Origin of the sequence: Methanosarcina sp. 1.H.A.2.2 (assembly GCF_000979975.1) — an archaeon.
Taxonomy (GTDB): Archaea; Halobacteriota; Methanosarcinia; order Methanosarcinales; family Methanosarcinaceae; genus Methanosarcina.
Genome location: NZ_JJQL01000093.1, coordinates 1 through 44215 on the forward strand (window position 1 = coordinate 1; position 44215 = coordinate 44215).

Sequence of the window (44215 nt, forward strand, 5' to 3'; positions counted from 1 at the left end):
TCATCTTCTTCAAGTTTTATTTTTGCCATGAATGAAGATACAGATGGGATTCAAAGCTTATAAATAGGACTCAAAATTAAGTTGCCACGACACTAGTTCACATACAGTAATTTTAAAAAAGGACAGAAGGCGCTTTTGAATTGTACAACCAATCCGAGTTTGGCAACCTCGAAAATTATCTGTTAGAAAAGAAATACAGTGAAAATACCAGCTGCGAACAAATCCCCGATGTTCATATATTTACTGGCACAGTTGAATATAAGAAACACAGGTTCAAGACTGTTTCTCTTTTTTTACTAAGCATTTTTGATGAAAAATTCCTTGAAATAATGAGCAAAATTTTCGTTCTTCTCTGTATAACCATAGCTCTGGTCACGACAATTAATTTCCTGGATAATGAAACTTTAGACTGGTTTTATATTCTGGGTATAATGGTATCCCTGGTTCCGCTTATTATCTCTTTATGTATACAAAATGTGCTGGAATATCATAAGGACACATTTTGTAGAAAATGTGGGAATAAGCTTGCCTGTGAGGAAATAGGCGAGCCAGTTATGAAGGAAAAAAGCAATTTCGGAGACTATACATTAACAGTTACGAGACACTGGAAGTGCAGATGCTGCGGGAATGTGGATACAAGGGAAGGACCTGAGAATATCTTTGCCGAAAAAGGGGAAATATTGCCCGCAATTTACCTGAAAGGTATTGAATGTAAAAAATGCAGCTTATCAGGCACAGTTGTAGAATTCCAGAAACCTGATATTAAAGAGATCGGGAATAAGAGAATAACCAGAAGATATTATAAATGTACTCTATGTGGCCATGAGAATATATGTGAAAGTGAAGAAACGATTAACCATAGCATTTATGCCCACGGTTCATGAAGAGTAAGTTTAAAAGCAGAAAAAGAACCATTTTTACCAGAGCCTGCCAGCTTATATCTCTGTAAAAGCACCGTAATCAAAAATGTAAATCGGAATTGCTGTTCTGCTGCCGGTTGCCCTTTATTCCTTAAAAAGGATTGACATCAATCCTTTCCAACAATTTTCAGGTTGCAGGAAGGATATCATGCTGTCATGAAAGAGATGCTATAATACTCATTCCCGACTTTTATTTCATAAGCCCCTTTTTCGTCAAGGAAATCAATTGTCCGTCTCCATTCCTCAGGATCCACACTAAAGTACTCTCCGGGGGATTCGACAGCTCTTTTCAATGCAGGATATTCATCCAGTTCCTCTTCTGTCACGATAACAAATTCATCAGGTGCAAACTCCAGTTTTTCGGCTCCCATAAATTTGGAATACTCATGGCTGAGAGCTCCGAGGGCAAAGAAAGCTACGGAGATCAGGAGAAGGGCTATAAAAGAAACGGCAAATGCTTTCAGGATAAAAACCGAAGACCTTTCCCTTGAAACTAACAGCCCTAATGCAAAGAGTACCCCATAAATCACGAACATAAGATAAATTGATGTTGGAGGATGAATTCCTCTCAGGGTATACCCACTCAGGAAAAAAGTAAATATCCCGATGAAAAAGAAAAGCAGATATTTAAAATTCTTATTTTCTGAATTAGTCATAAATATCCCTATAAAGTCATACTGTGTAAAATTATTCAATGCTTCCGATCTCCCAAAAAGCGAGAATACTGAAAAAAAGAATAAAATTGAAAAAATTCAGGGTTTAAAATAATAACTAAATAAATTAAGGCACTTTATTACAAACAAACTTAAGCACATACCTTAAATACAGATATTAAAGCACAGACCTTAAACAAAGACCTAAAGCACAGACCTTAAACAAAAACCTAAAGCACAGACCTTAAACAAAAACCTAAAGCACAGAACCTGAACACAGTTGAACCACAAAAATTAAAGTACATATCTCCAGCCGTCTTTTTTCAGGCTCTTCCTGTGTACTTCATAGCCAGGCATAAGTTCACCTACCAGTTTCCAGAACCGGGATGAGTGATTTTTTTCCTTTACATGGCAGAGTTCATGCACAACCACATACTCAAGCTGTTCGGGCGGAGCCATCATAAGCTGGAAATTAATCCTGAGGACATTGTCTGCAGAGCAGCTTCCCCAGCGCCTCTTCTGGTGTTTCACCTTAAAAGTTGGGGGAGCTATATTCAGTTTTTCCGAATAGGCTTTCAGGAGCCTTTCAACATCAGATTCGGCACAGTCCCGGTAAAAATCCCAGACAACCTTTTTTACAAGTACCGGCCTCAGCTCCTCAGGAACAGTTTCAGGAATAAAGACAGTAAGTTCAGACCCAGTGAAGGAAGCAAGGGATTTTTTGATTCCGTTCACAGACAGGATTTGCAGGGGGTATTCTCTGCCCAAATAGAGATACTTTTCACCGTCAGTATACCGCTTCTCCTGGTTGGGCAGCCTGTTAGCCTCAAACCAGTCAAGCTTTTCCCATACCCAGCCAGCCTTCTTTTGTACCATGTCCCTGATAGCCTCACGGCTAAGTCCATGAGGGGCTCGGAACTCTACCTTTAGGTCCGGGCGGACTACGATCGCTGCTTTCCGTCTCTTTTTGCTATAGACGATTTCGTAGTCTATTGTCCTGCCGCACTCTTTGATGCTATCGTTTTTTCTCATGGCTGGTTCTTCTCCCGAATTGCGCCCCGGGATCTCAGGAAATCGCAGATTTTCTGGGAGTTGCGATGTAATCGCAACAGTACGCGGTCCGTTTCAGCAGAGTTGCGACTCTGCAGTACGCTGCCCTTTTCGCTGCGCTCAAGAGGGCTAATCTATGGGTTTTAGCAGTGAGCTCAGCTCGCTCAAGAGGACTAATTAAAAATACTGGTACAACTTTCCTTTTTTCACTTCTTCAGTGTTTCGTCCTATTGGAAATTAGTGAAGGAATTGTGGAAATTGATTAATTGATTATGATTAATGCATGAAATATACTCTTTTTAAGTCTCTTTTTATCTTTTATTTCTTTCTGTTCTTTCATATGTGTATTGAACTTTCATATGTGTATTGAAAAGCGTTTTCCGGAGTCAAGGAGAGTACTAATCTGGCTGGCAGGTTGGCTACAGCCCTGTATGGCGCAGGGAAAAAGTCCATGAAGGATCATTTAGGGATATTCGGAAGTAATATCAACCAATCAATAAAGGACCACGCATTATTTATATTCGGCAAATTAAATTTCATTAACGATTTCATGAACCCCATTCAAGAACAAAAATCAACGGGAGCTATTCGAATGCAGTACAGCATGGGTATTGACGCAGGCGGGACATACACCGATTCGATCATCATCCGGGATTCCGATGGCAAGGTGATGGACTCGAACAAAGCTCTTACGACCTATCCGGACCTTCTTGCAGGAATTAAAAATTCCATTGATGGGCTGGATGAAAAATACTTAAAAGATGTGAATATGGTATCAGTCTCTACAACTCTTGCTACAAACACAATTCTTGAACAAAATGGCTATCCTGTAGGTTTAATCCTTGTAGGGGATTACGAGATCCCGGAAAATATGAATGCTGAGTTTTATACCGTGGTAAAAGGAGGGCACGACCACCACGGAGCTGAACTGTTTTCTCTTGATATGGAAGCAGTTGAGGCTTTTGTCGGAAAGGTAAAAGACCAGGTCTCGGCTTTTGCAGTTTCTTCATACTTTAGTATCCGGAACCCTGCACATGAGCTGGCAATCAAAACCCGCATTCAGGAACTTACGGGATTTCCTGTTGTGTGCGGGCACGAGCTTTCCCTTGACCTCGGAGCGTATGAAAGGGGGGTTACAGCTTACCTGAACGCCCAGCTAATCCCTATTGCAAGCCAGTTTATCCGTTCGATCCGGGAAGAGATCAAACGCAGGGGAATGACTGCCAGGCTGCTCATGCTCAAATGCGACGGTTCTGTAGTGGGCATCAATGAAGCCCTTGAAAAGCCCATAGAATCGATCTTTTCAGGCCCTGCTGCAAGCCTTGTAGGGGCATCCCACCTTTCAGGGCTTGGGACCTGTGCAGTCATAGACGTGGGAGGGACGAGTACGGATGTTTCCATGCTTGAAAACGGGCTTCCCGAACTCTGCTCGGAAGGGGCTGTGGTTGGGGGCTGGCAGACCAAGGTCAAGGCTATCCGTATGGAGACCTCGGCAATGGGAGGGGACAGCCACGTCTGGGTAAAGAGTATGAAAATCAATATAGGTCCAAGGAGAGTAATTCCACTCTGCGTTGCGGCTGTCAAATACCCTGGCTTTCTTGAAGTCCTGAGAAAAGGAAGAATCCCCGGAAACATGCACCTTGAAGAGAATGTGCAGCCCACAAAGTTTTTCATAAGGACAGGGGCAGAGGCTTCAAATCTTGGAAGTTTCGAGCAGGAACTATTTGACAGTATAGGAGATACCCCAACCTCCCTTAACGATATCTTCTGGGAGACCCGGAAAACTCTGTCCCCCGGACTGCTTGATTCCCTGATAAGAAAACGCCTTATCCAGGCAATTGGCTTTACCCCGACTGACGCCCTGCATGTGCTTGGAGAATACCGGGGCTGGGATGTGGAAGCCTCAATTGCCGGGGCAAAACTTCTCGAACGCTACACGCAAACAGACTATATTGAACTCTGCAAGCGCATAAAAAGGGATGTTGCAAAAAACATGGCATTAAACCTGATGTCTTTTGTCTTAAAAGACGTCTCCTCCCAGGAAATTGAAAAAATTATTCTTTCCGATAGGTTTGCACAGTTCAGGATGAAGATACCTGTCGTGCTTATAGGAGGGCCCGTAGTCGCCTATACCGGGGAACTAAAACAGATTCTTGATGCTGACATTATAGTCCCTCAGTACTCGGAAGTAGGAAACGCCGTCGGAGCCGTTGTCGGAAAGGGCATAAAAAGGATTGAAATCCTTATCCAGAGTACCTATTCAAAAGATCGAAAAAGGCTTGTCCTCCTCTTTTCCCCTCAGGGCAGGGAAACCTTCGGGAGCTATCCGGAAGCCCTGGAATATGCAGAATCCCTTGGAAGAAAACTTGTAATGGAATACATGACCGAGGCTGGTCTTGACAAAGGGCAGGTCCAGATTGAGATGAGTAGAAAAGATATTTCCCTGAGTGAGGCAGGCTCAATGCCCGTAGAATCAAAACTTGTTTTTGTCGGAGTCGGGATGCCGAAAGTCTGAGTTCCGGACAGTCTGAGTTCCGGACAGTCTCCGGAACATTTATATTTTCCCGCAATAATGCAGATATTGTGTCTTGGATTACAGTGATTCAAAAGTAAAGATAAAAAGACAGATGAATAGAAGCTTTGAGTTTGGAACTGTTCTTAATCTCAAGATTTGCTTTTGAGCTCGAAATTTATTCTTTAGCTACCCGTTTACTTCCGGATTCTGATTCTAAGAAATAGTTTCAGGAGGAAACTAACTGGAATTAAGGTATTTCCTTGATTTGAGCAGGAAGCTATGGAATGAAAAATAAATGACTTATGAATTATACAAAAATGACTTACGAATGACTCAGAGATTAAATCATATACGGGATCACAAAATGGCACCTTATGAGTGATCCGTAAAATATTAAAAATGTGTAAAAGGAGTTAAAAAATGGCATACAGTCTAGGCATCGATGCAGGCGGGACATATACCGATTCCATATTACTCAGGAACTCGGATGGAAAGGTTGTCGACTCAAACAAGGCACTCACAACATATCCCGACCTTCTTGAAGGAATTACGAATTCTATTGATGGGCTTGACCAGGAAAAGCTGAAGCTTGTGACCATAGTTTCGGTTTCCACAACCCTTGCAACCAATACCATCCTTGAAAAGACAGGATATCCTGTAGGGCTTGTTCTTGTAGGAGATTATGAAATCCCTGCTGATTCTGAAATTGAAAACTGCATAATGGTGCAGGGAGGACACAACAGCTATGGAGATGAGGTCGCAGCCCTCGACCTTTCCACAGTTGAAAGCTTTGTACTGAGGCTAAAGGGCAAGGTCTCGGCGTTTGCAGTCTCTTCATATTTCAGCGTCCGCAACCCTGAGCATGAACTGCGCATAAAAGCCCTGATCCAGGAACTTACAGGGCTTCCTGTTGTCTGCGGGCATGAACTTGCTCAGTCCCTGGGAGCCTATGAAAGAGGGGTTACAGCTTACCTGAATGCTCAGCTCCTGCCCGTAGCAGAGGGTTTCCTGAAGACCGTCGTAGGCGAGATCGAAAGGAGAGGGCTTGAATCCAGAATTGCAATGCTTCGCTGTGACGGGTCTGTCGTAAGCATGCACGAAGCCATGAAAAAGCCCATAGAGTCGGTCTTTTCCGGGCCTGCTGCAAGTCTTCTTGGGTCTTCCTACCTCTCAGGGCATGAGACCTGTGCTGTTATCGATGTCGGAGGGACAAGCACGGATGTCTCCCTTATCCATAAAGGACTTCCTTACCTCAGTGAAACCGGAGCTATTGTAGGAGGCTGGCAGACAAAAGTAAGGGCACTCAGGATGGAGACCTCGGCAATGGGAGGGGACAGCCATATCTGGGTCCAGGGCAGCAGGACAAACATAGGACCTCGAAGAGTTATTCCGCTCTGCAGGGCTGCTGTCCTCTACCCTTCGTTCATGAATACCCTGAAAAAGCGCTGGATTCCTGACAGGCTGAAAATGAATGAGCATATCCAGGCAACAAAATTCTTTGTAAGGACAAAACAAAAAGCTGTTGACCTGAGTCGGGAGGAAGAGGAGCTCCTTGCCCTTATAAGAAATGAACCGCTTTCCCTTAAAGACGTCTACTGGGACAGAAATATCCTTCCTTCTAAAAAAGTAATGGACTCCCTGATCCAGAAGCGGCTTGTCCAGGTTATTGGCTTTACCCCAACTGATGCTTTGCATGTCTTAGGGGAATATGCAGAATGGAATTCCGAAGCCTCGGAAATAGGGGCTACGCTGCTTGCAAACTTCACAGGAACCAGTAGGCAGGAGTTCTGTATAAACGTAAAGCAGCTTTTTGCCAGGAATATGGCAAGAGATCTTCTTTCCTTCCTTATGGAAGGAGTTGACAGGAATGAGATTGAGAAAATGCTCGAAGGCAAATTTTTCTCCCGCTTTAAGGTAGATATTCCTGTAGTACTTCTGGGAGGGCCGGTCAGAGCGTATGTGGATAACCTGAAAAATCTGGTTGATGCCGAAATAATTGTCCCGGAATACTCCGATGTAGGAAATGCGGTGGGAGCTCTTGTGGGAAAAGGGACAAAACGCGTTGAAATCACAGTCCGTACAACTTACAGTGAATCAAAGTATGACCTGAGGACAAAAGGGGTTTTTGTCTACACTCCTGTGGGAAGAAGGCATTTCGTCATAAGAAGTGAGGCTCTCGAGTTCGCTGAGGAGTTCGGAAGAAAGCTTGTTCTTGACTACATGGCTGAATCAGGGCTTTCTCCGGACCAGGTCACAATCACTGTAGAAAAGAAGGACATAAAGGTTCATACAGGCGATATTCCCCTTGAGACCAGGTTTATTTTCGAAGGAACCTCAAACTCAGATGTTTACGAGAAAGCGGTATCCGAGCATAAATAATTTTTACAAAGTTTTGATGAACCTTAAGGATAGGCATGATCTCAGGACTGCAACTCTGCAGAAGTGACTTCCATAGCTGATAATTGGACGTGAAAATAGGGGAAAGTTCATAAATCTCCTGTACATTTGGAACATGAAATATTGGTTATACGCCTAATCCTAATAGTTCACCTGACACTGCAGAAAAATTTTAAATCATTTATAACTAATTTATTTGTGTATTGGTTGCCCAAACAATGGAAAATCGCACAACAGATGTATGAAATATAGATACTTAAAGGAGTTAACATGATCCCTAGAAAAGCATTTTTGACAAAAGGTACCGGGGTCCATAAGGACAGATTAGCATCTTTTGAACTCGCACTGAGGGCTGCAAAAATAGAAAAATACAACCTTGTGAGCGTCTCAAGTATTCTACCTCCCAACTGTAAACTCGTACCTAAAGAAGAAGGCGTCTCAGAATTGAGGCCCGGTGCCATTGTCCATTGTGTTCTTGCGAGGAACGATACTAACGAGCCGCACCGCCTGATGGCATCAGCCATAGGAACTGCTGTACCTGTGAATGAGGATAACTACGGCTACATTTCAGAACACCACTCGTTTGGAGAAGAAGAAGTAATTGCCGGGGAATATGCTGAAGATCTGGCCGCAACGATGCTGGCAACAACTCTCGGCATAGAGTTTGATGCGGAGATGGCCTGGCATGAGAGAGAACAGGTGTACAAGGCAAGCGGACACATTTTTGATACCTTCCATATGTGCCAGACCGCAAAAGGAGACAAGGACGGAAATTGGACTACAGTAGTGGCTGCTATGGTCTTTGTTACAAGTAAATGTTGAAAAACCCACAAGAAGATGAATATTAAAGAAGATGAATATTAAAAGAAATTTAAGAAAATAAATTTAGAAGAAATTAAGGATATAGAGTTAAAAATACTCTGTAGAGTTAAAAATACTCTGTTTTTAAAAAAGGATAAGGGGAAGAAAATCAAAGCTTCCCCGGTCTAAAGGGCATGTAAGGCCTGGAAGAATCTTGCCCACATGTCCCTGAAATATTTTTCTGAAGCTCCTGGCCGGATTGGAGTGCTGTAACCAATAAGTGCAGCACCTGCAAGGATGAAAAGGCCCCCCTCAATTGTGTCAGGTTGCACAGTTTCTCCAAGGAGTATGCAGCAGAAACATATACTGCTCATCGGTTCAAGCATCCGAGAATATAGCTTTAATATAGTGTTCCTTTGCTTCATCAAAGCGCTCAAGCTTGAAGAGGAACAGGCTGTAGTTGTAGCGGGTGTTGATGTCTTCGGGATCCAGTTCCAGGGCTTCTTGGTACATGGCCTCAGCCTGCCGGAACATTCCTAGCCGTTTCAACAGGTTGGCGTAGTTGCAGAGCGTAGAGACGTGGCAGGGGTCTATTTCAAGGGTCTTTTTGTACTGGATTTCAGCTTCATGATACCGCCCAAGCTCAAAAAGGAGCTGCCCGTAATTAGCCCTGGTATCCGCATCCTCGGGTTTCAGCCTGAGGATAAGCCTGTACTGCATTGTCGCCTCCTCAGTACGGCCGGATTCCGAGAGCAGGTTGCCGTAGTTGCAGAGAGCACTTATGTGACCGGGGCTTACCTTCAAAACCTCTTTATAATGAACTTCAGCTTCCTCAACCTTTCCTTCCTCCTTGAGGAAATTGGCATAATTATAGTTGGCTGACACGTGCTCCGGCACCTGTTCAAGCACCTGTACGAACTGTTCTTCGGCCTCCTCTTTCCGCCCCAGTTCGGCAAGGAGGTTGGCATAGTTGCAGCGGGTGTTTGCATTTCCAGGGTCCAGTTCAAGCACTGTCCTGAACTCGCGTTCCGCTTCCTGCAGTTTCCCGAGCTCAAAAAAGAGGTTTCCATAGTTGCAGTGGGTGCTGACATGCCCCGGCTCAAGTTCAAGAGCCCGCTTGTACCGGCTCTCTGCTTCAAGTTTCCGTCCAAGCTCGGCAAGGATAATTCCCTGGTTGCAGAGCGAGTTGACGTGTCCGGGATCAAGTTTCAGGGCTTCATCGAATTCCTAAAGAGCGCTTTCCTTCCTCTCCATGAAATACGCAAGCACACCAGTAAGGAAATAAGCCTCAACCCGCTGTCCCCCTTCTCCCAGGAGGGCGCAAGCTTTCATGAACACGTATTCTTCCCTGAACATCCCCTTTGAGTCGCATATTTTTGCGATGTTCAGGAGATAATCGGGAGAAATCCCGTTTTTCCTTGAAAACTGGACTGCAAACTCAACTCCTGCACCGGGTTCGTTCTCATTTCTCCTGACCGATTCCACAACATCAAAAACAAGTTTATTGATCATGTCCAGATCCATAAAAATCAATTCTCCCAAAAATAATTCCCTGAGAAAAAGCTTCAGCTTCCTCCTTATTTATCCACGGTTTTCAGCCGATAAATACTTTATTATATAATTCGGACTAAAGGGAAAAGTTTTCAAAAAAGTTGTCCTGAAATGCAGTATATTTTTCCGAGAAATCAAAAGAAGAAGAGGAGAAGAATAAAAAAGTAAAAAAGAAGAATGAGAAGAAGAATGAGGAGAAAAAGTTAATGAAGAAGTTAAAGAAGAAGCTGTTTTTTAAAAAGGATAAGGAGAAGAAAATCAAAGCTTCCCCGGTCTAAGGGGCATGTAAGGCTGGAAGAATCTTGCCCACATGTCCCTGAAATACTTTTCTGAAGCTCCCAGCCGGATCGGGGCACTGTAACCTATAAGTGCAGCACCTGAAAGGATGAAGAGGCAGCCCCCAATTGTGTTTGGTTGCACAGGCTCTCCAAGGAGCATGCAGCAGAAACAGATACTGCTCACAGGCTCAAGCAGGGAGAGCACAGCTGCAGTTTGTGCTTTTATATGTATCACACCTCTCAGGTACAGAAGGGAGGCAAGAGCCGTAGCTATAAAACCTAGAGGTATTAGCAGCTTCAGGTTTACGAGCAGGATTGGCACCGATACAGAGACCCCGAAAGGCAGGAGCAGGATGAGGCTGACTGCTGTTGACCAGAACATCTGCTCGACAGCCGAATAGGTTTCCTTCAGGTAGTTCATGGTCATGATCGAACAGCCGTAAGAAAGCCCGGAAAGCAGCCCAAAAAGGATTCCTGTGATGTAGTTTCCATTTTCGGAACCTGTGCTCCCGGAAATATTTGAAGGATTGACAGCAAGCAGTATACCCGAGATAGACAGGGTAAGTGCAAGCATATCCCGAAGAGTTACGTGCTCTTTAAGGAGTAAAGGAGAGAGCAGTGTAACATATATTGGTGCTGTGTACAGGAGAAGCACAGCTACAGGAATGCCAGTATGTTTGATTGAGGAGAAATATGTAAACATCGTTACTGTGTTAAGAACTCCAAGCAAAAGCATATAGAATTTCTTCTGCTTCAGTTCAATTTTCTTTATCCCTCCGGACACTACAAGATACCCTAGAATGACTGCAAATCCGAAAAATAGCCGGTAAAACAGGATAGAACCTGCGTCCATAGCTCTGATCTCTTTTACAAATATACCTATCATCCCAAAAAGGATACAGGACGTGATAACTGCTGCAAATGGTTTGTTATTTTCTTTAACTGTTATGGGCATAATTGCCAGAGAGATATTAGAGCCAGGATATATAACTATTTGAAAATAATTAATTATGACAAATTATGAAAAATACGGGAGTTAAAAGAGGGTTGAAGCAAACAACTCAATATAAACTTAAAAAGAATGCTATATGCAAAAGGAATAAATATTCAATTAAAAAAGAAAAACTGTTTTAAACAGGGTTAATAAATTTGTTATTATCTTCATTTACTCTACAAAATAAATCATTTCATTGGGGTTGCGGGTCAGTTCGTTGCTTTCTATCCCGGACTGGATAAGTTTCTCTATTCTGTCCCAGGTGTTTTTGCGGGTTGTTTTAATCCCCAGTACCCTTGAGGTCTGGATAATCAGGTCTTCCATAGGGGTTGAATACTGGTTATTAAGGACAAAACGGACAGCCTCTTTTATTTCCTCATCGCAGATCCATTCAATCTTTGCATATGAATCAGCATCACGCCTGCGCAGGAGATATGCAGGTTCCGAGAGCGGCCAGTAAAATTCCCCTTTTGCCAGGATTTTTCCAGAATTTTCAGCCGCTGACATGGAGTCAAGTACTCTCTGTTTGATTTTGCCGAGCATGCGTGAGAGTCCTGTATGGGATTTTATCCTCTGGAGTATTTCCTCTGAGTGAACAGGACCTTCGCATTCCACAATTCTTACAATTGCCTCCTCGATCTGCTCATCGGAAACTTCAGAAAAGTCTCCTGACTGCGGAAGTCTGGAGGAGAGGCAGGTTTTGTAGGGAGGCACAAGAGCCTCCAGAGAATTCCCTTTCCCGGACAGTTTTTCATCTCCGTCTTTCATATTCTCGGGAGCATGAGGTTCGATGATTCCGGGGTCTTTAGTCTCAAGCCCTGATTTGATGTCGGTTTTTACCTTCGATTCGGTGTAAGATTCAGCTTTAGCTCCTGTTTCTGTTTCTGTTTCTGTTTCTGGTTCAGATTCAGAACTCCATTCCGGGTCAGGATAATCATCTTCTTCAGGATCTTCAGGTTCAAAGAAGCCTCCCGAGCCGTAGATGTAAGCAAACTCGTTAATCCTTTTGCTTTTTCGTTTCTTTTCCGGACCTGCACTGAAATCGATCTCCGGGTAAGCCTGGAAGAAGTTTATTCTTTCAGATTCAGGCTCAGGAATGGGATCTGATCCTCCGTCAATATCCGTTTCGAAATTAGAGCGTGGGTCAACACTGAATTTAAGAAGCTTTGATTTCTTTAACCTTCTGACAGGTTCCTTTCTGGAGTTTTCGTCAGCGAGAGTAGCCATGGACTCGGCTTTTAAAGTCATTTCAGGAAGGAAGTCCGGCCCTGAATAGGTTGAAAATCCTCCTTCAAGCGTGGGGAAAGCAGCAGTAAAGGATTCTTCATCTTCTGCTCCGTCTTCATACTCCACCTCGTCTTCCAGTTCCTCTTCATCTGCTTCTTTTACTTCCTCTTCGTCTGCTTTTTCTTTTTCTTTTTCTTCTTCTTCTTCATATGCCGCTTCAAAGGAAATCTGTTCAATAGATTTCTTATCAGGGGAATCTTCGACCAGGAACTCCATTTCAGATGAGTTTCCCGAAAGGTTTTCTGAAAGGAACTCGACTTCAGGGGAAACTTTTGTCGGGGATGCCGTTTCAAAGGGTCTTATTTCAGGCTCGTTAAAGTTTTTTACAGGCTCTTTAAAGGCTTTGCTTTCTAAAGGTGAAAACAGGCTTGCAGCAGGAACGGCTTTTACCTCATAAGTTCCGGCTATCTCATAAGTTGTGGCGACCTCATTAGTTTTGGCGGATTTTGCCCAGGCAGGAGGTTCGTTTATTATCACAACTTCGGGTTCAGGTTCGGATTTTGCCTGCAATTTTGCCTGTCTAACAGCTGCCTTTACGGTATCAAGCAGTTTTTCCCTGCAATCTTTCGGATGAAGGTACCAGTCCGTAGACCACACCCTGTAGATTTTCCAGCCCAGCCCTTCGAGGACCTGCTGGCGCAGGCGGTCGCGGTCTCTTGCAACAGGAGAAGAATGGTAGCTTGCCCCATCGCACTCGATCCCGAGCACGTACCTGCCCGGGTGGCGGGGGTCAGGGACTGCAAGGTCGAGCCTGTACCCGGCACATCCGATCTGCCTGTGCACCTCACACCCGTTTTCGGTCAGGAAATCGGAGACCGCTTCTTCGAAAGGAGAATCAAGCTCCTGCCTGCCGCATAACGGAGCCGGAAGGGTGCCGCTTTCGGCAAACTCAAGGAAGACTTTGAGGGCTTTGAGCCCGAAAGAGGAGTTTTCGTCAAGGGACAGGTCTCTTGAAGTAAAGTTGGAAAAGACAACGCATTTTTCCCTTGCCCTTGTGATAAGCACATTCAGACGCCTTTCTCCTCCTTCCCGGTTAAGAGGTCCGAAGTTCAGGGAAAGTTTCCGGTTATTATCAAAACCGAAACCCACACTCAGAAGAATGACATCCCTTTCGTCGCCCTGGATGGTTTCGAGGTTCTTTACGAAGAAGTGTTCACCCCTATCATTCCCTGAGTTAAGGTCAACGCCAGGGTTTGCTTTCAGGAGAACTTCGATCTCTTCCTGGATAGCCTCCTGCTGTTTTACATTGAAAGTGCCGACCCCCAGGCTTTTTCCAGGATACTTCTGGAAATGCTCGAACACTGCCCTGGCAACAGCTCTTGCCTCTATCCTGTTGGCTCCGCTCTTGCCCCGGTCATAAGCCGCATCAGGGAGGTGAACAAACTTCAGCCCCAGGCTTTCATCTTTCTGCATGGGGGAGGGGTAAACATAGAGGCGGTTGTCGTAAAACTCCTGGTTTGAAATCGCAATCAAGGACTCATGCCTGCTCCTGTAGTGCCAGCGCAGGGTCTTAACCGGGAAACTGCGCTTGCAGACATTCAGAATGCTTTCCATATCCCCTGCGGAAGCATAGTCATCAGGCTCGCTATCAGGAGAATCGACAACAGTATCGAAGAAGTCGGTTGGAGGAAGCTGTTTTGAGTCTCCCATTACCACTACCTGTTTTCCGCGCAGGAGTGCGCCGACAGCATCTTCGGGCCTGACCTGGCTTGCCTCGTCAAAGATGATCACATCAAACCTTGTACTTCTCGGGTCCAGGTACTGAGCAATGGAAAGCGGGCTCATCAGGAAGCAGGGCTTTATTTTCTGTATAAGGCTGCCTGCCTTTTTCATCAGGGTACGTATGGGCATGTGCCCGCGCTTGCGGTTGAATTCGTTGAGCAGAATTCCGGCTTCGGAAGCTCTTGATGCTCCCGAGGTCAGCCTGGGGGCCTGCTCATAAGCAGAACAGACAATCCTCTTCCTGTTCTCAAGCAGGACTTTTTTATCAAGCTCGGTGAATTTGCTTATCTTGCCTTCATGAAGTTCCCGGATAAAAGCAGAGAGTTCCGGCCTTTCCCTGAAAGCCCTGTGCAGCATGCTTTCGGCATAGTTTCCCTCAAAAGCCGGGATCAGGTCTTCTGATTCTATTTTTCCAGTTTCTATGTCCTCCATCATAGGGGAAGCAAGCGTTTCAAGGCAAGCCTGCCTGTATCCCAGGTACTGGCTCCAGAACACGAGGGAAGAAGTCTCATCTTTCCATCGGGTTACACGGGACTTTAACTGGCTGATTTTTACAGCTTCCATATCGTTTCCGAACATTTTCCCGAAATCTGCCCCTACAAGGGAGCCGAGTTCTTCCAGGGAGGAAAGAAAAGCCTGTTTTGCTGCCAGGACTTCATTTATAGCAGACTCAAGGGCTATTGAATCAACCCCGCCTCCTACCAGCCTGAACGACCTGTCAGTTAGAGTACCTTCCTTGAGATGCCTGCGGAAGGGGATCATCCACCTGCAGTGTTCTTCCAGGGAGGCGGGGTCGCTTTCAAGGCCCTTCCAGTACTCCCAGAATAACTTTTTGCCAGTTATCTCAGCGCCCTCAAGCTCCAGCCTGTGCGCCTTGCACTCGGAAACGCAGGCGAGGTCGAGAAGGATTTTGCTGTCTTTTGAAGGCGCCCCTGAGATATAGCAGGCTGAAATCTCCTTTTTTAGTTTCCTGTACCTGGAGTTTAAAATACTGAACAGCTTGCCGGATATGTCCTTAAACTCGGAGGTGTCAAGGTCAAAAACCGACGGGTGGAAAGTCCTGTCCACAAAAATTTTCAGTTCCCTATACTGCCTGACTTTTGAGACCAGGGCTTCAGCTTCGGATATTGAAGCCTCGGAGTCCCATTCAGGGTTCTGGAGTATTTTTTCAGGCAGGGGTTTTGATTTGCTTATAAGTTTTGCAGCTTCGGTTATGCCTGCAATATCTTGAAGTGTTTGGGGTTTTGATGTTGCAGAGAGGTCGTTAAGGGTTTTTATTGACTTCTCAAGGTTTTCAAAAGCAAAAGTGCATTCGTCTGCAATAGACCCGATTTCCCCCAGGTCAGAAGGCAGCACAAGCCCTGGCTCGCAGCCGTACCAGGGATTCTTCTTTACAGGCCCGAGAGCAGGAAGCACCTGCCCGATTTTTTCCAGAACCGATTCGGCTTCTACCCAGGCTCTGGTTTCCCACGTATCAGGGTCCTGAAACTTAAAATTGGGTATTTTCAGGCCATTTGACTCAAAGTAAGTCCGGGTCTTTTCCTTTACCCCGTAAAGTGCATAGAGGCTTGGGTAGATCTTTCCTGCAGGTTCTCCGAGTGTCCTTGCATACCCGTTGAGTTCCTGTTTAAGCTTTTCAAGTTCGTTAAGATCTCTCTCAGCGCTGATAGCAGGAGGTGCTGCACGGTTAAGGGCTTTTTCCAGCTCCTCAAGCACGGCTTTTTTCCTGGTCTGGTGGCTGTGGACCTCGAGGCAGAGCTCTCCCAGCCCCGAATTATCAAGCCTGTTCTTTACAACCTGAAGGGCAGCCATCTTTTCGCTCACAAAGAGCACGCTTTTGCCCTGGGCAAGCAGTTCTGCAATTGTGTTTGCAATGGTCTGGGACTTTCCTGTGCCAGGCGGCCCTTCCACAACAAGGTTTTTTCCGGCTTTCACGTCCTCGACGACTGCGATCTGCGAGGAGTCGGCATCCATTATATGGTAGGTATCTTTTGCCGAAAGCTTCAGGTCGACCTCCTCTTCCCGAAAACCCTGAATCTCGCACTCAGAATCTTCAGGGTTGAAGACCTTCTGGATCAGGGGGTGCTCTGCAGGAGACATGTCCTCAGGCCAGGTTGCAGGGTCCAGGTCTTTGTACATGACAAATTTCCTGAAGTTGAAAAGGTCAAGGCAGACTTCCGGAATGATCTTCCAGTCCGTTTTATCCCGGATTGCTCCGAGCACTGTCCTGAAGTATTCCTGTATCCCGAAAGCCTCCTCAGGCATTTCAAACTCAGGGACCTCGACCCCGAACTCTTTCATCTTCGCCTGAAGGGTAATAGAAGTGAAAATCTCGTCCCCGGTCCACTGGATGCTGAAGTTCCTTCCTTTCCCTATCCTCTTGAGTTCAACAGGAACAAGGACGAGGGGAGCCTTCGGGTTCTTTACCGAAGACTTGTTCTCACTCCACTGCAGAAAGCCCATTGCAAGATAAAGAACAGGATAACCCTGCTCTTCAAAAATAGAATTTGCCTGGTTATAAACGTAAAAAAGTTTCCGATCAAGAGTTTCGCTATCGTCGGGGGTCTCAAGAAACGGTTCGAAACGGGAGTTATGGGGTTTATTCTTTTCTTCGGAAACAGGGATTTTTCCTATTGTTTTCAGAAGCTTGCTTTCATTTTCCGCATCATCATCTTCCCCATTCCCCCCATTTTCGTTTTTCCCTCTTTTTCTGGGCCTGGTCTTTGCTGCCCTGAACTTCATTGATTTTTCCTGGAGAACAAAAAGGTCATAGACCTCCTCCGGGGTTCTGCCCGTAATTGAGATTGTCCTTCTCAGGGAAGGACGGTAATTGAGAAGGTTATTACGAAGAGATAGATCAAGCAAGTTTTGCCTTAGTGTTTCCAGTTCCTTAACTATGTCTACCATAAAATACCAGGTCCTTTTCAAATAAATCAATAAAATCTATTTATGATACAGATAAGAACACAGGATTTTTAATAAATTTTATAATGTTTTGCCGGAAAATAAGACTTCTGAACAGGGAGGAATTCTACTAAAAAGAAAACGAACTCCTCTTAAAGTCTCTTCAGGCTCTGAAATAATTCAATTCCGTAAATCCACGACTGTATAACATTAGTCACAGAGTATAAAATGTTTTTCTAAGAGGGTGTCTTAATATTAAATAATCCTTGTACCTTGATTATGGACCCTGATATTTTTAATTCGTCCGCTTGAGCGAGCTGAGCTCACTGCTAAAACCCATAGATTAGCCCTCTTGAGCGCAGCGAAAAGAGCAGCGTACTGCAGAGTCGCAACTCTGCTGAAACGGACCGCGTACTGTTGCGATTACATCGCAACTCCCTGAAAATCTTCTATTTTCTGTGATCCCAAGACGCAATTCGGGAAATAAAGCCTGTTATTTTGTAGCTTAGTCCTCTTGAGCGGAGCGAAAAGGACCGCGTCCTCCCGAGGCGCAATTCGGGCGAGGCGCGATTCGAGAGAGGCGAATTTTACCTTAGGCCTTGCTTTCTTTTTCCAGGCTCATAAGGAGAGAGCTTGCAAGAATAAGGACGCATCCGAGCAGGGTGGTCCTGGATACCGGGTCGTTTAAGATTAGATAGGCAAAAAAGATAGCACTTACGGGCTCAAGCAGGGAGATTATGCTCGCATTCTGGGCTTTTACATGCTCAAGCCCTGTGAAATAGAGAATGGAGCCGAGGGAGGTTATCATTACCCCGAGGAAGAGAAGGACAGGCAGGTTCTCAAGCAGGGCTGCGGGAGATATTTGCAGCATAAAGGGAAAAAGGATCACAAGGGTCACGCCTGTTGAGATAAAAAGCTGTTCCATGCCTGAATATTCGTCTCTGAGGTAGCGGGAGGTCAGAATAATGCAGGCATAGAAAAAACCTGAGAAAAGCCCCATCAGCACACCATAGAGATATCCTGATCCGGCTTCTGCCGTGCCGGAAACGAGACTCTCCGGACCCACAACCACCACCACACCTATAAGGGAGAGCGCAAGAGCAGCAAGGTTTTTTGTGCTGATTTTTTCTTTAAGGATGACAGGGGCAATCAGCAGGACATAAAGAGGGGCCGTATAAAGCAAAAGTACAGACATCGAGACGTTCGTAAAGTTTACAGCCGTGTAATAGGAAAGCATGACTCCGGCGTGCCAGGCCCCGAGCAACAAAAGGGCTTTTCTTTTTCCCCTCAGCTGTATCCCGGAGAGCTGTCCCGTGGCTGCCAGATAAACTGCAAGGGCAAGAAAACCTAAAAGGAGCTGGTAAAAAACAACAGGACCTGCACCCATGTTTTTTATGTACAGGAAAAATATTCCTGCAAACCCATAGATGACTGATGCGGCAACTACCTGGGCACTTGCTTTTATGTGCTTTTGCTCCATGACCTCTGCAAATAAGGGGTCCGCTTAAATAAGACTTTCCCGAGCACACTGAAGATATTCCGGGGCATTTCGGATGATCTCCAGAGCATGAAGGGCGGTTACAGGAAGGACGGCACATGAAGCGAGAAACAGGTACATCATGCCTTAATGCCGCACTATTTTCTGGTATGGTGTGTCAGTCTTCCTGCAAGGGATTCGGGTGGAAAAAACAAAAAATCAATTTTATAATTAAGTTGGGATAATATTAAATAATGTCAAAACAAAAATATCAATGGATAGGCGAGTGCGGAAAAAGAATTGTTAGAGGCGTGTTTGGGTTCATTTATCATCATCATTACATTACCCCAAACACGCCCACACCCTTTAATCCGCACACCTCCGTCCAGTGCGCCTTTTTTCTTTTACATCCCTCTTAATTCCTATTTTTTCCTTCTTCTCTTTTCTCTTCTTCTTCTCTTTTCTCTTCTTCTTCCTTTTTCACATCTTCTTCTTTCCTTTTGCCCGATTCTTTCCCTAAAAAACTCGCTCAGCAAACTTTTTTAGCTTCAGGCAAGTAAGAAATTTCATGTTTTAAGAAACCTCAGGCTGAGGCACCTTGTTCTTCACGCCAAGTACCCTTACAACAACCATGCTGATCTCAAAAAAGATTATCATGGGCACTGCAACCATTACCTGGCTGAGTACGTCTGGAGGGGTAATTACAGCTCCTATCACCAGGAAGACGATATAAATATGCTTGCGGTAGGTCACAAGGGTACTGTACTGTATAAAGCCGTTCCTGGTCAGGAAGGTGAGTACTATAGGAAGTTCGAATATCAGCCCGAAAAGAGCTGTGCCTGCAGCTGCAAACGAAATGAACTTGAAGATCGAGTAGGTAGCAGTTACCCCTGAACCTGCTGCGTTCAGGTAGAGATAGTCCAGAAAGAGGGGTAGCATGAAGAAGTAAGCATACGAAGCCCCGAGGGCAAACATTACGAGAGCAGCCGCGCTCAGGAGTACAAACTGGTTTTTTCCGACCTGTATCGGATTTCTGATCGAAAAACGCCTCGATACAGCCCGGTAAGCATAGAATGCAATCACAGGAATGGCAAAGAGCAGCCCTACTATAAATGAGAGCTTGAGCTTCAGCATCATTACTTCAAGAGGGGATATGTACACCAGCTTTGCACCCTCAGGCAGGAGGTCCTCTTTCATCCTCTCAATCAGTGGACCTGTAAACTGGAAAGAAAGAGCAACGCCTGCAAAAAGGACTGCAGCAACTACAATCAATTTCTTTCGCAGGGTCAGCAGGATTACACTTAAGTTTTCAATTGCTTCAGACATATGGAGTACCTATCCGGCAAATAATATGAACTGGTTATCTTTCAGGAACTGGTTATCTTTCAGGAACTGATTATTTCGTTATATGTTTTGTTATGCTTGGGATGGCAAATACAAGATTCCAGATCAAAGCATAATATTTCAAGCTTTGTGTTTTTCGGTATTATATTGTAGCTATAAGGCTACTGTAACTGTAACGGATAATGGGGATATCCGAATAAATACTGTAAATATTGATGACGGTAAATATATATCATGGATATATGGTTTTAGAGTATCCCTACTTCAGAATATCCAGAGCATGCGGGATATCATCGAGGTCTGGGATATAAATGTAATCAGATGTTCCGATATTAATATATTTATTAAAATGCAGTGTAAGACAGAGAAACCAGATCGCAAACTCAACAGAAAAACAGATAATAACAGATAAAAACCATGACCTCTCATAATACCGGAAACCAGCTCCCTGATACAGGAAACAAAATTAACGGAAACGCTTGTTCTTCCGGAGTTCCCGGGGATATAGAAGAACCCCTTATGGCTCACCTGTATGAGTTCAGGAACCGGCTTGCTGTAGTCTTTGTCTGGCTCTTTCTGGCTATGCTGGTCGCATACCCCTTCTCTGAAAAAGGGATGATGCTTGTCTGGAAAGAATTCATAAGCCCGGGACTGGATATGGCAGTATATTCGCCTCTTGAATGGATCTTTGCCCGCCTCAAGCTCTGCCTGGTCTTTGCACTTGCAGTATCAATTCCGCAATTCTTCTATCAGCTCTACAGGTTTGCAGGGAAAGGGCTTTATCCGCATGAGAAGCGCTTTTTCCTGAAAGTTGTCCCTGTATCTTTTCTCCTGTTTATCCTGGGAGCTGCCCTGGGCTATTTCATTGTCCTGCCTGTGATGTTCAGGTACGTTATCTTTTACTCAGGGGATGTGGCTTCAGCCCAGCTTTCCGTGCAAAACACCTTCTCAGCCGTGACCACAATACTTGCAGGCTTCGGAATTGTGTTCCAGGCTCCCCTTCTTGTAATATTTGCCGTGAAAATGGGGCTTGTAAAGTATCAAACCCTTAAGAAACAGCGTATACTGGTCTATAGCGCAATTGTAACGCTATCCCTATTCCTTTCGCCGGACCCGACTTTCATTGCCCAGATATTGGTCGCGCTTCTGCTTGTAGTCCTCTTTGAGTTCAGCCTGCTACTGGTCAGGTTGTTTTAAGGCGAGTTTGGGAATTTAACGTAGTCTGTCAGGTCAAAAAAGCATAAATATAAAAAATAAACAGACAGTTGATTCCGCGTAAAACCTGCCTTCCCTGCTTGTTGCAAGAATTTTTATATTTGATCGTCGATAATAGCCGACAATGATAGGTTCCACTGAAGTGCTTGCAATCCTGATCGCTGCGCTTTTTCTCTTTGGGCCAAGGAAGCTCCCCGAACTTGCACGGTCTCTTGGAAGTGCGGTAGGAGAGTTCAAGAAAGCACAGAGAGCCGCTGAACTGGAGCTCACGACCTTCGATTCATATACCAGAAAAACTGAATCTGGGGCCGTTTCCGGGGTAAAAGAGGATGAAATGGATATAAAAAATGAAGCCCCGAAAACTAAAACCAGGACAGACCAGAGCCTTAAAAATTCACTGGAAGCCAGATCTTCCATTCCAGATATAGAAAATCACGAAGCTTCCGATACCAATGGAAAAATCCCGGAATAATAAAGCTTACTGTATATGGGTTCAAAGCTTCAGTTATTGACTATATGCAAAAATAGAATAAGTTCTTAAGAGTTGGCATAATAAACAAGTAAATATACAACTAAATAAATAATTAATTTAATAAATAACTAAATAACTAAATATATAAAAATACGACAAATAATAACTATAAAATAAAAGGTTTATATAGTAGAAGTAAATCCTCATTCTCTGCTAAACAGCAGTTTTTCAGAATAATTTTTGTTCTACTAAAAGTATTATAATCTACTTAATTTACTGATAAACTTAAAAACACCAGAAAAAAGGTAAAGATTCGAGGTATAGATATGTTTGGCGGGGTAGGTCCCACAGAACTGATACTTATATTAGCAGTAGTTATGCTCCTGTTTGGGGCAAGCAAACTCCCTGAACTTGCACGGTCCATGGGAAGTTCGGTGGGAGAATTCAAAAAAGCCCAGAAAGAATCCGAACAGAACCTGAAGGATTTTGAGAAATCCTTAAAGGAACCCGTAGCTCCAAAGACCAAGGTACAGGAAACTGCTGAGAAGCTTGGGCTTGACATAAAAGGCAAGACTGACGACCAGCTGCTTGAAGAGATCCAGAGATCCGCAGAGAAGCCAAAAGAGGTCTCAGAACCCTGAAAGCGCTCGAAAAATAAAATTTTCTTTTTTCATATCATTTCATTTTTTTAATTAATTTCTCGGAATTTCTTTTTATTGTCTTTCTAATTCTGCAGTATCCGTGTTGAAGATCAAAGGTAATCCGGAGGTCCCCTGTGACAGAGTTGATCAGTGAAGTTGATAGAGATGATAACTTTCTTGGACTGCGCCCGAGGGAGGACTTTTACTCGGGAAACCACATCCACAGGGCCTCCCATCTAATCCTGCTGAATACAGAAAACAAAATGCTTATCCAGAAAAGGGCATCTCAAAAGAAATGGTATCCGAACCGTTACACATACTCCGTAAGCGGCACTGTCGCAGACGAATCCTACGAGACCTGCATTGCGCGGGAGATGCTTGAGGAAATAGGAATCTCAGTCCCTTTCGGAAAATTGTTCAAAATCCCCTGCATCTTCGAAAACAAAGGAGCCTACCATACGGTATTTTCAGGCAGATGTTCGGAAGAAACAGCAAGCCTTATCCGGCATGATCCTGAGGAAGCCGTTTCAGTTGAGTGGGTGGAACTTGAAGACCTGCACAGGGCTGTTAAAATCGAACCTGACAAATATACGCCTTCCCTGAGGGCAGGGATAATAAAAATCTTTGAAGAAGGGTGCGGAAAATACCTTTTCTGACATTTAAGAGGACTAAAAAAGGACTAAAATTACAATATTTCTGATCCGTACAACCTTATTCGCTTTATCACGTCTTTTTTGTCCCGCTCGACGCAGGAGAGCGGTCTTTCCCAAAAAGACGAAAAGGAAGAAAAAAGGTATAATAAATGCGGTTGAGGGCTCTTTTGAGTTAGAACGAGAACCCGACAGCTCAAATCTGCATAAATTTCGGTCTAAGTTCTCTTTCAAATCTGTTTTTTCTGCTTTTTTTGTAGAGACGCCAGACAAGCTTGCGGGGGCGCTTATATTTACCTTGTAAATCGGAAATCGGTTTTTGGAAGTTAGGGAACGTATTCTCTCAGCCCAGGGAGCATTTCTTCAGCATATAGCCCCTCTTAATTGCGGTGCCTATTTTCTCGCTTTTTTCTTGTGAGCAGGCCAGCCATAACCCCCCGCGGAGCAGGGAGAGATAACCAATATATTTCATTCGGGATTCCGGAATAGATAAATCAGTTAATCAGGAACCGCTTTCAATATTCATCTTCATCTAATACCTGTTTTGAGCCCGCATACTCTCCAATGATAGGGATATTCTCCCCGCACACGGGACAGGTCTTTTCAGGAGTGATTTCGTACTTTTCGATATCAAAAAAACCGCGAGAGATCAACACTTTACCGCAGTTCGGGCAGAAGGTATTGTTGTATTCCTGCCCCGGGACATTCCCTACATAAACATACTTCATTCCTTCTTCAGTTGCGATCTTATGGGCGGTCACGAGGGTCTCTACAGGTGTCGGATAGAGGTCCTGCATCTGGTACTGGGGGTGGAAGCGCGTGAAGTGGAGGGGAGTATCAGGCCCGAGGTTTTTGTAGATCCATTTCGAAAGTTCCCGGAGCTCTTCGAGAGAGTCATTGTGTTTCGGGATGATGAGGGTCGTGATTTCCACATGAATCCCGAGCTCCTTTGCAAGGATGGAGGACTCAAGCACTGGAGCCAGTTTTGCGCTGGCAACGTCATGATAGAACTTTTCAGTGAAAGCCTTGATGTCGATGTTGGCAGCATCCAGCCGGGGGGCAATGTGCCTGAGGGCTTCCGGGGTCATGTAGCCGTTGGTCACGTAGACGGTCGCAAGGCCTGCGTCCTTTGCCAGCTTTGCGCTTTCGTATGTGTACTCATGCCAGATCGTGGGCTCGTTGTAGGTCCAGGCAACTGACCTCGAACCAGAAATAAGTGCCCTTTCCACCAGCTCTTCCGGAAGGATATCTGTTGTGTAAGAGTCTTCCACGCAGGTCTGGGAAATGGTCCAGTTCTGGCAGTGCTTGCAGCGGAAGTTGCATCCGACAGTCCCCACTGAGTATGCATAAGACCCCGGATAAAAATGATAAAGCGGCTTTTTTTCTATAGGGTCCACAGCTTCGCTGGAAACCGTACCGTAAATAAGAGAATAAAGATTACCTCCCCGGTTTTCCCTGACCCTGCAAAATCCCCTCTTTCCCGGGGCGATTTTGCACCTGTGGGCGCAGAGCCCGCAATGTACTTTATCAGCTTCGAGTTTCTCGTAGAACATGGCTTCTTTTATCACAACAATCCCCATAGAATGATTGTTTTTTTGGGTAATAACGGTTATTGTTATAGATTTTATTCAGTCCGGTGCGGGAAAACAGGTAGGCTCTTTGATTTGTTCCAATCAGGATTTTTGAGTTATCCGGTTTTCCTGCCGGAAAATACGTGCTTCATGAAATTCGAAACAGGTTCATTAACAATTATCCCTAACGGGACTACGGTGTCCATATCAAAAAAGTGTTTTCTTCAAGTTCCATGCTTAAGCCGATATCGGCATTTTCAAGCCTGTAAGTAGCCTCCCAGCGGCGGAAAAAAATTGCAGGGGAATTACTATGCTTACCCTGCAAAATTCAGTCTACTTTCCAGGCAAACACGATCCTTGACCCGTCCTTCATGTCAAGGGCCCGGAAGACTTCAAGCCCGTAGCTGCCCAGCATCTCTATATATTCGGTAAAGGGGACGCTGTTTTCAAAACTGTATCCTGATCCTCCTTTTTTTACGTCTTCAAAAGTCCAGAGGTTCCAGTCAAGGCTGAGAAGAGGGCTGGATTTCATTTTTTCATCCGGGACCTGCCTGGTCACAAAAACGCCTCCGGGGGTCAGGGCTTCGGAAATCTTCGGGATAAGGGAAGGCACTTTTCCTCCGGGATTAAAGGACGAAAATATAACATCGTATCCGCCTCCGATTTCATCATTAAAAAAGTCCCCGGGAATTATATCCACTCTTGAAGCTCCATACTTTTCTATGAAATCTTTTGTCTTTTGCGTAACAGGCGGGAGGTCGAAAACAAAAGCCTGAAGGTTCTCATTCAATTTTGCAAAAGCGATTGCATAGAGTCCGTGTCCTCCCCCGAGGTCAAGCAGCTTTTTGACATTTGTAAAATCCACATTTTCCTGGACAACCCGGACCGTTTCCTGAAGCAGCCCACAGCGAGCGTTTTCAGCCATACATTGGACGACCTCCCCGAAAAAAGGCCCTTTCTCGACAATCTCAGGTCCAGTCTTCATAATCTGCGGAAGGCGGACCCAGAGTTCAACATTCCTGAGCCTTTCGGCAAGGTAATGCTGCTGAGAAAACGGAGAGCTTTCCAGAAGATACGTTGCACTGAGTTCCGAGACCAGGTACACTGCCCCACCATTTTTTTCTCCGGGATCAGGGTTTTTGCCCTCAGATCCAGCTTCGGATTCGCCTTCGTTTTTTTCCTCCATCTGCGCATTTTCCTCTTCCTCATGTGCCCCTTCCTCAAACCTGTCAAGGAACCCTAGATTGTGGAGGGACTCGCAAAAGTGGGGCATAAGCACAGGATCACAGCCAAGTTTTTTAGCCAGGACTCCTGCTGATAAGGGGACTTTAAGAGCTTCAAACACTCCAAGCTCAAAAGCCGCAGCAATGAGCTTGCACTCTCTCAGACCCTGGACAGAGGAATCAACAAGCTTGAATAATCGGTCGGCATCTACTACAGGCTTTTGCATTAGGTCAACAGATGTTTCAGTTTCTTTCTCGGTTCTATTTTCTGTGCTGCCTTTCACTTCATTTCCCATATGTCTCTCCTCCTCTTAAATATGGTCTGTCCTTACTATTAGATATCTCTCTGATAAGCTCATAAATTATACAGTCACAAAGCAAATTGAACCATTAGAGCAGCAGGAGACTGCTTTAAGTGTTTATATTTTAAGACACCCATTTAAGGCCTTTATTAGAAGAGTCTGGAAACCTGAGCATTTCATACCTCAAAAAGGCTCGAATTAGCCAGTTTAAAGACGCACCAGACAAATTTAACAGGCTCTTTTTCTAAATGGCAACTTTAAGCGGTTTATCCCTGCAAATAGTATTTTGATAAAATATTGTAATACTTGGTAAGATAATAGTTTTTTCTTAGAGCAAAATATGTAAACAATGTTAACTTGAAATTTTATCCTCGAGCTTATCTCAAAACTAACAATTTGCTTTTTTAAATTTCGAATTTGTCAGGGATCATTAATTACAAAAAATAGTTCCAGGATGAAGAATCAACGTAATCGACCTGCATTTTGAAAAAGGTCAACGAGTTGTATCTCTGCCAAGGAAGGGAGGAACGGAGACAATCTCGTCTGAAAGCTCTTTTTCGCACCCTTCGGGATATAGTCCCTGTTCTCGCAGAATATACAAGAAGAGGACCAGACCAAGACAGTTTACCAGGAGCATGGAGGGAAGGCAGTTTCGTATAACGTTCATGATATCCTCCAGTGGAGCCGGATAGACGAGCAGCGGGAAAATTACCAGGAGATGGAGGCATTCGACCAGGGCTCCTAAAAAAATGAGTTTAGGATAGTTAAGTTTCCGTTTCCAGAAAATCGAAAAGCCTCCTGCAACAAGCCCTGCGGCAATTGTGGCAACTGCGCAGGGGACAGCAGTCCACCCTCCCTGGCTTAAACGGTAAATGCCACCGATAAGCCCGGTAAGTCCTCCGATAAGCGGGCCGCCCAGAAGCCCTGCAAGCATGGGGCCCAGGTCCCGGAAATTGACCAGGATCCCATCTACCGGAACAGCTCGCATCGTGCCGTAGACCGAGAGCAAACCAAAGCACATTACAAGCCAGATCCTGCTGCTTCCGGAAATCCGGCCTGCAACCGCTTCACACAGGGTTTCCGTACGGCTGAACAGGTATAGGGAAAAGGCAACAACAAGCATTCTTTCAAGCAGGGGGACAGAAACATTGAGCAGATAGCCGTCATTAGCAGCAGCAAGGAAAATAAGAACGGAGGCTGCAAGCGGCTTTATGAGAACCGAAGTTTCCGTTCTTCCGGCATTAACCTTACTTGCGGGCTTTAAGTTTCCGGTGTCCACTGAGTTAAGTTCCTGGATCACATAGAGGAAAAATAAAAGTCCCAGTACGTTTATCGCGGTCATCGGCAGGTAGAAACTGCGCACAACTTCCAGAACATCAGAGAGAGGTGCAGGATATGTAAGAAGAGGTAACAGTACGAATAAGTGCATACTCTCCATAAAGACTCCAAGGAAAACAAATCGAATGTAACTAAATTTTTTTTGCCATTGCTTTGAAAAGACTCCAGCCAGGAGACCTGCAGCAACACTTGCCACTGCACATGGAAGAGCTGTCCAGCCTCCCTGCATATAGCGAACAGAGCCGCCCATAAATCCGGCAGCTGCCCCTGCAAAAGGCCCGCAGAGCAAACCTGCTATCATGGGCCCAAGATCCCGGAAATTTACCAGAGCTTCCCCTACACTGACAGCCTGTAATGTCCCGTAGATTGAAAGGAAACCAAAATCCAGCGCCATCAGGCTCTGCTCCTTAAGGCTCAGGCTGCGTTTGAGCGAATTTTTTATCATGGCAGTCCCGGAGAGAATGTAGAGGAAAAAAGCCACAACCACAAAGCGTTCGATCAGCTGGATGCCGGTTGTCATGAAGCTCTCCTCTAAAATTAAAAGTGCGAGCACGGATATCAGGACGGTTAAAGTCTGCAGCGAGACTTTCAGGCCCCCGGCTTTCTGCAAGCGTGAAACGAACCTGTTTTCAAGGAAAAAGCTCTGTTCCTTTAGAATGTACAGGAAGATAGCCAGTCCGAATACGTTTGTGAGGATCATGGGCAGCAAGAAGCTCCTGATCAGGTTGAAGATGTCCTCAAGAGGTGCGGGGTATACAAGGAGAGGAAAAATCACCAGGAGATGGATAGCTTCCACGAAAACACCAAGCCCGGTAAGCCTGAGATAGTCCAGCCTGCCCTTCCAGCAAATTGCGGCATAGCCTGCAAGGACGCCGGCCAGAATTGTTGCAACCGCACATGGAAGGGCAGTCCAGCCTCCCAGGGAATAGCGGTAGAGCCCACCTATAAGTCCTGCCAGACCCCCAAGTACAGGCCCTCCTATTAGCCCTGCTATCATGGGCCCGAGATCCCTGAAGTTGATAAACGCCCCGTCAAAGAGAATGGCCTGAGTGGTTCCGTAAATGGAAAGCGTGCCGAAGACTATCACGATCAGGGCTCTGTCAGCCATTGAAAAACCGCGTTCAAGAGCCAACCTCATATTTTTTGAGCTGCTGAACAAATATATGACAAAGGCAACCACCGTAACCCTTTCCATCAAAGGGACCCCGAAAAGCAGGAGCTGTTCTTCCTTTAAAAGTGCCACGAGGAGGAACAAAAAGCTGCCTGTAACCATGAGGAAACGCCATAACTTCGACCCCCTTGCATATGCCGGGAGCTTGAAGTCAAGATAGACTACCATAAAACCGATGAATGCAAACATTATTGATGCGAGGGCAGAAACCCATGTGAGGATACTCCCGGGTTCCCCGAAGATGATTATAAAAGCAAGGATAATTACAAGCCCGGAAATTATTCCCCTGTAGAGCGTTGTTTCGTCCCTGAAACTTATTCCTGTTCCTCTGAGGATCGAAGCAATAGCGCGGGCCCTTCCGTCAATCCCGGTAAGAATAAGGGCAACAAAAACAACATATGAAGTTAAAACGAATACCGGAACTCCGTAAGGCAGTTTGTGGAGCGAAAGATAAATCCCATTGAAGAAATCGGTGCTTGAGCCTGAAGAAAGTCCGATAGTCATGAAGGCAAAGGAAAAGAGACCTGTCAGTAAGAAGGCGAGCCCCTGACTGAGCCTCACATTTCGGAAATGCCTGGAAAAATAAGCTTCTCCATGCCGGGCCCCAATCTTTTCCTTGAGCCAGGTAGAGTAGAACAGGAGGGAAAGACTTGAGCCGACCGCTCCCAATAGTCCCATAATCGTAATAAGCTGCTCTTTTTCAAGAACAGGAGCAAGCTCCCGGGACATATCTACAAAAGGAATTCCAGTCCCGAGTAAGGTGTAAAGAGTTCCAATTATTATAAGACATACAAAAAAAGATACAATTCTTTCAAAAAATGAATAAGGGCATTTGTATAGAAAGAGACCTGCCAGGATAAGAGAAAAGATTGCCATCAGTTTTACGGAAAAAAGTCCGGGTAAAAGCTGCACAAGAAAAGTTCCCGCAAAGAAGGCGATGCCTCCGAAACCCAGCAGTTCAAGTGTGTAGATGCACATAATAAAGATTACTTCCCAGTTTTGAGGGCCCGGAATGTGCCGAAAACCCCTGAAAATATCTTCCCCCTGTGCGAGGGTATATCTGGAAAGTCCTTCGATCAGGCAGTATTTATAGACCAGAGCTACTCCAATAACCCAGAGCATCCTGTATCTGGATGCCGCCCCGGAAGTCAAAAGATCCGGATAACTGTCAACACTCATGTGGACGGCAAGAACCAGAGAAGGCCCTAAGAAAAACAGCAAGTCTAACAAAACAGGCGCAAACCGCCCCGTTCTACTTCGTAGAATAAATTGTGCAGAAAATGTAGAGCCAGAGGCATTTTTTAGAGCTCGAGGTGAGTTGATTCCAGCCACTATAGCACCTAGAATTAATATATTAATTATGTAATATAAGATCAGAATAGTATTACTCTTTTAAAACAGTTATGCCCCGAAAATGAATCTGCTAATTTCCGTATATATTAAAAATGAGCTTGCATCCGGAATGCATAAATTAAAAAAGAATCTTCCAGGAATCACAGTTATACACAAAAACAGATCAGATAGATCCCGAAGCCATTGAAAAAATTGCATTAAATAATGAGGAGCTTAAAGCCCGAAAGATTGCAAAATAGAGCTCATAAAAAAAGAGTTTTAGAAGGCTGCATCAACGTAATCAACCGGCCTTTTGAATACAGCTGTTGTCATGCCATTTTCATCGATCTCGTTTGAACACTTTATCAATTCCCAGCCTTCAACACCCAGGTTGTTAAGGTCTTCTTTTGCCTTTGACCACTCACTGAACCTGATCTCTTTAACATCGTATTCCCAGATGGTCACTCACATTCATCTCCAGTAAAATTGGGTACTATTATATCATATATTAACTGGAGGAATCTTCTATATGTATCTTTTTAAAAAATAGATTTGAGGATAAATCAACTAAACTTGATCTTAAATGGATGTTCTTAGTTCACCTGTTTTCTATATCCGGAATATGGCTCCTATTTTCTACATCCGGAATATGGTTCCTGTTTCCGGCATACTCCCCCACAATAGGAATCTTCTCCCCACATTTCGGGCAGGCCTTCTCCAAGGTGAGGTTGTATTCCTGTACCTCAAAAAACCCCCTTGCAATCAGCAAGGTCCCGCATTCGGGACAGTAAGTATTCTCATGGGGGTGTCCGGGTACATTGCCCACATATACAAAACGCATCCCTTCCTCAATTGCAATCGAGCGTGCCCTGTCCAGCGTTTCCACTGGCGTTGGAGGCAGGTCCTTCATCTCGTAATAAGGGTGGAAGCGGTTGAAGTGAAGAGGAGTGTCCTTTCCCAGGTTTTCGTAAACCCAGCGGGAAAGTTCCCTGATTTCTTCAGGAGAATCGTTGTGGGTGGGGATGACCAGGTTTACGACCTCCACATGGATTCCGAGTTTCTTTGCAAGTAGGGTAGCTTCGAGTACAGGAGCCAGTTTTGCACTGGCAACGTCATGGTAGAATGCTTCGGAAAAGCCCTTGATGTCCACGCTGAAGGCATCCAGGTAAGGGGCGATCTGCTCAAGGGCTTCGGGGGTAATGTATCCGTTTGTCACATAGCTTGTCCCGAGACCTGCTTCCTTTGCAAGTTTTGCCCCGTCGTAAGTATACTCATACCAGACGGTGGGCTCGTTATAGGTCCAGGAGACTGACTGGCAACCCGCCATTTTAGCCTGGTTAATAAGCTGGGAGGGGCTGAGCGTCCCCAGGTCAGCATCTTCCGGAGAAGCCCGGGAAAGCGTCCAGTTCTGGCAGTGCCTGCACCTGAAGTTGCAGCCTATGGTCCCGACGGAATAGGCGACGGAGCCGGGGTAATAGTGATAAAGAGGCTTTTGTTCGATGTGTGCAACTGACTCGCTTGCAACTGCTCCGTAAACCAGGGAAAAGAGCGTTCCCTCACAGTTTTCCCTTACTCCGCAGATCCCCCGCTTTCCGGGGTTGATTTTGCAGCGGTGGGCACAGAGGCTGCAGCGGACTTTGTTTTCGGCAAGCTTTTCGTAAAACATGGCTTCTTGAATCATTATACGGAACCCCCTGTTCCAGACTATGGGATTATGAAAATGGGCGTAACAAAATGGATGTAACAATATTATGTCCTGTTTGTGCTGTGCATTTGTTTCCTGCAGGGTAATAAGCCTGTGGTCTCATACACAATATTACCTGCCGTCTTCTCTTCCTGCAGAGGCCCCTGTTTCGGTGTCCGGAGCAGATCTTTTAGTTTTGAAAGAGGATTGTCATGAAACCAGAGATAAATTCCACAAGGTTCGGTTCGATTACGGTCAAAAGAAAGACCTTCGGGCACGACATCCTAATTCGCCTGGACGGACAGGTCGAAAAGCGCAGGAAAAAGCTCTCGAAAAAACTCTACGGGACATCCCATAAAATCTCGCTTGCCGAAGCGAAATACATTTACGAAAAGGGGGCAGAGGAGCTCATCATGGGGACTGGACAGACCGGCTATGTAGAGCTTTCGAAAAAAGCAAAGAACTATTTCAGGAAAAAAGACTGCAAGGTAAAACTCCTTCCAACCCGAAAAGCAATCAAACTCTGGAACAAAGACAAAGGCAGGGTAATTGCAATGTTTCACGTGACCTGTTGAGTTACGATTCCCTAAATGCTTCCCTTAAAGCACAAAAATTAAAAAAGACAAAAAATTAAAAAAATAATGAGAAAGAGTTACTCAAAAATTGTTTAACTCATATCTCAACAAGCTCGTAATCCCTGCTCCCAAATCCTATTTTTTCAGCATATTCAAGCTGGTGGGTGCCATCAACTTTAGGCCAGGCCCCTTTGAACTTGTCAGCCCCCGCTTCATGGTTGCAGTGAAGAGCAGAGCCTACAAGCCCTTTCTGCCTGTTCACAAGGTCGTAGCTTGCTTGGTCCAGGGCAACAGGATCGGTTGATGCAAGGATTCCAATGTCAGGCACGATTGGGGCGTCGCTCCAGGGCACACAGTCGCAGTCCGGGGTGATTTTGAGCAGGAAATTGATATAGCCTACCCTGCCCTCTTTTCCTTTTACGGCGCCGTATGCGTATTCGGTCAGGCACTCCAGGAATTCGGGGATGTCCTGTTCCCAGTTAAGGTCGATAGCGCTTTCGGGGCAGACTTCCATGCATTGCCCGCAGCTGATACAGACGACGGGGTCGATCCTGGAGACTTCACCTTCAAGGGATGCAGCTCCCACAGGGCAGATTTCCACGCATTTCCCGCAGCCGATGCACTTTGCTTCAACAACGTGGGGGCTTGTGGGGTAGTGCTGGTCCTTTTTGCCTGCTGCAGGCGCACAGCCCATTGCCAGATTCTTGATCGCACCCCCGAACCCTGCAACAATATGCCCCTTGAAGTGGGACATCACGATCATGGAGTCGGCTGCAACGATGTCGGACCCGATTTTCACGGTCTTGAAGTGCTTCTGCCTTATCTCGACCTCTGCGACGTTCTGGCTCCTTAGCCCGTCCGAGATTATGAGAGGAGCCCGGATGACCGAATAATCAAAACCGTGCTCAATGGCTGTCGTCAGGTGGTCGACTGCATTATGCCGGCTCCCGGAATAAAGGGTATTTGTGTCCGTAACAAAAGGTTTTGCCCCGGCTGCCCGGATCTTTTCAACTACCTGCCGGACAAAGACCGGGTTGATATACCCGTCGTTTCCGTATTCCCCGAAATGGATCTTGATTGCTGTCAGGTCGTCTACCCCTAAAAGTTCTACAAAACCTGCAGCGTCAAAAAGCCTCTGTATCTTACTTATGTTGTTATCCCGGGGGTTTTGTGCCCTCAGGTCTGCAAAATAGACTTTGCTTGCCGTTTAAATCCCTCCTGATGAAAAAGAATTTGAATTAAATTTGAGTTAACCTTAGATTAATACATAAGACGCTGTAAAACTTACCGCTATCAAGTAAGTTTTATTCAGCTAATTGTTATTCATCTTTAGATGTTGCGGGGTTATAGAAATTCACAGTTCTGTGTTTTATGTGATCGAAGGAAATGTGATTGACAGAAATGTGATCGAAGGAAATGTGGTCGAAATAAAGGGGTTTTCAATCAGAAGGGGCCGAAAGATTCAGGTTCCTGCTTGTTTTAGGTGACCTATTCGTGAGCCTCTGGTGGGTTTTCAGAGGCTGATTAAAAAATAGGATGGGGCAGCGAGTGCCCGCAGATTTCTCTGGTTTCGACATCAGATGTCTTCAAGTGGGGAAACCCATTCCGGGTCTTCTTCAGCCATTTTTGCGTCGATCTCTTCAGCTTTTTTACGGTATTCTTTTGCAGTTTCGGAATCCCCCAGTTCTTCAAGGAGATTTGCGTAGTTGCTGAAAAGCATAATATTTCTTTTCAGGGGATCAAGGTCTTCAGGGTCGGATTTTGCCAGGCTTTCGTTAAGGGCAAGGGCTTTTTCAAAGCACTCTTTTCCTTTTTCCTGCTGATCCGTAACCGAATATCCGATCCCTATATTATTCAGAGCTCCAAGCATATGATGGAGGTGCAGGGGGTTTTCAGGGTCTTTTTCAGACAGGATTTCGAGGCTTCTGTATGCATATTCATATTCCGGGATTGTTTCTTCCAGTTTATCGGCATCCCTGTATATGTCCCCGATTTGTTCGGAAAAACTGGCAAGCATCTCCTGAAGCTTCAGGTTCATCGGGTAGGCTTCATATAATTTTTCAATGGTTCTGAGGGCAAGTTCATAGTATTTTCTGGCAATGCTTGAGTCTTTATTTTCGGACTCCAGTTTTTCAAGGAGGGTCATTCCTAAAAAGAATGCCTTACTTGATGTAAGGATTATGAGTTCCGGGTCCTCAAACTGTTCGGCAATTATCTGATCAAATCTTTCAAGAGCCTGCCTGTGGTAGCCGCTGGCTTTTTCTTCGTCTCCAATTTCAGAATGCAGAACTCCAAGTTCAAAGTATGTAGTTTCCATATCCAGGTCATGTTCATGTTCATGTTCATGTTCATGTTCATGTTCATGTTCATGTTCATGTTCATGTTCATGTTCATGTTCATGTTCAAGATCATGGCCCATATGGCAGCTTTCCGGAGGCATCAGTTCAAGGAGCTGTTTCTGGACTTCCAGGACCCTTTCATACTCCAGGATTGCTTTTCCGAATTCTCGACTGTTTTTGAACAGCAGTCCCAGACCGGTCAGGGTTTCGAGAAGCCCCTCATGGAAAAACTCGTTCTCGGGATCAGATTCGAAGGCTTCTTCAAATACGGGGAGAGCCCTTTCGTGGTAATGCATTGCAATTTCAGGCTCCTCTTCTGCATAGAGATTCCCGATCTGATTCCAGGTATCAGCTTTATTAGCTTCTAACATGAGCTTATCGGCGTCCGTGGGGTGAAGGGTTTCGTATATTTCGATTTCCTTCTCATAATAAGCTCTTGCCTTTTCAATTTCGTCATCTTCAGCAAAAATGTCTCCAAGTTCCCTGTATACATCGGAAAGCTTCAGGGAGTATTCAGGGTTTTCAGGTTCTTTTTGCAGCAGGTTTTCATAGACCTGCAGTTCGTCCTTATAGCAGGTTTCTGCATTTTCGAGGTCTCCGATCTCCGAAAACAGCTCTGCAAGTTCATCTAAAGCCCTGGCAAGGTTTTCATCGTCTCCCAGCAGGTCCGGGTATTTATCCATCAGCCCCCGGAAAGTTTCCCTTGCTTTCGTATAGTAGTCCCTGGCTTTTGTGGCATCTTCCGTATCTGAAAATATTAAACCTGTGTCTTTGTACATATCTGCAAGGGCCATAGAAAACGGAATGTTTTTGGAAACTGGAATATTTTCAGAAATTTCAATGATTTCAGGTTCCTCTTCTATCTCACTTTCCAGCAGGCATAATGCTTCTTTATAGCATTCCTCTGCCTTTTCGAGATTTTCCAGGTCCGAATACAGAGCGGCAAGGTAACGGTATGCGTAGCTCAGGTAAACTTTGGTTTCGGAATTTTCAGGGTCTTTATCGAGGACTTTTCCGTAAATCTCTATTGCCCGGTCATAAACGTGCTTTGCCTCTTCTAAATATCCCTTTTCATCGCAGATCCTTCCAAAGTTCATAAGCGAATCATCAAGGCTGCTGAGGTGTTCGGACATTTCCGTTTCACTTTTGAGCAATTTCTCAATGACATCATATCTTTTATCGAAAAGTGGGACTGAGTCTTCGATTAATTCTCCGGCTTCAAAACAGAGCCCTATGTGTTCGAGCGTTCTCAGGAATTCTTCCAGGTATCCTGGATTTTCGGGATCTGATTTCAATAATTTCTCAAAGCCCTGGACCGCTTTTTCAAATATCCCTTTCATCGGATAGATGTATTCTTTTGCTTTTTCGGGATCTTCGAACTTCGAAAGTATATCTCCAATACTTCCAATCGTGTCTCCTATAAAGGACTGGTAATCTTCTTTTTCCGGTTCTTTTGAAAAGAACTCCCAGCTAATTTCCAGCGCCTTTCCGAAAAGTGCAAGCGACTCTTCGAGTTCGTCAATTTTGTATTTTGCAAAACCTTTAAAAAACAGGAGATGGTATGAAATCTCAGGGTCCTTTACCTCTTCTGCGATCTTTTCGACCTCATCAAGGTTTTCAAAGGCTTTTTTATATCGTTCTTTATCGATTTCGTCGGATGCTTTCTTCAATAAGCGAAAAGCAGAATCTTGTAGCTTCCTTGACATAGAAATAGCATAGGTTTTTTCATATAATAATTGTAGGTCCGGAAGTCTTGTTTCCTTCTACTATTTCCTTAATGGAGGATTTGCTCATTTTCTACGCTACTTCACAGCAGATTTTCATCCGTCCATATATCAAACATCTGCAATTGTTCTTCCGTATGGAAGTAATGCTCTCCATGCTCGAGAACTTTAACTGTTGCTTGATATCTTGCTGCAAATGCTGAAATTTCTTCCCATTCAGATAGATTATCGTCCGAACCGTACAAAATGGCAGTAGGTACTTTCCATTCAAAATTCATTCCGTTTTCCTTAATTCTCTGCGTCATTATCAGGGCCTCACCTTTCAGGATGATGAATTAAGGGAAATTAAAAAACGGTTGATGGCATGGGGATTTTCGTTATAATGAACCCACTCCAAAAGTAATGCGGTTAAATCAAGTTTTGGAATAAGCTTATTCGTTAATTATACAGTTTTCCATCCTGCAGTGTTTCCGAGAAAAAAAGACCTTGAATTAAGTTCCCAAAAAGTCGACATGAATCATTCACACCAACATACTGCTTGCCATTCTTAAAAATGGTATCATTGTTTGCTCCGATTTCTATTTTGGAACCATCTCTCTGATAAAATATGCATGTCGTATCTGCAGGTCCGCCATTAGCTTCTCCAAATCGAAAACTTAATCCTTTTACAACATTGACAGCTTTCTCAAGATCTTCATCGCCAGTAAGATTAATGGTTTCGTTTCCCTGCACAATTTGCACAGATACGATATTCGTTTTTTCCAGTTCTTGAGCGACAGGCAAACCATGTGCAAGATAAAAATATACCAATAAAATAATAGTTGTAATAACAAATGATATTATAAAATTTGCAACCTTTTTGATCATTTGATTTTAACTCCACACTATTTAGCAAAGAATTTTCTCTACTTTTTTGCCGCTGGGCCTGCTCCGGGCCTGCTCCGGGCCTGCCATAAGTTTCTCAAAAAATTAATTCATGGTGTTCCTTCTTTATTTATAGTTTTAATTGAGTGTCTGTAACATGCTTCTCTTTGTAGGGAAATTGCTTTTCAAAATCCTCCAGCTCCTCATTTTCTATTTTAAAAACCTCGTCCTCATAGAATTTTCCTGAAATGCCCCTCAAGCTACCATCGTAGAGTTCTAATGCCATAAATGGATCTAAATTATCGCCCCAGGATGTCCGGATATTATATTCTTTAGCATTGACAAAACCAAAACGATGATAATAGTCGGGATTTCCAAAAATAATAATACCCTTGTATCCCAGCTGCCTCGCCTTTTCGATAGAATGATTCATTAATAAAGAACCGATCCCCTGCTTTTGATATGATGGCAATACTGTTAATGGGCCCATGCATAAAACTTCGAATTCTTTATTTTCCTCATTCAGGACCTTAGCTCTTGAATAGATAATATTGCCGACGATCGTATCCTTATCACATGCAACAAAATCCAATTCTTTTACAAATGCAGGTACTTTTCTTATTTTATGCAGTACAAGATGTTCGTCACATCCGGGTTTGTATAAATCCCAGAATGCTTCTCTTGTCATGTATTCTACACTTTTGAAGTCCTTTTCTTCTTCTAATCTGATAGAAATGTCCATTGTCGTTTTCTCCTCCCTTCCAAAATAAATCCGTCTCTGCAATGACTGAAAATATAAATTACTCCACTTTGACATCAAAATTAAAATCTTTAGCTATATTTGTTTACATCTGGCTTTCTGAGATAATCCCATAGTGCAACTTAAGGAGATCCTCCCATATCTCAGCCTGTCAATCCCCAACAGCCTTTGGAAATAGGTTAGTTAAATGTTCAATTCCACACGGTTTAATAGGTGGATTCATTTAGAAATTCTTTCATAAGCACTCTCGTCCTGTTCATTTGAGATAACATTCCATGCCCTCCAGTATCATATAATACCAGTTGCGACTGGTTTATCTTACTGTGAGCATTTTCCGCATGTTTGTAACTTACCAGCGCATCATCTTTAGCGTGGATAATTAATGTTGGTGCACGAAGATTGCCTGCAGGTACGGTATAAAATTCAATCATTTTTTCATCGTTTATGGTGCCTTTATACCTTTGAGACATCGGATGCATTATATCAAGCATTTCCTGTGCCAATTCTTTCTGTTCCGGATTAAATGCTTCGTACACCTGTGTTGGAATTCCCATAAGGTCCAGAATTGTAGATTGAAAAAATCTTGTGACGAGCCAGTATGCATAATCAGATTGCTGGATAGTGTGAATAATACCAACATAAAAAGGATCCTGGTCACCTGGTGCCGGGCCCATACTTACAGCAGAAATCAATATCAATGCTGAGCATCTGTCTGGATAGTCGTTTGCAAACTGAGTGGCTGACGGACCTCCAGCTGATGCGCCAACAACAGTTATTTTATCTATGCTTAAATTATCCAGAAGAACTTTATACGCAGCAGCTTGCGATTCAATTGAAGCATTATCCGGTATGGATGATCGAAGATAGCCATATCGTGAAACCGAGATGAATTTATAATCGTCCCCGAAAAATACTTTCCCCAACCAGAGTCCCTGATCATAGCCGCCTCCTGCGCCATGTATCAATAAGACAGGCGCCCCTTCTCCCTCTACAGTATACTCAATATCCCCATACTCTGTTTTCAAAATAGTACTGTTCGCAAGTAATTGCTTTTGTGCTTCCTTCATCGTTTCGTGGTAATTCGGATAAGTTAGAGCAATTAGCATAAAAGTTGAACAAATTAAAAATGCTAATATAATTAGTGAAATATTCCTGCTTCTTTTCTTAATTTCTTTCAAGAATACCACTTCTAATTTGTAATCACTATACTCCGGACTTAAGTCCAGGCATGTTTGCAACCCCTAAATTTCTCGATTTTGAATACTGTTCAGCAATTTATTTCTCAACAACATTCAAAATATTTAATAGAAAAATTCTCTATATAATATCCCATAACTCGCACTCTTATTAATCATTCCGACTTTCTATACAAAACTCAAAAATGTAAGTTTTAATTGAAAATTTTCGTACGACATTATCTGGTTTTATAGAAATTCCATTACAACAAAGAGTGAATAACTGGATTTATTTAATATGTCTTCTATTTGATATGTAAGATTGAAGGTGTAAATCTAATTCAAGAAAGAGGAAACAAAAATGAGTGACACTCGAATTTTTAAAATAAGCGGGAACTCAGCGAGAGAATTGAAAGGTACATCGATTGCTCTGGAAAAATCTCTTCAAAACTATATTGAAAAAAATCTCGAAACATTGCTGGGGATCAAATTTCTTGCGAGTGAGTACTCAACGGGAAAAACACATAGAGGGCGAATTGATACACTTGGTATAGACGAAAACAATTCCCCCGTGATAATCGAATATAAGAGAGCTTTAAACGAGAATGTGATAAATCAAGGATTATTCTATATGGACTGGCTTCTTGACCACAAAGCTGAGTTCAAACTTAAAGTAATGGAAACCCTTGATGCTAAAATTGCTAAAAATATCGAATGGAGTAATCCTCGTTTAATATGCATTGCAGGAGATTTTACAAGATATGATGTCCATGCAATACAGCAGATAAACAGTAACATTGAACTACTCCGTTATCAAAAATATGAGGATGACCTCCTTCTTCTGGATCTTGTAGGTGCAACTACTGTGCAAGATGCAAGCATTTCGAGAACCCCAATTGATGAAACCGTAGAGAAAACGAATGGTACAAAAAAATTTACTGTTAAAACAATTGTAGAGTATATAGAACAATCAGACAAAGAAGTCCGGGATCGCTATGAGGCTTTAAAATCTTTCATTGAAGCTCTAGGCGACGATGTACAGATTAAAATTCTTAAACATTACGTGGCTTTTAAAAGGATACAAAACTTTGCATGTGTAGAAGTGCATCCTCAGAACAAAAAAATCTTGATATATCTCAAGATAGACCCTGACCAAATAACTATAGAAGAAGGTTTTACAAGAGATGTTAGAAGTATAGGACACTACGGAACAGGCGATTTAGAAGTCACGATACGATCATATGAAGACTTGGAAAAAGCAAAATACCTAATACAGCAGAGTTATGAAGCTAGCTAATCCAAGAAATAAAAAAGAGTACTGATTTTTGATTTTATTTCATGGCAACCTTTTATATTATTTGGACGCTTTTTTGTGACAATTCCCATGCATTCTTCATGACAATACAAAGAAAATCCAGAGAAAAAAGCAATTTTTTAGATTTTTTTGTCTGACTCCCATGGTTAGGAAAATTCTGTTATTTCTTTTATGTTAGGTGGCTGCGAGTCACAAAAAAGCAGAACGTAGTTTTATGAAATGTTTATGCATTTTGTCTATAATCTTTTGATATTCTTGTATCGCTTTTTCACAGACTAATATATCATTTTTCAGTACTTTTTTCAATTCATTTGAGTCTTCTTCCGTTTTGCCTTTCTTTTCCAAGAATTTTTCAAATTTTTCTTTTGTATCCCTATTGCTAGATATCTAAATGATACTGCATGATTAAAATTTGCTCTTTTATTGTTTAAGTTTCCAAATTCTGCACCTGTAGTCAATTTTTGATAATCCTATACAGGGTAGTAGAAAAGATTTAGACGTTCTTTCAGGTCTCTTATTTTTTGTTCAGCTTCTGTTAATTTCAGTAATTTTTCGGTTAATTCTAACGCTTTCATGTCATCTGAGGAACATTCTGCTTTTTTAGGTTCTTTGCTGTGAAACTAAATTTTTATTTTTATATTTGTAATTTTTACAACAGAACCGGAAAAACTATAGGTTTGCCTGCTAGTGTGAAATCCTATACAGTATAATCATTTGGAAACATCAATATCTGGAGATAGAAGTATGTTGGAAAGCAGAATTATAGCCGCACAATCTGATGACAATTTTATAGAAAGGATGCGCTTTGAAGGCGAGGTGCTTTCGGACGTCGATATCGCAAGGATAGAATTTGAATCGGTACAGTTTATACAATGCCAGTTCAGCAAATGTAATTTCTCAAAAACCAGCTTTTATAATTCGGTGTTTGATAACTGCAATTTTGCGAATTGTAGTTTTACGGAAAGTTACTGGAAAGGTTCCAAAATATTAACGTGCAAGGGCGATGGCAGTAACTTCAGCAAGAGCCACATGAAAGAAACCTCTTTAGCGGACGGTTCCTTTCGATATGCGGATTTTTCAAGTTCCGTATTGGAGAACTGCGCCATTCATGACTGTAATTTTACGGAAGCCTTCTTACCCGAGGTTCGATTAAAGAAGCCCACGCTGAAGGCGGTTAATTTCGCAGGAGCGGATTTCTTTAAAGCCTTACTCAAAGACATCGACTTATCGGATTGTATCATTGATGGGATCACAGTATCCGATACACACAATGAACTCAGAGGGGCTATAGTCAATGCCGGGCAGGCAATAGAACTTGCTGCGCGGGTTCTGGGAATCAAAATTGTGTAAGGTATTGATTCACTCACATAATCAGAGGAGAAATGAATGGATCTGTCCTGTGTCTACTAGGGAAAGCAACGCTTTTATTATGTCCTTTAGAAGATAGGATATTGTAAATATATGTAAACTGTATGAAAAATAAATATTGAAAAATTCTCAAAGACTTCTTGCTTATTTTAATTTATTCTGGAAATTCCAGCTGAACAGCCGGTTTTACTTTCATGTAATTATTTTATGTATAAAAGGGCTTCTTCCGGTTAATATTCTCAAAAAAATATAGGTTAGTTATGGGATCGGTCCTGTAATGAATATTTGTGCTCTCAGGCAGACCCAGGGGGGTTTGATCGGATTGTTTTGCATCGACGAATATGTAATAATAGTTGCAATACCTATTATTAATCGGCAAGATCCTATATTTTTCACCAGATAATCTTAGTCCCTCTTAACTCTCTTTTCTTTATCCATCCAAAAAATTGCATCGTTCACTCTTTCTACTGGGCTTTTTTTTATTTTTTGTCTCGGATTTGCGGGTTTGCCAACAAGACTAACGTAAGGGCAGTCATGCATTTCAGGTATTTTATGTTCAGAACAGCACTTTTTCCCACAGTAACGACAGATGAAACCATAAGCTTCTTTCTTACCACAAATTTCGCATTCCACAGTATATCAACTTCTTAACGTGGTTTTCCTTTATTGTGGAATCCATTAATTTTTTTCCCACTAAAACCGCCTTTTTCGCTGTTCCATACATGTATTTGGCTATTACTTACGTTCTTTTGTGTACTCTTCTTTCCTGTAAACATAGATTTTATAAAACTAAATAATCCCATATTCCTTTCACCTAATATAGTCTGATATTTAGTTGTGAACTACCTGACACTAAAGTAATGAGGCTTTTCACATGTCGAGCTATCAGAGATTGTTATATTAAATAACATAAACAACTGTGTAATTTTATTTATGCGGGGGAAGTATTTATAATTTAACAAAATATGGGCATGAAATTATTGAAAATTATGGAAAAAAGCACTTAGACGAGATAGAAAGTCAATGAGCTTTTCGTAAAACAAATAAGTTTCTTACAGTACATTGAAAATAGTTCTTGAACAAACATATTCGATAATTTTTAAGGTTTTTAGGAGTAGAATTTAAAAACTTTCTACATGCACAGGTTTTGTAAAACCTATGCATTCTGAAGACATAACTTTAAGAAAAGTAAAAATTAGTGAACTACTGGTTCTCCCATCATGCTTATAATCTACACTTCATCCAAATATCTCTGCAGCTTATCCGCAAGTTTGCCTATATGAATACCATCAACAAATGCATGATGGACCTGGACTGCAAACGGCATCATTAATTTGCCTTCTCTTTCACGATATTTTCCCCACTCAAATATGGGCTGCGCTTTTTCCCTGTTCCCGAAATCCGTGTGCGAGATATGCGTAAATGTTATAGTCCGACGAATATACTGAAAAAGATAAAGAGTAAAAAAGGCCGTAACAGGATGAATAAAACTCTGAATCAAATTATGAATCCGTCTTAAACTTCCATCCCTTCTTCTTTGAGGTAGTGGTCAATCAGTTTTCTTGAAATGCTGATCTTTCCGGGCAGGACAGGCAGATAATCTGCTGAAAACCACTTTGCGTCTTCGATTTCAAACCCGTCGGGCCGAATGTCCCCTGAATCATATTCTGCAGTAAAGCCGATCATGAGGGAGTTCGGAAAAGGCCACGCCTGCGTCCCGAAGTAAGTAATGTTTTTTACTCTAATGCCGACTTCTTCCCAGACTTCTCTGGCAACCGCTGCCTCAGCCGATTCTCCCGGCTCGACAAAGCCGGCTATCAGGCTGTACAGGTCTTTGGGAAAACCAGGGGACCTTGCAAGTAAAACCTCATGCCCTTTCCTGATAAGCACGATGACAGCAGGCGAGATTCTGGGGTAGAAAAGCTCTCCGCATTCAGGGCATTCCTTTCCCCTTTCTCCCGGCTTCCGGTAGGTCTTTGTTCCGCACCTGCTGCAGAACTGGTTTGTCCTGTCCCACTCCATTATCTGCACGGCTTTATTTACAAGCTCAAAGCACCCTTCACTGATCTCCGAATGTGCCTGCTTGAGGTCAACAAATTCCATCCCCTCGGGAGCCGGAGTATCCTCAGGAAGCTCAACAGAAAAACAGTGCTTCCCCTCAAGCATACCAAGGTACTGTTCCCGGACTGAAGGCAGCCCCAGCTCCCCGGGGTCCAGCAGCTTTGGAATAGCTCCGGGATTTTTCTTAATTTTGAGAAGAACATCACGGCCCCTGAATATAAACCAGAGAGCCTTTTCGGTCCTTCCGGCTGGCGGTTCTATGCCTACGATGAATGTCGGGTAAGTGGGATTTTCCCTGTCTGTGGGGGTCATGGTACTCATACTCTTTGGGTTTTGTTCTATATATGATTGCATGGCTATTTTTATTTCAATAGTATTTTATTTTTACTCTTGAACATATGTTTCCTGAATCGTGACTTTCCCTGGTTGCGCCGCCCTAATTGCGCCTCGGGAGTACGCGGTCCTTTTCGCTGCGCTCAAGAGGACTAACTTATGGACAGTAACACTACTTTTTTTGCCACGCTCGATGCAGGAGAGTGGTC

Annotated in this window: 34 protein-coding genes; 11 read left to right on the plus strand and 23 right to left on the minus strand. The window is 43.6% G+C overall.

Going from position 1 to position 44215, the window contains the following annotated elements; all coding sequences use genetic code 11:
* The first annotated feature begins 140 nt into the window (after positions 1 to 140).
* Positions 141 to 884 (plus strand): hypothetical protein, encoded by a 744-nt coding sequence (locus tag EO93_RS15005; protein ID WP_048163379.1) that lies wholly within the window; start codon positions 141 to 143, stop codon positions 882 to 884.
* Between the two features lie 182 nt (positions 885 to 1066).
* On the opposite strand, the gene EO93_RS15010 is transcribed toward EO93_RS15005, so the two are convergent.
* Entirely contained in the window at positions 1067 to 1576 is a 510-nt protein-coding gene (locus EO93_RS15010; protein ID WP_048163380.1) for a hypothetical protein, read from the minus strand.
* A gap of 291 nt (positions 1577 to 1867) precedes the next feature.
* Entirely contained in the window at positions 1868 to 2605 is a 738-nt protein-coding gene (locus tag EO93_RS15015; RefSeq protein WP_048163382.1) for a M48 family metallopeptidase, read from the minus strand.
* A 610-nt stretch (positions 2606 to 3215) separates the two neighbouring features.
* Here EO93_RS15015 and EO93_RS15020 point away from each other — a divergent pair.
* The 3 genes from EO93_RS15020 (at position 3216) to EO93_RS15030 (ending at position 8357) form a co-directional block, all read left to right on the plus strand.
* Complete coding sequence (locus tag EO93_RS15020) at positions 3216 to 5138, plus strand: hydantoinase/oxoprolinase N-terminal domain-containing protein (protein ID WP_048163384.1); 1923 nt, start codon at positions 3216 to 3218, stop codon at positions 5136 to 5138.
* 420 nt (positions 5139 to 5558) lie between these two features.
* Positions 5559 to 7517, plus strand: a complete 1959-nt coding sequence (locus tag EO93_RS15025; RefSeq protein WP_048163385.1) for a hydantoinase/oxoprolinase N-terminal domain-containing protein — start codon at positions 5559 to 5561, stop codon at positions 7515 to 7517.
* Between the two features lie 288 nt (positions 7518 to 7805).
* Entirely contained in the window at positions 7806 to 8357 is a 552-nt protein-coding gene (locus tag EO93_RS15030) for a pyruvoyl-dependent arginine decarboxylase (protein WP_048134946.1), read from the plus strand.
* A 164-nt stretch (positions 8358 to 8521) separates the two neighbouring features.
* Here EO93_RS15030 and EO93_RS15035 read toward each other — a convergent pair whose 3' ends face one another.
* From EO93_RS15035 to tatC (EO93_RS15065), 7 genes are all read right to left on the minus strand, one after another.
* Positions 8522 to 8668, minus strand: coding sequence for a hypothetical protein (locus EO93_RS15035; protein WP_235284292.1), 147 nt, complete (start codon positions 8666 to 8668; stop codon positions 8522 to 8524).
* A gap of 46 nt (positions 8669 to 8714) precedes the next feature.
* On the minus strand, positions 8715 to 9548 hold the full coding sequence (locus EO93_RS18325) for a tetratricopeptide repeat protein (protein WP_342764214.1): 834 nt from the start codon (positions 9546 to 9548) through the stop codon (positions 8715 to 8717).
* 15 nt (positions 9549 to 9563) lie between these two features.
* Entirely contained in the window at positions 9564 to 9860 is a 297-nt protein-coding gene (locus EO93_RS18335; RefSeq protein ID WP_235282996.1) for a hypothetical protein, read from the minus strand.
* Positions 9861 to 10145: 285 nt separating this feature from the next.
* A complete protein-coding gene (locus tag EO93_RS15050; RefSeq protein ID WP_048163388.1) occupies positions 10146 to 11120 on the minus strand; it encodes a DMT family transporter in 975 nt (324 codons plus the stop codon).
* A gap of 210 nt (positions 11121 to 11330) precedes the next feature.
* Entirely contained in the window at positions 11331 to 17075 is a 5745-nt protein-coding gene (locus EO93_RS15055; RefSeq protein WP_048163390.1) for a DUF3320 domain-containing protein, read from the minus strand.
* 589 nt (positions 17076 to 17664) lie between these two features.
* Complete coding sequence (locus EO93_RS17060; RefSeq protein ID WP_082106031.1) at positions 17665 to 18552, minus strand: DMT family transporter; 888 nt, start codon at positions 18550 to 18552, stop codon at positions 17665 to 17667.
* 570 nt (positions 18553 to 19122) lie between these two features.
* On the minus strand, positions 19123 to 19875 hold the full coding sequence (tatC, locus tag EO93_RS15065) for a Sec-independent protein translocase TatC (RefSeq protein ID WP_048134953.1): 753 nt from the start codon (positions 19873 to 19875) through the stop codon (positions 19123 to 19125).
* 435 nt (positions 19876 to 20310) lie between these two features.
* On the opposite strand from tatC (EO93_RS15065), the gene tatC (EO93_RS15075) reads away from it, so the two are divergent.
* The 4 genes from tatC (EO93_RS15075) (at position 20311) to EO93_RS15090 (ending at position 22877) form a co-directional block, all read left to right on the plus strand.
* Positions 20311 to 21090, plus strand: coding sequence for a twin-arginine translocase subunit TatC (gene tatC / locus EO93_RS15075; protein WP_048134956.1), 780 nt, complete (start codon positions 20311 to 20313; stop codon positions 21088 to 21090).
* Between the two features lie 142 nt (positions 21091 to 21232).
* A complete protein-coding gene (locus EO93_RS18705; RefSeq protein ID WP_048163392.1) occupies positions 21233 to 21580 on the plus strand; it encodes a twin-arginine translocase TatA/TatE family subunit in 348 nt (115 codons plus the stop codon).
* Positions 21581 to 21906: 326 nt separating this feature from the next.
* Positions 21907 to 22221, plus strand: coding sequence for a twin-arginine translocase TatA/TatE family subunit (locus tag EO93_RS15085; protein ID WP_048131740.1), 315 nt, complete (start codon positions 21907 to 21909; stop codon positions 22219 to 22221).
* A 134-nt stretch (positions 22222 to 22355) separates the two neighbouring features.
* Complete coding sequence (locus EO93_RS15090) at positions 22356 to 22877, plus strand: Nudix hydrolase (protein WP_235284294.1); 522 nt, start codon at positions 22356 to 22358, stop codon at positions 22875 to 22877.
* 509 nt (positions 22878 to 23386) lie between these two features.
* On the opposite strand, the gene amrS (EO93_RS15095) is transcribed toward EO93_RS15090, so the two are convergent.
* The 5 genes from amrS (EO93_RS15095) to amrS (EO93_RS15115) form a co-directional block, all read right to left on the minus strand.
* Positions 23387 to 24451, minus strand: a complete 1065-nt coding sequence (amrS, locus tag EO93_RS15095) for an AmmeMemoRadiSam system radical SAM enzyme (protein WP_048131742.1) — start codon at positions 24449 to 24451, stop codon at positions 23387 to 23389.
* A 319-nt stretch (positions 24452 to 24770) separates the two neighbouring features.
* Positions 24771 to 25961, minus strand: a complete 1191-nt coding sequence (locus EO93_RS15100; protein ID WP_048163393.1) for a methyltransferase — start codon at positions 25959 to 25961, stop codon at positions 24771 to 24773.
* Positions 25962 to 26460: 499 nt separating this feature from the next.
* Complete coding sequence (locus tag EO93_RS15105; protein WP_156161352.1) at positions 26461 to 29706, minus strand: Nramp family divalent metal transporter; 3246 nt, start codon at positions 29704 to 29706, stop codon at positions 26461 to 26463.
* Between the two features lie 381 nt (positions 29707 to 30087).
* Complete coding sequence (locus tag EO93_RS15110) at positions 30088 to 30273, minus strand: hypothetical protein (RefSeq protein WP_048163396.1); 186 nt, start codon at positions 30271 to 30273, stop codon at positions 30088 to 30090.
* Between the two features lie 133 nt (positions 30274 to 30406).
* On the minus strand, positions 30407 to 31489 hold the full coding sequence (gene amrS / locus EO93_RS15115; RefSeq protein WP_048163398.1) for an AmmeMemoRadiSam system radical SAM enzyme: 1083 nt from the start codon (positions 31487 to 31489) through the stop codon (positions 30407 to 30409).
* A 215-nt stretch (positions 31490 to 31704) separates the two neighbouring features.
* Between amrS (EO93_RS15115) and EO93_RS15120 the strand changes: the two genes are divergently transcribed.
* Positions 31705 to 32067, plus strand: coding sequence for an Mth938-like domain-containing protein (locus EO93_RS15120; protein ID WP_048163399.1), 363 nt, complete (start codon positions 31705 to 31707; stop codon positions 32065 to 32067).
* 97 nt (positions 32068 to 32164) lie between these two features.
* Here EO93_RS15120 and EO93_RS15125 read toward each other — a convergent pair whose 3' ends face one another.
* The 6 genes from EO93_RS15125 to EO93_RS15150 form a co-directional block, all read right to left on the minus strand.
* On the minus strand, positions 32165 to 33247 hold the full coding sequence (locus EO93_RS15125) for a DUF362 domain-containing protein (protein ID WP_048131759.1): 1083 nt from the start codon (positions 33245 to 33247) through the stop codon (positions 32165 to 32167).
* Between the two features lie 396 nt (positions 33248 to 33643).
* On the minus strand, positions 33644 to 36076 hold the full coding sequence (locus tag EO93_RS15130; RefSeq protein WP_048163401.1) for a tetratricopeptide repeat protein: 2433 nt from the start codon (positions 36074 to 36076) through the stop codon (positions 33644 to 33646).
* A gap of 137 nt (positions 36077 to 36213) precedes the next feature.
* Complete coding sequence (locus EO93_RS15135; RefSeq protein ID WP_048138905.1) at positions 36214 to 36435, minus strand: alpha/beta hydrolase; 222 nt, start codon at positions 36433 to 36435, stop codon at positions 36214 to 36216.
* Between the two features lie 133 nt (positions 36436 to 36568).
* Complete coding sequence (locus tag EO93_RS15140; protein ID WP_048163402.1) at positions 36569 to 36997, minus strand: hypothetical protein; 429 nt, start codon at positions 36995 to 36997, stop codon at positions 36569 to 36571.
* 127 nt (positions 36998 to 37124) lie between these two features.
* The gene (locus EO93_RS15145; RefSeq protein ID WP_048163403.1) at positions 37125 to 37736 is read right to left on the minus strand and encodes a GNAT family N-acetyltransferase; all 612 of its coding nucleotides are present in this window, start codon (positions 37734 to 37736) and stop codon (positions 37125 to 37127) included.
* Between the two features lie 224 nt (positions 37737 to 37960).
* A complete protein-coding gene (locus EO93_RS15150) occupies positions 37961 to 38932 on the minus strand; it encodes an alpha/beta fold hydrolase (protein WP_052735482.1) in 972 nt (323 codons plus the stop codon).
* Between the two features lie 358 nt (positions 38933 to 39290).
* Here EO93_RS15150 and EO93_RS15155 point away from each other — a divergent pair, with 358 nt between their 5' ends.
* Together EO93_RS15155 and EO93_RS15160 are read left to right on the plus strand one after the other, a co-directional pair.
* Complete coding sequence (locus EO93_RS15155; RefSeq protein WP_048163404.1) at positions 39291 to 40226, plus strand: DUF5655 domain-containing protein; 936 nt, start codon at positions 39291 to 39293, stop codon at positions 40224 to 40226.
* Between the two features lie 762 nt (positions 40227 to 40988).
* The gene (locus EO93_RS15160) at positions 40989 to 41594 is read left to right on the plus strand and encodes a pentapeptide repeat-containing protein (protein WP_048163406.1); all 606 of its coding nucleotides are present in this window, start codon (positions 40989 to 40991) and stop codon (positions 41592 to 41594) included.
* A gap of 423 nt (positions 41595 to 42017) precedes the next feature.
* Here EO93_RS15160 and EO93_RS15165 read toward each other — a convergent pair whose 3' ends face one another.
* From EO93_RS15165 to nudC, 3 genes are all read right to left on the minus strand, one after another.
* Positions 42018 to 42245 (minus strand): AN1-type zinc finger domain-containing protein, encoded by a 228-nt coding sequence (locus tag EO93_RS15165; protein ID WP_048163407.1) that lies wholly within the window; start codon positions 42243 to 42245, stop codon positions 42018 to 42020.
* Positions 42246 to 42843: 598 nt separating this feature from the next.
* Positions 42844 to 43113 (minus strand): CatA-like O-acetyltransferase, encoded by a 270-nt coding sequence (locus tag EO93_RS15170; protein WP_052735483.1) that lies wholly within the window; start codon positions 43111 to 43113, stop codon positions 42844 to 42846.
* Between the two features lie 14 nt (positions 43114 to 43127).
* Positions 43128 to 43994 (minus strand): NAD(+) diphosphatase, encoded by an 867-nt coding sequence (nudC, locus tag EO93_RS15175; protein WP_235284295.1) that lies wholly within the window; start codon positions 43992 to 43994, stop codon positions 43128 to 43130.
* Positions 43995 to 44215 lie beyond the last annotated feature (221 nt).

Excerpts from the sequence above, each read along its gene's own strand:
- EO93_RS15010 (WP_048163380.1), bottom strand. The coding sequence starts at position 1,576 with ATGACTAATTCAGAAAATAAGAATTTTAAATATCTGCTTTTCTTTTTC.
- EO93_RS15015 (WP_048163382.1), bottom strand. The coding sequence starts at position 2,605 with ATGAGAAAAAACGATAGCATCAAAGAGTGCGGCAGGACAATAGACTAC.
- EO93_RS15020 (WP_048163384.1), top strand. The coding sequence starts at position 3,216 with ATGCAGTACAGCATGGGTATTGACGCAGGCGGGACATACACCGATTCG.
- EO93_RS15025 (WP_048163385.1), top strand. The coding sequence starts at position 5,559 with ATGGCATACAGTCTAGGCATCGATGCAGGCGGGACATATACCGATTCC.
- EO93_RS15030 (WP_048134946.1), top strand. The coding sequence starts at position 7,806 with ATGATCCCTAGAAAAGCATTTTTGACAAAAGGTACCGGGGTCCATAAG.
- EO93_RS18335 (WP_235282996.1), bottom strand. The coding sequence starts at position 9,860 with ATGGATCTGGACATGATCAATAAACTTGTTTTTGATGTTGTGGAATCG.
- EO93_RS15050 (WP_048163388.1), bottom strand. The coding sequence starts at position 11,120 with ATGCCCATAACAGTTAAAGAAAATAACAAACCATTTGCAGCAGTTATC.
- EO93_RS15055 (WP_048163390.1), bottom strand. The coding sequence starts at position 17,075 with ATGGTAGACATAGTTAAGGAACTGGAAACACTAAGGCAAAACTTGCTT.
- EO93_RS17060 (WP_082106031.1), bottom strand. The coding sequence starts at position 18,552 with ATGGAGCAAAAGCACATAAAAGCAAGTGCCCAGGTAGTTGCCGCATCA.
- tatC (WP_048134953.1), bottom strand. The coding sequence starts at position 19,875 with ATGTCTGAAGCAATTGAAAACTTAAGTGTAATCCTGCTGACCCTGCGA.
- tatC (WP_048134956.1), top strand. The coding sequence starts at position 20,311 with ATGACCTCTCATAATACCGGAAACCAGCTCCCTGATACAGGAAACAAA.
- EO93_RS18705 (WP_048163392.1), top strand. The coding sequence starts at position 21,233 with ATGATAGGTTCCACTGAAGTGCTTGCAATCCTGATCGCTGCGCTTTTT.
- EO93_RS15085 (WP_048131740.1), top strand. The coding sequence starts at position 21,907 with ATGTTTGGCGGGGTAGGTCCCACAGAACTGATACTTATATTAGCAGTA.
- amrS (WP_048131742.1), bottom strand. The coding sequence starts at position 24,451 with ATGGGGATTGTTGTGATAAAAGAAGCCATGTTCTACGAGAAACTCGAA.
- EO93_RS15100 (WP_048163393.1), bottom strand. The coding sequence starts at position 25,961 with ATGGGAAATGAAGTGAAAGGCAGCACAGAAAATAGAACCGAGAAAGAA.
- amrS (WP_048163398.1), bottom strand. The coding sequence starts at position 31,489 with ATGATTCAAGAAGCCATGTTTTACGAAAAGCTTGCCGAAAACAAAGTC.
- EO93_RS15120 (WP_048163399.1), top strand. The coding sequence starts at position 31,705 with ATGAAACCAGAGATAAATTCCACAAGGTTCGGTTCGATTACGGTCAAA.
- EO93_RS15135 (WP_048138905.1), bottom strand. The coding sequence starts at position 36,435 with ATGACGCAGAGAATTAAGGAAAACGGAATGAATTTTGAATGGAAAGTA.
- EO93_RS15140 (WP_048163402.1), bottom strand. The coding sequence starts at position 36,997 with ATGATCAAAAAGGTTGCAAATTTTATAATATCATTTGTTATTACAACT.
- EO93_RS15145 (WP_048163403.1), bottom strand. The coding sequence starts at position 37,736 with ATGGACATTTCTATCAGATTAGAAGAAGAAAAGGACTTCAAAAGTGTA.
- EO93_RS15155 (WP_048163404.1), top strand. The coding sequence starts at position 39,291 with ATGAGTGACACTCGAATTTTTAAAATAAGCGGGAACTCAGCGAGAGAA.
- EO93_RS15160 (WP_048163406.1), top strand. The coding sequence starts at position 40,989 with ATGTTGGAAAGCAGAATTATAGCCGCACAATCTGATGACAATTTTATA.
- nudC (WP_235284295.1), bottom strand. The coding sequence starts at position 43,994 with ATGAGTACCATGACCCCCACAGACAGGGAAAATCCCACTTACCCGACA.